The 55,233-nt window shown below is 59.8% G+C and carries 55 protein-coding genes and 4 pseudogenes (1 of these 59 only partly in view); 25 read left to right on the forward strand and 34 right to left on the reverse strand.

Annotated features, from left to right (window positions below; translation table 11 throughout):
* The 3 genes from BLV67_RS20865 to BLV67_RS20875 form a co-directional block, all read right to left on the reverse strand.
* Positions 1-1,940 (reverse strand): RHS repeat domain-containing protein (locus BLV67_RS20865; RefSeq protein WP_167365888.1); only part of this gene is annotated, 1,940 nt, incomplete at its 3' end.
* A 146-nt stretch (positions 1,941-2,086) separates the two neighbouring features.
* Positions 2,087-5,170, reverse strand: coding sequence for an efflux RND transporter permease subunit (locus BLV67_RS20870; protein ID WP_069785844.1), 3,084 nt, complete (start codon positions 5,168-5,170; stop codon positions 2,087-2,089).
* Between the two features lie 2 nt (positions 5,171-5,172).
* Entirely contained in the window at positions 5,173-6,279 is a 1,107-nt protein-coding gene (locus tag BLV67_RS20875) for an efflux RND transporter periplasmic adaptor subunit (RefSeq protein WP_069785843.1), read from the reverse strand.
* Between the two features lie 101 nt (positions 6,280-6,380).
* On the opposite strand from BLV67_RS20875, the gene BLV67_RS20880 reads away from it, so the two are divergent.
* The gene (locus BLV67_RS20880) at positions 6,381-7,583 is read left to right on the forward strand and encodes a multidrug effflux MFS transporter (protein ID WP_069785842.1); all 1,203 of its coding nucleotides are present in this window, start codon (positions 6,381-6,383) and stop codon (positions 7,581-7,583) included.
* 121 nt (positions 7,584-7,704) lie between these two features.
* On the opposite strand, the gene BLV67_RS20885 is transcribed toward BLV67_RS20880, so the two are convergent.
* Positions 7,705-8,610 (reverse strand): LysR family transcriptional regulator, encoded by a 906-nt coding sequence (locus BLV67_RS20885; RefSeq protein ID WP_065931517.1) that lies wholly within the window; start codon positions 8,608-8,610, stop codon positions 7,705-7,707.
* Between the two features lie 108 nt (positions 8,611-8,718).
* Here BLV67_RS20885 and BLV67_RS20890 point away from each other — a divergent pair, with 108 nt between their 5' ends.
* A complete protein-coding gene (locus BLV67_RS20890; RefSeq protein WP_065931518.1) occupies positions 8,719-9,585 on the forward strand; it encodes a pirin family protein in 867 nt (288 codons plus the stop codon).
* 297 nt (positions 9,586-9,882) lie between these two features.
* On the forward strand, positions 9,883-11,328 hold the full coding sequence (locus BLV67_RS20895; RefSeq protein ID WP_069785841.1) for a mechanosensitive ion channel family protein: 1,446 nt from the start codon (positions 9,883-9,885) through the stop codon (positions 11,326-11,328).
* 125 nt (positions 11,329-11,453) lie between these two features.
* Here BLV67_RS20895 and BLV67_RS20900 read toward each other — a convergent pair whose 3' ends face one another.
* Positions 11,454-12,152, reverse strand: coding sequence for an SDR family oxidoreductase (locus tag BLV67_RS20900; RefSeq protein WP_017139685.1), 699 nt, complete (start codon positions 12,150-12,152; stop codon positions 11,454-11,456).
* A gap of 107 nt (positions 12,153-12,259) precedes the next feature.
* Here BLV67_RS20900 and BLV67_RS20905 point away from each other — a divergent pair, with 107 nt between their 5' ends.
* Both BLV67_RS20905 and BLV67_RS20910 read left to right on the forward strand, forming a co-directional pair.
* Positions 12,260-12,691: a winged helix-turn-helix transcriptional regulator gene (locus BLV67_RS20905; RefSeq protein ID WP_065931520.1), complete on the forward strand. Its 432-nt coding sequence runs from the start codon at positions 12,260-12,262 to the stop codon at positions 12,689-12,691.
* 91 nt (positions 12,692-12,782) lie between these two features.
* Positions 12,783-13,370: a LysE family translocator gene (locus BLV67_RS20910; RefSeq protein WP_017139683.1), complete on the forward strand. Its 588-nt coding sequence runs from the start codon at positions 12,783-12,785 to the stop codon at positions 13,368-13,370.
* Here the strand turns inward: BLV67_RS20910 and BLV67_RS20915 are convergent.
* The 3 genes from BLV67_RS20915 to BLV67_RS20925 form a co-directional block, all read right to left on the reverse strand.
* Positions 13,312-14,205: an AraC family transcriptional regulator gene (locus BLV67_RS20915; protein ID WP_069785840.1), complete on the reverse strand. Its 894-nt coding sequence runs from the start codon at positions 14,203-14,205 to the stop codon at positions 13,312-13,314. The genes BLV67_RS20910 and BLV67_RS20915 overlap by 59 nt on opposite strands.
* A 63-nt stretch (positions 14,206-14,268) precedes the next feature.
* Positions 14,269-14,688, reverse strand: coding sequence for a GNAT family N-acetyltransferase (locus BLV67_RS20920; RefSeq protein ID WP_069785839.1), 420 nt, complete (start codon positions 14,686-14,688; stop codon positions 14,269-14,271).
* A 13-nt stretch (positions 14,689-14,701) separates the two neighbouring features.
* Positions 14,702-15,268, reverse strand: coding sequence for a TetR/AcrR family transcriptional regulator (locus tag BLV67_RS20925; RefSeq protein ID WP_065931524.1), 567 nt, complete (start codon positions 15,266-15,268; stop codon positions 14,702-14,704).
* A 101-nt stretch (positions 15,269-15,369) separates the two neighbouring features.
* Here BLV67_RS20925 and BLV67_RS20930 point away from each other — a divergent pair, with 101 nt between their 5' ends.
* Together BLV67_RS20930 and BLV67_RS20935 are read left to right on the forward strand one after the other, a co-directional pair.
* A complete protein-coding gene (locus BLV67_RS20930) occupies positions 15,370-16,818 on the forward strand; it encodes an amidase (RefSeq protein WP_069785838.1) in 1,449 nt (482 codons plus the stop codon).
* A gap of 103 nt (positions 16,819-16,921) precedes the next feature.
* On the forward strand, positions 16,922-17,932 hold the full coding sequence (locus BLV67_RS20935) for an NAD-dependent epimerase/dehydratase family protein (RefSeq protein ID WP_069785837.1): 1,011 nt from the start codon (positions 16,922-16,924) through the stop codon (positions 17,930-17,932).
* On the opposite strand, the gene BLV67_RS20940 is transcribed toward BLV67_RS20935, so the two are convergent.
* From BLV67_RS20940 to BLV67_RS20965, 6 genes are all read right to left on the reverse strand, one after another.
* Entirely contained in the window at positions 17,820-18,254 is a 435-nt protein-coding gene (locus tag BLV67_RS20940) for a MerR family transcriptional regulator (RefSeq protein ID WP_069785836.1), read from the reverse strand. The genes BLV67_RS20935 and BLV67_RS20940 overlap by 113 nt on opposite strands.
* Positions 18,255-18,311: 57 nt before the next feature.
* Positions 18,312-18,809: a GNAT family N-acetyltransferase gene (locus BLV67_RS20945; protein ID WP_069785835.1), complete on the reverse strand. Its 498-nt coding sequence runs from the start codon at positions 18,807-18,809 to the stop codon at positions 18,312-18,314.
* A gap of 165 nt (positions 18,810-18,974) precedes the next feature.
* Complete coding sequence (locus BLV67_RS20950; RefSeq protein ID WP_065931534.1) at positions 18,975-19,973, reverse strand: NADP-dependent oxidoreductase; 999 nt, start codon at positions 19,971-19,973, stop codon at positions 18,975-18,977.
* A gap of 46 nt (positions 19,974-20,019) precedes the next feature.
* Positions 20,020-20,889, reverse strand: coding sequence for an alpha/beta fold hydrolase (locus BLV67_RS20955; protein ID WP_069785834.1), 870 nt, complete (start codon positions 20,887-20,889; stop codon positions 20,020-20,022).
* Between the two features lie 82 nt (positions 20,890-20,971).
* Positions 20,972-21,760: an SDR family NAD(P)-dependent oxidoreductase gene (locus BLV67_RS20960; protein ID WP_069785833.1), complete on the reverse strand. Its 789-nt coding sequence runs from the start codon at positions 21,758-21,760 to the stop codon at positions 20,972-20,974.
* 39 nt (positions 21,761-21,799) lie between these two features.
* Complete coding sequence (locus tag BLV67_RS20965) at positions 21,800-22,900, reverse strand: alkene reductase (RefSeq protein ID WP_069785832.1); 1,101 nt, start codon at positions 22,898-22,900, stop codon at positions 21,800-21,802.
* A 149-nt stretch (positions 22,901-23,049) separates the two neighbouring features.
* Between BLV67_RS20965 and BLV67_RS20970 the strand changes: the two genes are divergently transcribed.
* Both BLV67_RS20970 and BLV67_RS20980 read left to right on the forward strand, forming a co-directional pair.
* A complete protein-coding gene (locus tag BLV67_RS20970) occupies positions 23,050-23,637 on the forward strand; it encodes a TetR/AcrR family transcriptional regulator (RefSeq protein WP_069785831.1) in 588 nt (195 codons plus the stop codon).
* A 278-nt stretch (positions 23,638-23,915) separates the two neighbouring features.
* Positions 23,916-25,130 (forward strand): aldose 1-epimerase family protein, encoded by a 1,215-nt coding sequence (locus BLV67_RS20980; RefSeq protein ID WP_069785829.1) that lies wholly within the window; start codon positions 23,916-23,918, stop codon positions 25,128-25,130.
* A 15-nt stretch (positions 25,131-25,145) separates the two neighbouring features.
* Here the strand turns inward: BLV67_RS20980 and BLV67_RS33390 are convergent.
* Positions 25,146-25,250, reverse strand: a pseudogene (locus BLV67_RS33390) (magnesium chelatase subunit ChlI family protein); the annotation flags it as partial.
* 112 nt (positions 25,251-25,362) lie between these two features.
* Here BLV67_RS33390 and BLV67_RS20990 point away from each other — a divergent pair.
* Entirely contained in the window at positions 25,363-25,773 is a 411-nt protein-coding gene (locus tag BLV67_RS20990; protein WP_065929600.1) for an ester cyclase, read from the forward strand.
* Here the strand turns inward: BLV67_RS20990 and BLV67_RS20995 are convergent.
* Entirely contained in the window at positions 25,765-26,142 is a 378-nt protein-coding gene (locus BLV67_RS20995) for a MarR family winged helix-turn-helix transcriptional regulator (protein WP_244160753.1), read from the reverse strand. The two genes, BLV67_RS20990 and BLV67_RS20995, sit on opposite strands and share 9 nt — an antisense overlap.
* 283 nt (positions 26,143-26,425) lie before the next feature.
* On the opposite strand from BLV67_RS20995, the gene BLV67_RS21000 reads away from it, so the two are divergent.
* A complete protein-coding gene (locus BLV67_RS21000) occupies positions 26,426-26,992 on the forward strand; it encodes a DUF6630 family protein (protein WP_056859525.1) in 567 nt (188 codons plus the stop codon).
* 194 nt (positions 26,993-27,186) lie between these two features.
* Here the strand turns inward: BLV67_RS21000 and BLV67_RS21005 are convergent, their stop codons facing one another.
* The 4 genes and pseudogenes from BLV67_RS21005 to BLV67_RS21015 all read right to left on the reverse strand — a co-directional run bounded on the left by BLV67_RS21005 (position 27,187) and on the right by BLV67_RS21015 (position 29,100).
* A complete protein-coding gene (locus tag BLV67_RS21005; protein WP_069785827.1) occupies positions 27,187-27,588 on the reverse strand; it encodes a hypothetical protein in 402 nt (133 codons plus the stop codon).
* Between the two features lie 79 nt (positions 27,589-27,667).
* Positions 27,668-28,045, reverse strand: coding sequence for a DUF6678 family protein (locus tag BLV67_RS21010; RefSeq protein WP_065929597.1), 378 nt, complete (start codon positions 28,043-28,045; stop codon positions 27,668-27,670).
* Positions 28,046-28,101: 56 nt separating this feature from the next.
* Positions 28,102-28,197, reverse strand: a pseudogene (locus BLV67_RS33720) (transposase domain-containing protein); the annotation flags it as partial.
* Positions 28,198-28,212: 15 nt separating this feature from the next.
* A complete protein-coding gene (locus BLV67_RS21015) occupies positions 28,213-29,100 on the reverse strand; it encodes a LysR substrate-binding domain-containing protein (RefSeq protein ID WP_069785826.1) in 888 nt (295 codons plus the stop codon).
* Positions 29,101-29,210: 110 nt separating this feature from the next.
* Here BLV67_RS21015 and BLV67_RS21020 point away from each other — a divergent pair, with 110 nt between their 5' ends.
* Together BLV67_RS21020 and BLV67_RS21025 are read left to right on the forward strand one after the other, a co-directional pair.
* Positions 29,211-29,546, forward strand: coding sequence for a carboxymuconolactone decarboxylase family protein (locus BLV67_RS21020; protein ID WP_069785825.1), 336 nt, complete (start codon positions 29,211-29,213; stop codon positions 29,544-29,546).
* Positions 29,547-29,552: 6 nt separating this feature from the next.
* The gene (locus tag BLV67_RS21025) at positions 29,553-29,927 is read left to right on the forward strand and encodes a tautomerase family protein (RefSeq protein WP_065929594.1); all 375 of its coding nucleotides are present in this window, start codon (positions 29,553-29,555) and stop codon (positions 29,925-29,927) included.
* Positions 29,928-29,979: 52 nt separating this feature from the next.
* Here the strand turns inward: BLV67_RS21025 and BLV67_RS21030 are convergent, their stop codons facing one another.
* From BLV67_RS21030 to BLV67_RS21040, 3 genes are all read right to left on the reverse strand, one after another.
* Positions 29,980-30,195, reverse strand: a complete 216-nt coding sequence (locus tag BLV67_RS21030; RefSeq protein WP_141722677.1) for a hypothetical protein — start codon at positions 30,193-30,195, stop codon at positions 29,980-29,982.
* A 102-nt stretch (positions 30,196-30,297) separates the two neighbouring features.
* The gene (locus BLV67_RS21035; RefSeq protein ID WP_065929592.1) at positions 30,298-31,689 is read right to left on the reverse strand and encodes an MFS transporter; all 1,392 of its coding nucleotides are present in this window, start codon (positions 31,687-31,689) and stop codon (positions 30,298-30,300) included.
* Between the two features lie 108 nt (positions 31,690-31,797).
* Positions 31,798-32,850, reverse strand: coding sequence for a Gfo/Idh/MocA family protein (locus tag BLV67_RS21040; protein WP_069788476.1), 1,053 nt, complete (start codon positions 32,848-32,850; stop codon positions 31,798-31,800).
* Positions 32,851-32,960: 110 nt separating this feature from the next.
* On the opposite strand from BLV67_RS21040, the gene BLV67_RS21045 reads away from it, so the two are divergent.
* Both BLV67_RS21045 and BLV67_RS21050 read left to right on the forward strand, forming a co-directional pair.
* The gene (locus tag BLV67_RS21045) at positions 32,961-33,902 is read left to right on the forward strand and encodes a LysR substrate-binding domain-containing protein (protein WP_065929590.1); all 942 of its coding nucleotides are present in this window, start codon (positions 32,961-32,963) and stop codon (positions 33,900-33,902) included.
* A gap of 215 nt (positions 33,903-34,117) precedes the next feature.
* Positions 34,118-34,728 (forward strand): annotated as a pseudogene (locus BLV67_RS21050) (IS3 family transposase); the annotation flags it as partial.
* A gap of 106 nt (positions 34,729-34,834) precedes the next feature.
* Here the strand turns inward: BLV67_RS21050 and BLV67_RS21055 are convergent.
* Positions 34,835-35,041, reverse strand: a complete 207-nt coding sequence (locus BLV67_RS21055) for a hypothetical protein (protein ID WP_065929589.1) — start codon at positions 35,039-35,041, stop codon at positions 34,835-34,837.
* A 491-nt stretch (positions 35,042-35,532) separates the two neighbouring features.
* On the opposite strand from BLV67_RS21055, the gene BLV67_RS21060 reads away from it, so the two are divergent.
* On the forward strand, positions 35,533-36,507 hold the full coding sequence (locus tag BLV67_RS21060; RefSeq protein WP_065929588.1) for a hypothetical protein: 975 nt from the start codon (positions 35,533-35,535) through the stop codon (positions 36,505-36,507).
* A 434-nt stretch (positions 36,508-36,941) separates the two neighbouring features.
* Positions 36,942-37,422 (forward strand): annotated as a pseudogene (locus BLV67_RS21070) (GNAT family N-acetyltransferase).
* On the opposite strand, the gene BLV67_RS21075 reads toward BLV67_RS21070, so the two are convergent.
* Complete coding sequence (locus BLV67_RS21075; RefSeq protein ID WP_065929586.1) at positions 37,419-38,600, reverse strand: MFS transporter; 1,182 nt, start codon at positions 38,598-38,600, stop codon at positions 37,419-37,421. The pseudogene BLV67_RS21070 and the gene BLV67_RS21075 sit on opposite strands and share 4 nt — an antisense overlap.
* Before the next feature lie 94 nt (positions 38,601-38,694).
* On the opposite strand from BLV67_RS21075, the gene BLV67_RS21080 reads away from it, so the two are divergent.
* The 3 genes from BLV67_RS21080 to BLV67_RS21090 all read left to right on the forward strand — a co-directional run bounded on the left by BLV67_RS21080 (position 38,695) and on the right by BLV67_RS21090 (position 41,952).
* Positions 38,695-39,588 (forward strand): LysR family transcriptional regulator, encoded by an 894-nt coding sequence (locus BLV67_RS21080; RefSeq protein ID WP_176727938.1) that lies wholly within the window; start codon positions 38,695-38,697, stop codon positions 39,586-39,588.
* A gap of 181 nt (positions 39,589-39,769) precedes the next feature.
* The gene (locus BLV67_RS21085) at positions 39,770-41,275 is read left to right on the forward strand and encodes a sensor domain-containing diguanylate cyclase (protein ID WP_069788481.1); all 1,506 of its coding nucleotides are present in this window, start codon (positions 39,770-39,772) and stop codon (positions 41,273-41,275) included.
* 332 nt (positions 41,276-41,607) lie between these two features.
* A complete protein-coding gene (locus BLV67_RS21090) occupies positions 41,608-41,952 on the forward strand; it encodes a hypothetical protein (RefSeq protein ID WP_069788475.1) in 345 nt (114 codons plus the stop codon).
* A gap of 124 nt (positions 41,953-42,076) precedes the next feature.
* Here BLV67_RS21090 and BLV67_RS21095 read toward each other — a convergent pair whose 3' ends face one another.
* Positions 42,077-43,492 (reverse strand): purine-cytosine permease family protein, encoded by a 1,416-nt coding sequence (locus tag BLV67_RS21095; RefSeq protein ID WP_065929584.1) that lies wholly within the window; start codon positions 43,490-43,492, stop codon positions 42,077-42,079.
* Between the two features lie 250 nt (positions 43,493-43,742).
* On the opposite strand from BLV67_RS21095, the gene BLV67_RS21100 reads away from it, so the two are divergent.
* A complete protein-coding gene (locus BLV67_RS21100; RefSeq protein ID WP_010171799.1) occupies positions 43,743-44,654 on the forward strand; it encodes a LysR substrate-binding domain-containing protein in 912 nt (303 codons plus the stop codon).
* A gap of 248 nt (positions 44,655-44,902) precedes the next feature.
* On the opposite strand, the gene BLV67_RS21105 is transcribed toward BLV67_RS21100, so the two are convergent.
* On the reverse strand, positions 44,903-45,628 hold the full coding sequence (locus BLV67_RS21105) for a type III effector (protein ID WP_244160739.1): 726 nt from the start codon (positions 45,626-45,628) through the stop codon (positions 44,903-44,905).
* Between the two features lie 389 nt (positions 45,629-46,017).
* Here BLV67_RS21105 and BLV67_RS21110 point away from each other — a divergent pair, with 389 nt between their 5' ends.
* Complete coding sequence (locus BLV67_RS21110) at positions 46,018-47,244, forward strand: hypothetical protein (RefSeq protein ID WP_065929582.1); 1,227 nt, start codon at positions 46,018-46,020, stop codon at positions 47,242-47,244.
* Between the two features lie 114 nt (positions 47,245-47,358).
* On the opposite strand, the gene argE is transcribed toward BLV67_RS21110, so the two are convergent.
* From argE to BLV67_RS21130, 4 genes are read right to left on the reverse strand one after another with little or no spacing between them, the layout of a single operon-like run.
* Entirely contained in the window at positions 47,359-48,504 is a 1,146-nt protein-coding gene (argE, locus tag BLV67_RS21115) for an acetylornithine deacetylase (protein WP_069788474.1), read from the reverse strand.
* 14 nt (positions 48,505-48,518) lie between these two features.
* The gene (locus BLV67_RS21120; protein ID WP_058421955.1) at positions 48,519-49,196 is read right to left on the reverse strand and encodes a DUF1028 domain-containing protein; all 678 of its coding nucleotides are present in this window, start codon (positions 49,194-49,196) and stop codon (positions 48,519-48,521) included.
* A 10-nt stretch (positions 49,197-49,206) separates the two neighbouring features.
* On the reverse strand, positions 49,207-49,617 hold the full coding sequence (locus BLV67_RS21125) for a RidA family protein (protein ID WP_069788473.1): 411 nt from the start codon (positions 49,615-49,617) through the stop codon (positions 49,207-49,209).
* Between the two features lie 24 nt (positions 49,618-49,641).
* Complete coding sequence (locus BLV67_RS21130) at positions 49,642-50,973, reverse strand: flavin-containing monooxygenase (protein WP_425272313.1); 1,332 nt, start codon at positions 50,971-50,973, stop codon at positions 49,642-49,644.
* Positions 50,974-51,196: 223 nt separating this feature from the next.
* On the opposite strand from BLV67_RS21130, the gene BLV67_RS21135 reads away from it, so the two are divergent.
* Positions 51,197-51,631 carry a GNAT family N-acetyltransferase gene (locus tag BLV67_RS21135; RefSeq protein WP_069788479.1) on the forward strand — a complete coding sequence of 145 codons (435 nt, stop codon included), beginning with the start codon at positions 51,197-51,199 and terminating at the stop codon, positions 51,629-51,631.
* Here BLV67_RS21135 and BLV67_RS21140 read toward each other — a convergent pair.
* Positions 51,628-52,230, reverse strand: a complete 603-nt coding sequence (locus BLV67_RS21140; RefSeq protein ID WP_069788471.1) for a LuxR C-terminal-related transcriptional regulator — start codon at positions 52,228-52,230, stop codon at positions 51,628-51,630. The two genes, BLV67_RS21135 and BLV67_RS21140, sit on opposite strands and share 4 nt — an antisense overlap.
* A 96-nt stretch (positions 52,231-52,326) precedes the next feature.
* Between BLV67_RS21140 and BLV67_RS21145 the strand changes: the two genes are divergently transcribed.
* Positions 52,327-53,940: an ATP-binding response regulator gene (locus tag BLV67_RS21145; RefSeq protein WP_069788470.1), complete on the forward strand. Its 1,614-nt coding sequence runs from the start codon at positions 52,327-52,329 to the stop codon at positions 53,938-53,940.
* On the opposite strand, the gene BLV67_RS21150 is transcribed toward BLV67_RS21145, so the two are convergent.
* On the reverse strand, positions 53,930-54,265 hold the full coding sequence (locus BLV67_RS21150) for a hypothetical protein (RefSeq protein WP_069788469.1): 336 nt from the start codon (positions 54,263-54,265) through the stop codon (positions 53,930-53,932). The two genes, BLV67_RS21145 and BLV67_RS21150, sit on opposite strands and share 11 nt — an antisense overlap.
* A gap of 179 nt (positions 54,266-54,444) precedes the next feature.
* On the opposite strand from BLV67_RS21150, the gene BLV67_RS21155 reads away from it, so the two are divergent.
* Positions 54,445-54,909: a GNAT family N-acetyltransferase gene (locus BLV67_RS21155; protein ID WP_069788468.1), complete on the forward strand. Its 465-nt coding sequence runs from the start codon at positions 54,445-54,447 to the stop codon at positions 54,907-54,909.
* 109 nt (positions 54,910-55,018) lie between these two features.
* Here BLV67_RS21155 and BLV67_RS21160 read toward each other — a convergent pair whose 3' ends face one another.
* Positions 55,019-55,233: the 3' portion of an HIT family protein gene (locus BLV67_RS21160; RefSeq protein ID WP_244160740.1), read on the reverse strand. 334 nt of this gene lie beyond the right edge of the window; the window shows 215 of its 549 coding nt (coding positions 335-549); the start codon falls outside the window, past its right edge; its stop codon occupies positions 55,019-55,021.

A 55,233-nucleotide genomic window follows, 5' to 3' on the forward strand; every position in this document is an offset into this window, starting at 1 on the left:
CCCGCTCGTTCCCATTCCCAAAAGAAACTCGCGCCACCGGCCAACCCACGTTCAAGAATGACGTGCTGCTCGTCGTACCGATAAACCTCGCGTTCGCCTACGGCATTGGTCGCAGAAACCAGTCGCCCAAGGTCGTCATAGGCGTAGGAAACAACCTTCTGCTCGGTCACCCATTCAAACGGTTCATGCCCCTTGGCCCGATGAACCTGATAGTCCACCGCCACAATGCGGCCCGACTCGTACCGCAAAAACAGCGAGCGACCCACACCGTTATCCAGCCGCTCAACCCGCCCCAAACGATCGTGAAAAACCCGCAGTCGGTTGTCATACGCATCGCTGATGGCAACCAGCACGCCATCGTGGAAGTGATAAAAGCGCGATGCCTGGGCCAGCACCAGTTCATCGGGCAAGTCGCCCAAATAGATCGCCGCTTCAGCCAAGCTATTGGTAATCGCCGGCCGAGTAGCGGTAGGCAACGGAAACTCAGTACGGCGACTCTCATGATCCGTCCACACCACCGAATCACCGGAAACACAAAGCCGCTGCGCCAGCGAATGGCTCCAGCCAAACCCCAACCCGCAATCCACTTCCACCGCACTGGTGCGATATAACCGCGTCCACTCAAACGGCAAAACCCCGTCCAGCGTGCCATCAGTGAGGGTCAGCAATTCCTCGCCGGTAACCATCGACACCGGGCAACCGTTGGTAACAGTTTTGTCCGCAGGGGCTGCCGCATCGCCATTCAGGTTCTTGCCCGAAGCCGGCACATCATCCACAGGTTCCTGGCGTACCAACGCGGTCTGCTGCGTCTTGCCGCGCACCGCCGGCACAGGGTTGGCAACCAACTCATTCCCGGCTTTCAACGGCGCAACCGGTACGGTCTTGATCGGCGTCGCGGCACTGCCCAGCAAAATCGGCTTGGCAGCCTCGACATGGTCATCCAGGCGAGATTTACCGAATTGCCCGGCCAGTTGTTCCAACCAAAGGCGCGCACGCCGAGACTTGATGCCGCCCAGCACCTGGGCGCTCATGCGTATCGCAATCCCCATACCGCCCGTGGCCAGGGCCAGCACCAGGTTAATCAGCACGTCGGCGCTGATCTCACCCAGCAACTCGTTCATGTAGGCAGGCGGCAACAACCGCATCCAACTGACCATGGCCGACAAGTAGATGAACAACAGCGGCTCATCGCTGAGCACCAACAGGCCTTTTTCAAGCGCCTCGGCGCTGACATTCAACAGCTGTTCAAACTCGGCCTGGGACAGATAGCTCAGCAGCTTTTCAGCTTTGTCCAGCGGGTGCGCAAGCCACTCAAACAGCTGCTTGAGGCTGTCCCACAGTGAGTACAGCGCCTCGCCAAACCCTTTGGCGTAAGCCTGGTCCAGCATGAGGTAACGCTTGAGGACATTGGCCTCGGAGTAGTCCTGCCACAGTGGCGCAAATGTGCCGCTCCACTCGCTGCGCAGCCAACCTTCCAGCGGCGCGATCACCGACTGATAGGAGGCATACAACGCCTTGAAATTCGCAGGCGAAACGTCGGGGTAAAAGTTGACCCGGTACTGCTGGTTGCGATCACATTCGGTGATTTCGAGAATGCCGCTGGGGCCAATAGTTTTGCGGATCGGCTCGCCCAGTGGGCCGCCATTGGGGTCTACGCGTTGCAGCACCACCGGCGTATTGCCGATGGGCACAAAGCGCGCGCTCTGGAACATATGCACCAGGGTCAACGTGCCGTTGGCCTGGCAGGTGGCGACGGTACTGCTGGGAATGATCGAACGGTTGATCGGCGCCACCAGCGCCACTTCGTCACCGACCTTGAACACCTGTTCGACGTCCAGCGCTGAAAAGCTGAAAAAGCTTTCCGCCCAGGCATCGTAGGTATTGAGGCAGCGTCTGAAATCGCCGAGAACGGACTCAACGTCCCGCGTCTTTGAATCCATGGCCGCCAGCACCAGCAGGCCAATGGTCTGGCCGGTGACGGCGATCAAAAGACAACCCTATAAGTCGGAAAAACCATCTGCAATCCCTCGCACTGTGTGATCAGGCGAAGGACTTTGCAGAGGTTTTCAGGAGAACTCTGTAGAGCTTATCCGGCGTTTACGTGGGAACTTTCAACGGCCTTCGTGCGCTCCCGCCCAAGCACCAGGCTGCACAGCGCGGGCAGGAACAACAGCGTCAACACGGTGCCTACCAGCACCCCGCCAATCAGCACGTAGGCCAGGGACGACCAGAACACCGACAGCGTCAACGGAATAAACGCCAGCGCCGCCGCCAATGCGGTCAGGATCACCGGCCGCGCCCGGCGCACGGTGGCTTCGATAATCGCCTCGCGCACCGCCATGCCATGGTCCTGGTTTTGACGGATCTGGTCGGTAAAGATCAGCGTGTTGCGCATCAAAATACCGCCGATCCCGATCAGGCCCAGAATCGCGTTAAACCCGAATGGCTGGTTGAACAGCAGCAAGGTCGGCACCGCGCCAATCAAGCCCAGCGGCGCCGTGGCGAAGACCATGAACATCACGCCGAACGAGCGCACCTGGAACATGATCACCGTGAGGGTCAGCAAAATCATGATCGGGAACAGTGCCGCCAGCGCCACGTTGGCCTTGGCGCTTTCTTCCACCGGGCCGCCGATCTCGATCTGGTAACCGGCGGGCAGCTTGGCGATCAAGGGTTGCAGGTCTTTGTACACGGCCATTTCCACGTCGGGCGGTTGCACGCCGTCGATGATGTCGGCGCGCACTTCCACGGTGCTTGCACGGTTGCGCCGTTTGAGGATCGGTTCTTCCATCACCGCCTGGAAGTGCCCGACCTGGGCCAGCGGCACCGAGGTGCCGGCGCTGTTGGTGAGGGTCATGTTGTTGAGGTTGCCGAGGTTCTCGCGCTGGTTGCCCTGGGCACGCGCGACCACCGACACGGTGCGGTTGCCTTCGCGCACTTCGGTGATCGGGTTGCCGCTGAGCAAGGCGTTGAGCTGGGATTTGACCTCATTGGGCGTGAAGCCCAGCAGGCGCAGGCGGTCTTGATCCAGCACCAGCCGATAGCCGCTGGCGCGCTCGCCCCAGTCGAGGAAAGCGTCCTTGGTCAGCGTGTTGGCCGCCACAACGCGGCGCACGTCTTCGGACACCCCGCGCAGCACATCCAGGTTCGGCCCGGACACACGAAACACCACCGGGAACGGCACCGGCGGGCCGAACAGCAACTGCGTGACGCGCACCCGCGCTGCCGGGAATTCACCGGCGGCAATGCGTTCACGCATGCGCAGTTTCAGCGCATCGCGGGCATGGGAGTCGGGGGTTTGTACGATCAGCTTGGCAAACGCCGGGTCGGGCAGCTCGGGGTTCAGCGACAGGAAAAAACGTGGCGCGCCGCCGCCTACATAGGTATCGACCAGGCTGGTTTGCGGCGCTTGCAGCAAGGCTTTTTCCAGCTGCGCCGCCACCGCCTCGGTGCTTTTGAAGGCGCTGCCGGGCGGCATATACACCTCAAGGATCAGCTCGGAGCGGTCGGAATTGGGGAAAAACTGCTTCTTCACCACGCCCATGCCCAGCACGCACAGCACAAAGGCGCCGACCACCAGGCCAGTGACCAGCCAGCGTTGGCGCACGCAGGCTTGGACCAGGCTGCGCAGTTTCTGGTAATAACGGCCGGCGTAAATCGCGTCATGCCCGCCCGGCACCGGTTTGATCTGCGGCAGCAACTTTACGCCCAGGTACGGCGTGAACACCACGGCCACCAGCCAGGACGAGATCAGCGCAAAACCGACGATCCAGAAGATATTGCCGGCATATTCCCCGGCGCCGGAGCGCGCAAAACCCACCGGCAGAAAGCCGATGATGGTCACCAAGGTGCCGGTGAGCATCGGCGCCGCAGTGGAGCTCCAGGCAAACGTGGCGGCGTGAATCCGGTCAAACCCTTCTTCGAGTTTTACCACCATCATCTCGATGGCGATGATCGCGTCGTCCACCAGCAAACCCAGGGAAATAATCAGCGCGCCGAGGGTAATACGGTCAAATTCCCGCCCGGTGAGCAACATGATCACAAACACTACGGATAAGGTCAGCGGCACTGCGGCGGCCACCACCAGCCCGACGCGAAAGCCCAGGGCCAACAGGCTGATGACCATCACCACGGCGAGGGCGACGAAGAACTTGAGCATGAATTCATTCACCGCCAGGCTGATGTTTTTCGCCTGGTCGGACACCTTGGCGAAGTTGACGCCCAGCGGCAGGTCTGCCTGGATCCTGGCTTCCTGGGCCTTGAGGCTTTTGTCCAGTTCCAGGCCGTTCCAGTGTTTCTCCATGATCACGCCAAGCATCAGCGCCGGGTCGCCCTGATGGCGGATGCGGTAGCTGGGCGGGTCTTCATAACCCCGGCTCACGGTCGCCACATCGGCAATGCGCAGCACGCGGCCGTTGACTTCCAGCGGTACGTTTTCGATCAGCGCCAGGCTGTCGAAGGCGCCATCGACGCGAATATAGGCGCGGGCGCCTGCGGTTTCGACAAAACCCGACGGAGCCACCGCGTTTTGCGCGGCAAGGGCGGCGAAGATCTGGTCGGGCTTGATGCCCAGCGTGGCCAGGCGCTCATAAGAGAACTCGACAAAGATCCGCTGGGCCTGTTCGCCGAGGATATTGACCTTCTTCACCCCCGGCAGGTTGAGCAAGCCCTGGCGCAGGTCTTCGGCCATCTGCACTTGCTGGCGATGGGGCAGGTGTTCGGCTTCCAGCGCATACAGGGCGAAATACACATCGGAATATTCATCGTTGAAGAACGGCCCGATCACGCCTTTGGGCAGTTTCGCCGCTTCGTCGCTGAGTTTTTTGCGGGTCTGGTAGAACAGGTCCTGGATTTCGCTGGGGCGCGTGGACTCCTTGTAGGTCATGCGCATCGACACGAAACCGGGCTGGGCGATGGTCTCGACGCGGTCGTAGTAGTCCAGTTCCTGCAGGCGTTTTTCCAGGCGGTCGGCGACTTGTTCCTGCATCTCCTGGGCGGTGGCGCCGGGCCAGGCGGCGGTGATGGTCATGACCTTGACGGTAAACGACGGGTCTTCGGCGCGCCCCAGCTTGCCGAACGAGAAGATCCCGGCGGCGAGGATCGCAATGATCAGAAACAGCGTGACGGCGCGGTGCTTGACCGCCAGTTCGGAGAGGTTGATGCCGCGCATGCTCAGTGGTCCTGTTTACGGTTGAGGGCCAGCACTTGGGCAGGCAGCAGGCGCACCGCGTCACCGCTGTGCAGCAAGTGCGCGCCGAGGGCGACGACGATCTGGCCGGGGGTTACGCCGCTGTCGAGCAGCGCGTCTTCCTGGCCGAGGCTGGCGACGTTGACGGGGGCGAAGCTGACCTTGTTGTCCGCGCCGATCACCCACACGCCGGTGCCTTGCCCCGCATCCTGCAACGCGCCGATGGGCACGCGGGTTTGCTGGGCCTGGCCGTTGCCTTGCAGGCGCACGGTGATAGTCGAGCCGAGCGCAAAACGGTCGACGGCGCCATGCAGCACGTAGCGGGCGCGGTAGGTGCGGGTGGTGGGGTCGGCGCTGGCCGACAGCTCGCGCAGCGTGGCTGTCACGGCCTGGTCCTGTGCACCGAACGGGAAGGCCAGGGCTTTTTGCGCGGCCTGGTCACGCTGGTTTTCCGGCAGGTTGACGATGGCTTCGCGGGCGCCGTCATGGGCCAGGCGCGCCACGATCTGGCCTTCGGCGACCACTTGGCCGCGATCCACGCGCACATCGGTGATGATGCCGTCGCCGTCGGCCTTGAGCACCGAGTAAGTGCGGCGGTTTTCAATCTGGCTGGCATCCGATTGCGCCGCAGCCAACTCGGCTTCGGCCACGCGCAGGTTGGTCGCCGACTGGTCAAAGATCTGCCGCGACACGGCGCCGGTACTGGCCAGGCGCTGGTAGCGGTTCTCGTCATCACGGCGCTGGCGCAATTGCGCCTGGGCAGCGTTGACGCGGTTTTTGGCCGAACGCAGGGCCAGTTCGAAGTCGCCGATGTCCAGCACCAGCAAGGTGTCACCACGGGCGACGTGCTGGCCGGGGTCGACCTTGCGTTCAATGATTTTGCCGCTGACCCGGAAGCCCAAATCGCTTTCGGTGCGCGCCGCGACCACGCCGGTGTAGGCGCTTTGCTGGGTGCCGGCGGCTTCTACCTTGGCGGCCAGAACGGGACGCGGCAGCGGCACTTCGGCGGCGGTGTCGGCCTTGCTGTTGCAGCCGCTGAGGATAATCAACAGGGCCAGGGGCGTGAGAAGACGCAGGGGAAGAGGGTGCATGACGGGCTCCAGGGGTGGCCAATGGATAAAAAATTATGGACATAATTTTTTGCTCATATTATGGTCGAAATATAAATTAATCCAGCCCCCGGATATTCCTTATGTCGAACGCCCCGGCCCCGTCGCGAAGCCTGTTGTTTTTACTGGTGGCGCTCACCGCGCTCGGTGAAGTCTCGACCCAATTGCTGATCCCCGGCCTGGGCGCTATCGAGCAGGCACTGGCGGCGCCAGCGGGTTCGGCGTTGATGGCGTTGTCGGCATTTGTCGCCGCCTTTGGCCTTGGGCAGTTGCTGTTCGGGCCGCTGTCGGACCGCATCGGCCGTCGCCCCGTGCTGCTCGGCGGGTTGGCGCTGTATGTGCTGGCGACCCTGTCGATGCTGCTGGTCAGCGACATTCAACAGTTCATTGCCGCCCGCGTGCTGCAAGGCCTGGGCGCCTGCGCCGCGTTGGTGTTGGCGCGCACGGTGGTGCGTGATGTGTGGAAGGCCGAAGCCGGGCCGGCCCTGGCGTTGACCATGATCGGCATGCTCTACGCCATCGTCGTGGCGCCGATGATCGGTGGCCTGCTGATCAAGCTGCTGGGCTGGCAGGCGCCGATCCTGCTGGCGCTGGTGATCGGCAGCGTGGTGCTGATGTTGGCGTTGCTGTTCTTTCGCGAGAGCAATCACTTTCTGGACCCCAAGGCCGGGCATTGGCGCACCCTTGGCGGGCAATACCTGGATTTGCTCAAGGGCCGCCAGTATCGGGCGTACGCGGTTGCGCTGGCCTGCACCTACGGCGCCATGTTTGCGGTGATCGCGGGTTCATCGGCGGTATTTATCAACCTGCTGGGGTTCAGCAGCCTGGAGTACGGGCTTAATTTTGGCCTGATCGTGTCGATGCTGATCGTGGGCTCCACCTACACCCGGCGCAATATCCTGCGCCTGGGGCCGCAACGCATTGTGTCGATAGGCGTGACGCTGGTAGCCATCGGCGGGATTCTGGCGGTGGTGATTTACGAGCTGTTCGGCCTGTCGGCGCTGGGCCTGGATATTCCGGTGGCATTGGTCACCCTCGGCGGCGGCCTGGTGTTGCCGGGCTCGGTGACGGGCGGGGTGATGCCCAACGCCCATCGTGCGGGGCTGGCCGCAGGGTTGATGGGCTTTTCGCAGATGTTTGGCGCAACGTGCAGTGGGCTGTTGCTGAGCCATTTGCGTGATGGCAGTGCCACGCCGATGATCATGATCCAGGCAAGCTTTGCGGTTTCGGCGTTTGTGGCATTCCAGCTGTTGCGCCAGCGCCGGGCGGTGCTGGCAGCGGCGTAGGTGATCGTTCCCACGCTCTGCGTGGGAATGCCGCCCCGGACGCTCCGCGTCCCGCTCTGGCAGTCGTGACGCAGAGCGTCACTGGATGCATTCCCACGCGGAGCGTGGGAACGATCAGCGGTCAGGCCATGTCGCTGTGCGCGAATTCCTCGCCGAGAAAATCAATCAACGTCCGCACCGACGGCAACAGCCCACGGCGCGACGGGAAAATCGCATGCACGATCCCGGTCCTTGGTGACCAATCCGGGATCAAGTTGACCAGCCGCCCGGCGGCAATATCCTCGCGCACCACCACGCTCGGCAGGTGCGCAATGCCCACCCCGGCACACACCGTATGGCGCAGCGCCAACAGGTCATCGGTGATCATCCGCGGGAAATGCCGGATCACCGCACTGGCACCGTTCTCGCCAAACAACTCCCACTGGTATTCGCGCTGGGCCGAGCCCCAATACACGCTCGGCAGGCCGTTCAAATCCCCCGGCAACGGCGGGCTGGAAAGGCGCGACACAAACGCCGGGCTGCCCACCAGGCACTGGGTGCTGTTGCCGAGCACCTTCATCACCAGATCGGTGTCTTCCAATGGCGGAAAGCGAATGCGCAGGGCAATGTCGAAGCCTTCGTGGATCACGTCCACACGCCGGTTGGTGCTCTCCAGGTGCAGCTCCACCAGTGGGTACTTGAGCATATAGCGGGTCAGCATCGGCCCGACCCAGGAATTGAGCAGGGCGGTGGGGCAGCTCAAACGCACCACGCCCTGGGGCTCGGAGCGGTTGCGCTCGATCACTTCGGCAGCGGCTTCGGCCTCCACCCGCATGGCCAGGCAGCGCTGGTAGTAGACCTGGCCGATTTCGGTGAGCGAGCAATGCCGGCTGGTGCGGTTGATCAGGCGCACGCCCAAGCGCTCTTCAAGCTGGCTGATACGCCGGCTGAGCTTGGACTTGGGCATGTCCAGCGCACGGCCTGCCGCCGCAAACCCACGGTGCTCGACCACTTGGGTGAAGTAGTAGAGGGTGTTGAGGTCTTCCATGTCGTTCTCCAAATAGAACGCTAAGGGCTATTTTCGCGGTCTAGCGCTGTAAAGGTAGCGGATTTAAGCTGTGTTCATGCACTGCTTTCACGCCTTTGGAGACACACCATGAAAAACATCATCGGTATCTACACCAGCCCTCGCGGCCATTGGGTAGGCGACGGCTTTCCGGTTCGCACGCTGTTTTCCTACGACACCATGGGCAAACACATCAGCCCATTCCTGTTGCTGGACCACGCCGGGCCGGCCGATTTCACCCCGACTCAAGCCCGTCGTGGCGTCGGCCAGCATCCGCATCGCGGCTTTGAAACTGTGACCATTGTCTATAAAGGCGAAGTCGAGCACCGCGATTCCACCGGCGCCGGCGGCACTATCGGCCCAGGCGATGTGCAATGGATGACCGCGGCCAAAGGCATCCTGCATGAGGAGTTCCACTCCGAGGCGTTTGCCCAAAAGGGCGGCGCGCTGGAAATGGTGCAGTTGTGGGTCAACCTGCCGGCCAAGGACAAAATGACCGACGCCGGTTACCAGACCATCCTCGATGGCGATATCCCGGCGCTGCCCCTGGCCGATGACGCCGGCAGCCTGCGCCTGATTGCCGGCGAGTTTGCCGGTGCAAAAGGCCCGGCCCGCACCTTCACGCCGATCGACGTGTGGGATGTGCGCCTCAACGCTGGCAAGGCCGTGACCCTCGACCTGCACGCCGGGCGCAATACCGCGCTGGTGGTGCTCAAAGGTACGGTACAGGTCAATGGCCAGGAACTGGTGCGCGAAGGGCAACTGGCGTTGTTCGAACGCGACGGCGATCAACTCGCCCTGGAGTCCAACAACGACGCGATGTTCCTGTTGCTCAGCGGCGAGCCTATCGACGAGCCCATCGTCGGCCACGGCCCGTTCGTGATGAACACCGAGCAAGAGATTCACCAGGCCTTTGCCGACTTCCAGTCCGGCCAGTTCGGCCAGATGCACCCCTGATTCACCCCGGGCTATCGCAACCTGTTTAACGGCTATAACGCGTTGACTGGCGCCCAGTAAGCGCGAGACCCAAGGGTTGCCACATACCCCTGTGTGAGCGGGCTCTGTGTGGGAGCTGGCTTGCCTGCGATGCAGACACCTCGGTATGACTGATAAACCGAGGTGATGCCATCGCAGGCAAGCCAGCTCCCACACAAAACCAGCGCCCACACAAAGCCCACACACATTTTGCGCTGCGCTATACCCGCTATCTTCAATTCATGCGATCTTCTCGCCATACACCCTGGAGTCGCCTGGATGCCCTCATTTATCGCTGAACACCCGATGCTGTGCGCCGTGGCGCTGATCTTTATCGACATCGCCGTGTGGCGGCTTATTTCCGCCAACCTCGCCAACTGGAAACTGGCGGCGCGCCTGGCGATCTTTGCGGTGTTCAGTGCCGTGCTGTTCAACGACGGCATGAACCCCATGCAGATGGCGCCCTATGGCGACAACACCGCGTTGCACCTGGCGGCCACGGCGTTGCAGATCGGCTGGTGGCTGTTTGCCGCGCGGACCCTCACGGTATTGCTCGGCACGGTCATGATCAATCGCGTCGGGCACGGCGGGCGCTTGCTGCAAGACCTGCTGGGCGCGGTGATCTTTTTGATCGCGATCATCGCCGCCATGGCCTATGTGCTCGACCTGCCGGTCAAGGGCGTGCTCGCCACCTCCGGCGCGGTGGCGATCATCGTCGGCCTGGCGCTGCAAAGCACTTTGAGCGACGTGTTTTCCGGAATCGTGCTCAACACCACCAAGCCGTATCAGGTGGATGACTGGATCTCCATTGACGGCACTGAAGGGCGCGTCACCGACATCGACTGGCGCGCCACACGCCTGCAAACCTCCCAGGGCAGCATGGCGGTGATCCCCAACTCCCTGGCGGCCAAGGCCAAGATCATCAACTTCTCACGCCCCGCGGACATGTTCGGCCTGGCGGTCAGCCTGCAAGTCAGCCCGCATGCGCGGCCGCAAACCGTGATCGAAGCGCTGGAGCGTGCGATGCAAGGTTGCCGGCCTTTGCTGGCCAAACCCGCGCCCAGTGTGGCGTTCAAGGCTTCGGCCAGTGGCGGCGTGGAATACGAGATCAGCGGGTTCGTGCCGGCCATGGGCCAAAAGCGTGAAGTGCGTAACCAGCTTTACGACCTGGCATTCCGTCACCTGCAAGCGGCGGGCGTGGGTGTGCTGTCGGCCACTGAAAGCAGCGCGCCACCGGTGATGTCGCCTGCACGGGCGTTGCTGGAGCGTTCGTCGATTTTCTCCACGCTGCGCCAGGAAGAAAAAGACACCTTCAGCCAGAACATGACCCTGCACACCTACCGCGCCGGCGAGATGATCCTGCCGGCGGGGGAGGTCAGCGACCATTTGTTTATCGTCGAATCCGGCGTGGTTTCGGTGATGCTGATCAAGGGCGGCCACACATTCGAAGGCGGGCGCATGGGGCCGGGCGAAGTGATTGGCGAGTCGGGGGTGTTGTCCGATCAAGCGGCGTTGGCGGACTTTACCGCCAAGACCTTCTGCACGCTGTATCGCATCGAAAATGAGTACCTCAAACCCTGCCTGGACGCGCGCCACGACATCAGCGAAGCGATGAAAGCGCTGCTGGATTTCCGCCTGCATGCCGCGCAAGTCCTGACCCAGGACGCGCCGGTGGTGCCGGTCAAGAAAGGCTTTTTGCAATGGCTGCGTAATCGCGGCTTGTGAGGCCGTAACGCCATATCGTCGGGATGTAAAGCGATCTAAATGTGGGAGCGGGCTTGCTCGCACATTCAGACTGAGTTGTTTCAGTTGAAAAGGGCGCACCGGGTTCGGCGCGCACTGCTGCTTGCTCAATGGCTCAGATACACCGGGCTGTCGGTGGACAGCGAGGCTTTTACCGCGTGGGTCATGTCGGTGATCAGCGCTTCTTCGCGGTCTTCACTCAGCGCTTTAAGGGTAATGGCCACCACTTCCTGCGGCGTGCTTTTCGGTGCTTGCACATCCGCCACCATGTCGGTGTCGATGTAGGCCGGGTGCACGCCGATCACCAAGGTGTTCTGCTCGCGCAACTCACCGCGCAGGCCATTGGTAAGGCCCCACTGCGCCGACTTGGAGGTGCTGTAGCCGCCGGAGCCGGGCGGGCTCAGCCAGCTCAGCACCGAGAGGATATTGATCAGCGCGCCGCCACCTTGTTTGGCCAGGATCGGCGCAAACGCGCGGCTCAGGCGCAGGGTGCCGAAGGTGTTCACCTCAAAGTGCTGCTGCAGGTTCTCGATACTGTCTTCGGCCAGCAACGAGCCGTACTTGAGCCAGCCCGCGTTGTTGATCAACACACTCACATCGCCACACTGCTCGGCGGCGCGCTGCACGCTGGCCGGGTCGGTAATGTCCAGGGCAATCGGCGTGCTGCCGGGGATATCCACACTGGCCGGGTCACGTGCACCGGCATACACCTTGGCCGCACCCGCTGCCAGCAACGCGGTGACAAATGCTTTGCCCAGGCCACGATTGGCACCGGTAACCAACACCACTTTTCCACGAATATCCATGATGCACTCCAGGCGACGAATTAGGTTTAATGATGAAACCGTTTTTATCTTGAGCCTGTTGGTCCTATAATGCAACCTAATATTTCTGATTGCCCGGAGGCCCGACGATGAAACGCAAATGCCTGGAAGGCGACTGTTGCCCGGTCGCCCGCGCGCTCGACGTGGTGGGGGATTGGTGGACGCTGTTAATCATCCGCGACGCCTACGCCGGGGTGACGCGCTTTGGTGACTTCCAAAAACACCTGGGCGTGGCGAAAAACATCCTCGCCACGCGCCTCAAGGACATGGTCGAACAAGGCCTGTTGCACACCAGCGAAGTGGGTGCGCGCAGCGAATATCAACTCACCGACAAAGGCCGTGCGCTGATGCCGGTGCTGGTAACCCTGGCGCAATGGGGCGAAACCTTCACGCAGCCGGCCGATGGCAGCACCCACTTGCTGGATGCACGTTTGCTCAAGCCGCTGCGCAAGGTCGAGATCGTGTCCGAGGATGGCCGGGTGCTGGGCCTGGAAGACATCGTCACCCAGGTGCCGGCATGAAAAACGCCTAGGGGAATTTTCTTCAATACCGCCCATGTTCAGCCCTTTACCGTGAAGCCATCGTCACTCGGCTTCACCAAAAGGAACTGCAATGAGCTTGATCATCTCCATGGCCGCCTTCGCTTTGGCCACGTCCATCACCCCCGGCCCGGTCAATGTGGTGGCGCTCAGTTCGGGCGCACGCTTTGGTTTTGCCGCCAGCCAGAAACACGTAGTCGGCGCCGCCGTGGGCTTTACCTTGCTGCTGGTGCTGATCGGCCTGGGCCTGCATGAAGTGCTGGTGCGCTGGCCGATCCTTACCCAGTTGATCCAGTGGGGCGGGGTGGCCTTTTTGCTGTACATGGCCTGGAAACTCGCGGTCGACGATGGCCGACTCGACGCCGAAGGCACTGCCACCGCGCCATCGATGCTCTACGGCGCGATCATGCAATGGCTCAACCCCAAGGCCTGGCTGGCCTGCGTGGCGGGCATGGGCTTGTTCGTGGCCGATGGCGATGCGCGCCAAGTGTGGCTGTTCGCGGCGCTGTACCTGGTGATCTGCTACCTGTCGGTGGCGTGCTGGGCCTACGCCGGCACGTTTTTGCGGCGCTACCTGAGCAACCCCCAAGGCGTGCGCCTGTTCAACCGCTCAATGGCCGCGTTGCTGGTGGCCAGTGTGGGTTATTTGCTGATGGCTTGAGCAAGTCGCGGTATTGCCCCGGCGTGGCGGCAAAATGCAGTTTGAAGGTGCGCTGAAAATGCGCCTGGTCGGCAAACCCGGCGGCCAGGGCCACATCGGCGATCAGCTCGCCATTGCGCAACTGGGTGCGGGCAAACTGAATGCGCCGGTTCACCAGAAACGCATGGGGCGTGAGCCCGTAATACTGTTTGAACGCGCGGATCAGGTACGACGGCGACAGCTCGGCCGCCAGGCAAATATCCTCCAGCTTCAACGCTTCGGTGCAGTGCGCGCGGATGTACTCGGCGGCGCGCTCCAGCTTGTGGTTGACCTCACGCAGCGGCGCCAACGACGGGTTCAGGCGCTGCTGAACTTCGGTGAAATAACTCACCAGCGCACTCTCTTTTTGCAGCAGTTCGGCCTGTTCATCCAGCAGCATTGCGTACAGCTCGATCAGACCGTTATACAAAACCGTGTCACGGGTATGCGGGGTATTGAACGGCCGATAACCCTGCTCGGTACTGAAACCCAGCTGGTATTGCAGGTCCGTGAGCCACGGTGTATCGAGGTAAATCATGTGATACGACCAATGCTGGTCGTGGATCGGGTTGCACGCGTGCACATCACCGGGGTTCATCAACACCACCGTGCCGGCGCTGATCTCGAAGGTCTGCGCGCCATAGTGGTAATAACTGCGCCCACGGGTGATGGCGCCGATGGAAAAATGCTCGTGGGCGTGCCGGGTGTAAGTGACCTTGCGCCCGTCGGCGATGGTGCGCGCCTCGATGAAGGGCAAGCGCTCGTCACGCCAGAAGCGTGGCGCGTGCGCGGGGTGAGGCGGGGTGTTCAGCGACATGGCGGTGGCTCCATCCCTTGAGGCGAGTTGCGATCATTGCACAGACCGCCGGGGCCGTCAGCTTCAAAGCTGCTTGGACAAAAACACCCGGCTGCTGCCTTCGGGCTGGCAGGGTATTTCACCAAACCGCACCCACCCCTGTTTCTCGTAAAAACCCGGTGCCTGGAAGCTGATGGTGTACAGCACCGCGTTCCGGCAACCCCGGCGCCGTGCTTCGTTTTCGAAGGCCTGCAGCAATTGGCTACCCAGACCTGAGCCGCGCAGCGAGTCGGGCAAGTGAAACAGGTCGAGGAAGGCCATGCCCAGGGTGGTTTTGCCCGTGATGCCACCCAGGATCTGCTGGGTGTCCGGGTCTTTGAGCAACACCATCAACGGCCGACGATCATTGCCGCCAGTAACGGCCTCATTGAACGCGGCAAGGCCATCGCCCAGCAGGCGCTCGGCGTCGGGGTTGGGTTGGTCGCTGATTTCAATCATGCTCATGCGTTCGCGCTCCTCAAAGCCGCTGGCGCACCATGTGCATCAGCCGTTCACCCACCTGATCAAACCCCTTGTTCTGCGCCACCACCTGCGCGCCCTCCATCAGCAGTGACAGCTCCTGCGCCAACGCCTGCGGCGCTTGCGCGCCCATCTGCTCACACAGCGTAGCGACCCGCGCAAACTGGCGCTGTTTGTGCGCCTCGATCAATTGGCGTGCCGGGTGATCCGGCTCAGGGATCTCGGCCAGGCTGTTGGTAAACGGGCAGCCGCGATAACCCGCGCGTTGCAGGTCATCCACGATAAACCCGGTAAAGCCCAGCAACTGCTCACGGGGCGCGTCGGGGTATTGCTGCGCCAGGCTGTCGAGCACCTCGCTGTAGCTTTCGGTCAGGCGTTGCAGCCATTCCAACACCAGCGCGTCTTTGTTTTCGAAATGCCGGTACACCGTCATCTTGGTCGAGGCGGCCAGCGCGGCAATCGCATCCACGCTCACGCGGGTGATGCCCTGCTGCGCAAACAGGCTTTGCGCGGCCTCGACAATACGCTCCCGGGGCGGCAGTTGAGGGGCTTGTTGCACACGCATGCAGAATCTCCGCTTGACAGCGATACCCGTGAGTATCGCATGATACTAATCGGTATCGTGCGATACCGAAGAGTATCCATCATACCCGTTTGGAGCCACCCATGTACCTGTCCGAATACGCTGCCCATGACGCCACCGGCCTGGCGCGCCTGATTCACGCCAAAGCCGTCAGCGCCGATGAAGTGCGCCGCGCCGCACTGCACGCCATGGCCACCCTCAACCCGCAGATTAATGCCCTGGTGGACACCTGGGACGATGAACCACCCGCAGCACCCGGCGCCTTTCATGGCGTGCCGATGTTGCTCAAGGACGTGGGCATCAGCGCCGCCGGGCGCCGCAACGAACTGGGCAGCGCCCTGGCCCTGGGCTGCACCGCCGAGGCAGACTCCGAACTGATGACACGCTTTCGCCGCGCCGGCCTGTTGCCGCTGGGCCGCACCACCACACCGGAATTCGCCACCAGCACCACCACCGAAAGCCGCCTGTGCGGCCCCACGCGCAACCCCTGGCACCTGCAACGCAGCGCCGGCGGCTCCAGCGGTGGTTCCGCCGCCGCCGTGGCGGCCGGGATGGTGCCGGTGGCCCACGCCACTGACGGCGGCGGCTCGATCCGCGTACCGGCGTCACTCTGCGGCCTGTTCGGCCTCAAACCCAGCCGCGGCCGCGTGCCCATGGGGCCGGACGTTGATGAAGTGTGGAGCGGCCTGGCCGTACACGGCGTGCTGACCCGCTCGGTGCGCGACAGTGCGGCCCTGCTGGACGCCATCCACGGCGCCGCACCAGGCGATCCGTTCCAGATTGCGCCACCGCAGCACAGCTTTGCGGCGCTGTGCCAACGTGAACCCAAAGCCCTGCGCATCGCCCTGCAAACCCGCGCGCTCAATGGCCAGGCGCTGCACCCGGCGGTGCAACAGACCCTGCAGAACACGGCGCGGCAGTTGCAAGGGCTCGGCCATCACGTCGAAGAAATCCAGCCGGATATCGGCTTGAGCTGGGACGCCTTCGTCGAACTCAACGCGCGCTTCTGGTCCACCAACACCGCCGCCTGGATCGACGCCATCGCCGCCGCCACCGGGCGCGAGGCCAGCGCCCAGTACCTGGAACCTGCGACCTTGAGCCTGTATGCATTGGGCAAATCGCTGCACGCCACCGACCTGCTCGGCGCCCTGTGGGAGCGCAACCTCGTCGCCCGCCGCATGGGGCAATTGTTCCAACGCTACGACGTGCTGCTGTCACCCACACTGCCTGGGCTGGCGCCCGAAATCGGCGACTACAACCAAGGCCAGGAACAGCTCGACGGCCGAGGCTGGATGCAACGGGTGTTTGCCCATTCGCCCTTTACCGCGCTGGCCAACGTGACCGGCAGCCCGGCGATGTCCGTGCCCTTGGGCATGCAGGATGGGATGCCAATCGGCATGCAGTTTATGGGTGCGTTTGGTTGTGAAGGGTTGTTGTTGGCGTTGGCGGCGCAATTGGAGCAGGCGTCGCCTTGGGCAGCTCGACGGCCGAAGGTGTGGGCCGGGCACGAAAAACCAGCCATAGCCGGATAAGACCTCCCGCTCTGCTGAGCCTTGACTCTGCCCCAAGGGGCAGACGCCAAGCTGTTTTCGCGCCACACCCCTCAGGTTTCCAAGCGAAAAAGGACGTTAATGCATGCTGTGTCTGGTAACCGGTGCCAATGGGCATCTTGGCAATACCCTGGTCAGAACGCTGCTCGAACAAGGCCATCGCGTGCGTGCAGGCGTGCGCGATATTCACAACCGCGCGCCGTTTGCGGGGCTGGACTGCGAGTTGGTGTATGCCGAATTGCTCGATGAGCCCGCCATGCTCAACGCGCTGGACGGTGTGGAGGTGTTGTTTCAAGTCGCCGCCGTGTTCAAACACTGGGCCAAAAACCCTGAGCAGGAAATCGTCCAACCCAATGTACAAGGCACGCGCGCCGTATTGCAGGCCGCCAGCCGTGCCGGGGTCAAGCGCGTGGTGTATGTGAGCTCAGTGGCCGCCGTCGGCCACGACGGCAGCGCGCTGGATGAGTCCACGTGGAGCGCGGAGCTGGCAAACCCTTACTACCGCTCAAAACTGCTGTCCGAACGTATGGCTTGGCAAACCGCCAACGCGCTGGGGCTTTGGATGGTCTCGGTACTGCCCTCGGCAATGGTCGGCCCGAACGCCGCACGCCTGACCGACACCATGGGATTCGTGCAATCAGTCAAAGACCGCAAGCTGGCACTGGACCCCGGTTTTCATTTCAACTTCGTGGACGTGCGCGACGTGGCCACAGGGCTGCTGCTCGCCGCGCAAAAAGGTCGCCCAGGCCAGCGCTACATCCTGGCCAACGCGCATCCATCCTCCCTGGCCGACCTGCACGCTATTCTGGGTTACCGCCAACCCCCACGCGCGCCCCGATGGCTATTGATGGGCGTTGCCTGGATGCAAGAGCGCTGGGCGCAACTCAGCGGCAAACCGGCCCAGTTGCTGGTCAGCCAAGTGCGCCTGTTCCACAACGTGCGTCAGCACTACAGCATCGCCAAGGCCAAGGCAGAACTGGGCTTCAGCCCGAGGCCACCGCAACAGGCGTTGCGTGAAGCGTTTGCCTATCTGGACAGGCGCCAGGTTCAGCCGTATGAACCTGTTCACCGAACATCTCGTTCATCTGCGCCTTAAGCCCCGCCAAGTGCGCGTCCAAGGCCTGCAACGCGCAGATGCTGGCCTGCACCTCCAATCGCTTGGCATCCACGGCCTCGTTGGCCAACCCCAACGGAAAGGCCTTCAGCGCCTGCTTGGCCGCCAGCAACGGCGCCATTTGCGCCAGCTTGAAACCCGCCACCTGCGCCTTGCGGATCAAGTGCACCATCTGCACATGGTGCGCGTTATACACCCGATACCGCCCGCTGCGCTGGGGCGGGTTGATCAGGCCCATCTGCTCATACAACCGGATGGCTTTTGGCGTACAGCCCGTCAGATGGGCGAGGCGACCGATAAACATGCAGGTGATCCTTTTCCTGGGGTGTTGAATGGCGTCAATGCCGAGGCAGTTGCAGCGTCAGGCTGGCAACGTCATCACCATCTCATGCCACGCCATCCCGCCATGCTCCGACGGCGACGGCTGCACATAGCCGTAACCCATGCGCGTGTACAAAGGCACATGCTGCTCCTTGCACATCAAATGAATTGTCTGCTTGCCCATGGCTCGCATGCGCTGCACAAACTCAGTCATCAACAGCCGGGAATACCCCTTGCCTTGCTGCGCCGGATCAACCACCACCGACATAATCACCACATTCGGCGCCTCGGCCGCATGCCCCACCAACTCCTTGAACGCCTCATCCGACATCACCACCTGATAGGCGCAGCCACAATTGATAAACCCCACCACCGCGCCATCCGCTTCCAAAATCAAAAAGCCCTCGGGGTACTGCGCAATACGCGTGGCGATCTTCTCCAGCGTCGCCGCTTCGTCGCCTTCGTAGGCGCTGGTTTCGATTTCAAAGCAACGCGCGGCGTCGGCGGGCAGGGCGTTGCGGAAGGTGAGGGCGGGCATCGGCGTTTCCTGAGGCATTGAGCGAAAGGCCACATCATAGCGGTGCACTCAACCCCTCGCCATCTCACGCTAACCCGCTGACAAGCACACCTCAAACGGTGGGAGCGCTCGAGCCCCAGCGAGGCAGCGAAGGCGGCGGCACAGTCGGCATTGATAGGCGGGTAGTCATTTGATCGTAACGACGACCTTGCCTTTGGCTCGTCCCTGTTCGACGTATTCAAGAGCCTCTGCCGTTGATTCAAAGGAAAACGTTCGATCAATCACCGGATTGATGATGCCCGCCTCAACCAGTGCGCTGATTTGTTGCAATTGGGCCCCGTTGGCGCGCATGAACACGAACGTGTACTTGATGTCCTGCTTGCGTGCCCTGCGCCGAATGCCGAGGCTCAGCAGACGCATAACCTGCTGCAATGGCCAGGATAACCCTTGCTCCTGTGCGAACAGCGCAGTGGGCGGCCCTGAGATGGAAATCAGTTGGCCGCCGGGTTTGAGGACCTTCAGTGACTTGTCCAACACATCGGTGCCGAGGCTGTTCAATACCACGTCGTAGCCGTGTAAGACATTTTCGAAGTTCTGCTTTTTGTAGTCGATGACCACGTCAGCCCCCAGCGCCTTGACCCATTCGACATTCGCGGTGCTGGTGGTTGTGGCGACAAAGGCACCCAGGTGTTTGGCAAGCTGGATGGCAATGGTGCCGACGCCGCCGGAGCCTGCGTGAATCAACACCTTTTGGCCTTTTTGTAGCCGGGCGGTGTCGACCAGCACTTGCCAGGCAGTCAGTGCCACCAAGGGCAGGGAAGCGGCTTGCGCCATGCTGGTATTGGCTGGTTTCAGGGCGATCGCGTTCTCGTCCACGGCAATCCTTTCGGCGAACGTGCCGATCCGTGTTTGCGGCGGGCGAGCGTACACTTCGTCACCTGGTTTGAAGCGTGTCACATGCGAGCCGACCGTCACCACTACCCCCGCCAGGTCGTTGCCCAGAATCAGCGGAAACGAGTAGGCCAGGATCAGCTTGAACTCGCCTGTGCTGATCTTCGAGTCCAGCACGTTGACACTGCTGGCATGGACCTCGATCAAGACGTCGTGGGCACCCACTTCAGGGGCTGACGCTTCGCCGAGGCGTCCGGGTTGCTTGCCGTAGCGATCAATAAGGAATGCTTTCATCGAGGTGCGGCTCTTGTCGGTTGCAGGGAGGGTAGCCGGTGCGTGGTCAGACATCGAGGAACGCCTGCGCCTTGGCCACAAAATCAACGTGGTGCTGGAAAATCCCGCCGTGACCGGCGTCCTGATAAATCACCAGCTCTGCGTTGGGGATACGCTTAGCCAGTTCAAACGAATTGATGCTGGGCACCATGATATCGGTGTCGCCGTTGACGACCAGCACGGGTGCCTGCAAGCGTTCGAGGTCTTGCGGCGGCTGCTTGCCCCACGCAGTGATCGCTTTCAACTGGCGCAGGAAAGCACGGGGCGTCGGGCCTTGGTCACGATTGTTCTTGCGGGCTTGCAGGCGCTGCAAATACTGCGCGGCAGATCGACGGCCGTTGGCCGTAGAAGTGAAGAACAGGTAGAACTTCGGATCGCGCAGGGTCAGCAGGCCTTTGAGAATCAATGGCCACGACACCGCGCCAACTTTGCCGATACCGCTGCCGCCGGCCGGCCCGGTGCCGGTCAGAATCAACCGCCGAACCCGATCAGGCGCCTTCAGAGCGATGTCCTGAGCGACGAAGCCGCCGAGGGAGAATCCAAGCACATCAACGGTTTCCAGCCCCAGCGCACGGATCAACTGAATGGCATCGTCGGCCATCTCGCCAACGGTCAGTGGCGCGGTTCCACCCGAGCCGCCGATGCCACGATAGTCAGTGGTAATGACGCGTCGGGTTTGCGCCAGGCCATCGATGATTGCGGGATCGAAGTTATCGAGCACCGCGCCCCAATGGTTGAACATTACAAGGGGCACACCGGTAGTGGGGCCGATATCGCGGTAGGCGAATGGAATACCGTTGACCGTGATCGATTGGTTCGCAGCGTTGATGAACGACGTTGGCGAACCCGAAGGGGGATTTGTCTGGGCTGAATTCATTACCACTCCCGATTTCTGGACGGATTCGATGCAGCGCCTTGCGCTTGCATCGAATCCGCCCCAAATGCTCACTGCCTGAAGATCACTCTGGAGTCTGGTAACGCTGAGCAACCGCGGACTGACGGATTTGCCCGATCAGGCCCAGTCGTGCGCCCTGCAGGGCATCCCAACGCTCCGCTTCGTGCAGCGGCGGAATGGTCACGGGTTCGCGACGATCGAAGCCGACGAGAGCGGCATCCACCAGATCGCCCACTTCCATGATTTCACTCAGGGTGTTGATGTCGACGCCGGAGCGATCCCATATTTCCGTACGCGTGGCGGCCGGCAGCACGGCCTGCACGTAGACGCCTTGAGGCGACAGTTCCAGGCTCAAACCCTGGGACAGGAAAAGCACAAAGGCCTTGGTTGCACCGTAGACCGTCATGCCGAATTCCGGTGCAAGGCCTACAACCGAACCGATGTTGATGATCGAACCTTCACCGGCCTTGGCCAGGCGTGGAGCGATGGCACTGGCGAGCCGAACCAGCGCCGTGGTGTTGAGGGCGACCAGTTGCGCCACTTTATCGGTGCTTTGCTCGACGAAATGACCGGACAGTGCAGCGCCGGCGTTATTGACGAGGATCCCGATGTGGGCGTCGTCGCGCAGACGGTTTTCAACCTTGCTCAGGTCGCCGGGTTGAGTCAGGTCCGCCGGGATCACCTCGACGGTGACGTTGTGTTCGCTGCGCAAGCGCCCGGCCAGTGCATCCAGGCGCGCCTGATCGCGGGCAACTAACACCAGATCGTGGCCGCGTTGTGCAAAGCGTTCGGCGTAGACGGCGCCAATCCCGGTGGAGGCGCCAGTGATCAAAACGGTGGGGCGAGTGCTCATGGGGTATCTCTCTTTCAGGATATGGGAAACAGAACGAGCTCAGCGTGCGCTGACGCTCGATTCAGCCAGTGTCGGGTAATCGATGTAGCCTGCCGCGCCGCCGCCATAGAGGGTGGCGGGATTGAACGCGGACAACGGCGCGCCACGTTTCAGGCGTTCCACCAGGTCCGGGTTGCCAATGAAGGGGCGACCGAAGGCGATCAGGTCTGCCTGGTCTTCAGCGAGCCGCGAGGTGGCCAGATCGAGGTCATAGCCGTTGTTGGCGATGTAGGTGTTTTTGAAGCGCTGGCGCAGGGCGGCGAAATCGAAGGGCGCCACGTCACGCGGGCCGCCGGTCGCGCCTTCGACCACGTGCAGGTAAACCACGCCGAGGGCGTCGAGTTGTTCTACGACGTAGTCGAATTGCGCCTGCGGATCGCTGCTGGATACGCCATTGGCCGGTGACACGGGTGACAGGCGTACACCGGTGCGGTCGGCACCGATCTCACTAACCACAGCCTCCGTCACTTCGAGCAACAGACGAGCACGATTTTCAATCGAGCCGCCGTAAGCATCGGTGCGCAGATTGGCGTTGTCCTTGAGGAATTGATCGAGCAGGTAGCCGTTGGCACCGTGAATTTCCACGCCATCGAAGCCAGCGGCGATCGCATTGGCCGCCGCCTGACGGAAGTCGTTGACGACTCCCGGCAGTTCGCTGATGTCCAGTGCGCGAGGCTCGGAGACGTCTTCGAAGCGGTTGTTGACGAACACTTTGGTGGCGGCGCGCAGCGCAGAAGGGGCCACGGGGGCAGCGCCGTTTTCCTGCAGGTCGACGTGCGAGACGCGGCCGACATGCCACAGTTGCAGGAAGATTTTTCCTCCCTTGGCATGCACGGCATCAGTCACGACGCGCCAGCCGTCGATCTGTGCCGGCGTGTAGATTCCCGGGGTGTCTTGATAACCCTGCCCCTGCCGGGAAATCTGCGTGGCTTCGCTGATCAGCAAGCCGGCGCTGGCGCGCTGGCTGTAATAGGTCGCCGCGAATTCGCTAGGGACCAAGCCTTGACCGGCGCGGTTGCGTGTCAGCGGCGCGAGAACGACGCGGTTTGATAGCGTGAGGCTGCCGAGTAGGTAAGGCGTGAACAGAGTCTGCTTGGTCATCTGATGAATCTTCCGTGCCCGTTGATGAAGATCAGTGGTGCTTGCAATTAGGATGATGATCGAAATCTAAACTGTCAACAATTTTGATTATGGGTGACATCTATGTATCATCCGACTGAGGATTTCCCGGGAAACACGAGGTATTGCAAATGAGAGTAACCAAGGCCCAGGCGCAGGCAAATCGAGAGCACATCGTTGAAACCGCCTCAGAGCTGTTCCGTGAGCGGGGCTTTGACGGCGTCGGCGTTGCTGATCTCATGGCGGCCGCTGGTTTCACTCATGGTGGTTTCTACAAACATTTCGGGTCGAAGGCAGACCTGATGGCCGAAGCCTCGGCGTGCAGTCTGGCCAAATCGCTGACAGCCGCCCAAGCTCTGGATGTTCCGGGCTTCATCAATGTCTACGTGAATAGAGAACATCGCGACGCACGCCGCAGTGGTTGCACGATGGCCGCGCTGTGTGGCGACGCGGCGCGTCAGGCGGACGATGTGAAAGCGACGTTCGCCGAAGGCATAGAGCACACCTTGCAGACGCTGGAAGAGAAATACCCGACAGCAACGGATCCCGAGTCGGGTGAGGGCAGAAAGAAAATAATCGACCTGCTTTCACGTGCCGTCGGCGCGATTATCTTGTCGCGCGCCTGCCCGGATGACTCCGCACTTGCTGATGAAATACTTGAAGTGTGCCGGGCAGAAATGGTTGCTTCATTGCCGGTCGATGCGGTGGAGCCGGTGTAGTGACGGCGCTCATTCAAAGAGTCGCTTCAGTGGAAGTGCGATGATTCTGCTCGGAGCAGAAAGTTAATTTGAGTCCAAAACGATGGGCCCCGAATGACGGGCTTTTGGCCGATTGCTGACTGTAACCAAGGGCAGCAAGCGGCTATCAGCGACATTATCGTTTTTGCCTTACGCTCACTGCACGTTGCCTACCTCGTCGGCGCTGAGTCCTTTTTTAGCTTGATGAAACGTTTCATCAAGTTTATAAAAATGGCACAACTCCAAGAAAGGCTGTCGCCATGACCCCGCTTAAACTCTTCGTTGCCCTCAGCGCACTGTCCGCTGCCTCCCACGCCATGGCCTGGGATTACGTTCTGCTCGACACCGACAAAGCCGCCCAGAGCTGGCAGATCACCAGCCAGCAACTCGGGATAAAAACCGACAAGCCCTTCAGCGTTAGCCTGCGCACCTTGCACGGCGGTCGCCAGGAGGGCGTCAGCATCGTCGATATCGATAACGGCACCATGAAACTCTCGGTAGTGCCGACTCGCGGCATGAACGTCTTGCAGGCCTCGGTCGGCGATGTGCGCATGGGCTGGGATTCTCCGGTCAAGGAAGTGGTCAATCCGTCCTTCATCGAACTCAATGGCCGCGGTGGTCTGGGCTGGTTGGAAGGTTTCAATGAACTGGTCGCCCGCTGCGGCTACGAATGGGTCGGCCACCCCGGCGTCGACAACGGCGAACTGCTGACCCTGCACGGTCGGGCCGCCAACATTCCTGCGAACAAAGTCACCCTGCATATCGATGAAACACCACCGTACGCCATCACCCTGCGCGGCGAATTGAAAGAGCAGGCGTTCAAGAAGGTCGACTTCTCGGTCGCGACCGAACTGGTCACCGAACCCGGCAGCGTCGTGTTCGCCCTCAACGACACCCTGACCAACAACGGCGACTACCCGAAGGAATACCAGGCGCTGTATCACAGCAACTTCAGCACCCCGTTCCTGGAGCAGGGCGCTCGTTTCGCCGCGCCGGTGAAACAGGTGTCGCCGTTCAACGACAAGGCCAAGGGCGATCTGCCCGACTGGCAAACCTACCGCGCACCGACCAAGGACTACGACGAAACGGTGTACAACGTGGTGCCGTATGCCGATGCCAAGGGCGATACGTTGACCGTGTTGCATAACAAGGCCGGCAGCCTGGGCGTTTCGGTCGGCTTCAATACCCAGACACTGCCGGTGTTTTCCCTGTGGAAAAACACCGATACCCAAGGCCAGGGCTATGTCACGGGGCTGGAGCCAGGGACAAGTTTTTCCTACAACCGCCGTTACCAGCGGCCACTGAACCTGGTACCGACAATTGGGCCCAAGGAACACAAGCAGTTCCGCATCAGCTACAGCTTGTTAGCGGATAAGGCCGTGGTGGATAAGGCCTTGAAGCAGGTGAGCGAGATTCAGGATGGGCGGGAGACTGAAGTGCGGCAGACGCCGTTGGTTGATCTGACCAAGGAGTGACACCGGCTGGGGCATTGTCGGCCGATATTGCGGCCCTTCGGCCAAGTGTTCGCGTCTGATTCCGTCGGCTTGTTCAAGGTCCGCCAGCGAGCGCGTGACCTTGAGCCTGCGACTGGCAGCAATAGATCAATGCCCTGCGGATGTCATCGGACAGCGCTCACTGATGCTCTGGATATGTACAGTCTAACTGTATATATTCGGGATTCTACGCATTCAAGCATCAGGTGGCGTTATGTCAGCAGTGAACAAAGCTATCGTCCGTCGTTTCAATCAGAAGGTTATTGAGAACTGCGACCGCCACGAATTTGAAGTGCTCGTGGCGCAAGATTTCATAAACCATTCAGCGGCGGCGGGGCAAGACGGCGGTCGGGAAGGTCTATGGCATACCTTTCACAATGTTCTGCACCCGGGCTTGTCCGACCTTGAGGTCGAGGTGCTGGATCAGGTTGCTGAAGACGACAAGGTGACGACCCGAAAGCGCATTACCGGCCGCCACTGCGGGGTGATTGCCGGTATACAGGCAACGGGACGTGCAGTGTCCATTGATATCATCGACATCGTTCGCATCCGCAACGGTCAATATGTCGAGCACTGGGGCGTCAATTCGTTGCCGAGTGTGCTGGCGGCTTTGCGCTCAGGTTGATTGACCGTTTGGGGCGGCGGCAATCAATTGCTCCAGGATTCTGACCGCAGCTTCGAGTGTTTGCAGCTGTGACGCGGTGGTTTTTTCCTTAAGCTGGCGTGCCAGCCAGTCACTGCGCTGAAGACGACTGTGTTCAAGCGCAGCCCGACCAGCGTGCGTCAGCTCAAAGAGCTGCTTTCGTGCATCGCTTGGATCAGGACTTCGTGTAACCCGCTGCTGCTGCTCCAACTGGGCGATAACCAGCCGCATGCTTTGATGCTTGACGTGGCGATGTGCAGCAAGCGCGCTTATGCTCGCGGGGCCATGACGGTCAAGCAAACCTAGCGTTTCAGATTGTGCCGAGGACGGTGTGTCCGACCCACTGCGCACTTCCCGGACAAGATTGCCGACTACTCTTCGCAGATCTTCGGCTAACTGTTCAACTGCCTCTTCAAAAGAAGCAGAGTGATGATTGGGAGATTCTGAAGGGGAGGGCAATGGGCTTTCTCAGATGTGGTTGAGCAAATAAGCATACATGAGTTCGAATGACCGCTTCTGGCCCAGTGCCACACGTAGACTGAGTAGATATCAACCCTGACCCTATTCGCCGTCATCGAGCCGCTGGGGTAAGCTTCGCGCCAGAAGCTTCACCCACCAAGGAGAATAAACGGCAATGGGCTTGTTCAGTCGATTGTTCGGCGATCGCTTCACACAACCCCCACCAGATGAACCACGGTTGAGTGATGCCGCGATTATGCGTGAGCTTTATCCATTCGGTGCGCAGCTGAGAACGTTCACCCAGGCTCTGTTGGCGCGGCAGCCTGAAAAGGAACGTGCTCGTCTCGTGAGAAGGGTGTCGCGCTATTACAACCTAGGTGAAGACCCGGTCACCGCGTTGGTCAGTGGTCTTTTGGACGCTGAGAAAGGCCAGTTACTCAATAATATGGTTCTCATGGCCGTGGACGTGGACGGCTTCGATGATTTCAAGTACCTGGCACCGAAACTGGTTGAAGCCAGCGGTATTGACCAGATTTATGCCTACACGCTGGAAGAGACGCCAGCACTGATGCAAGTACTGATCGATTTCGATCAATGGCTGACCGGGTTCGGGAAGCGCTTTCTGCATGTGGATACAGGCGGCGCCGATTATGTGGGTTGCATCATTGAGCAAGATTGCGTCGAAAACCTGATCGAGCTGGCTAAGCAGGCTGGCATCGACGCAGGGCTCGATCCCTATTGAGACAAGTTGGCTGATCGCTATCGGCTACAAGCGGGCATTCGTGTTTTCACGCATGGCCCGACAACGGTTACTTTGCCCATTGCTATTCAATGGTACATACCGGCCGCATCGCCACGGTCGACCAAGTAGGCTGCGGTATTACCTCCCCTTTCGTAGCTGTTTCGTAACCGTCCGGGCAGTACATCCGTCGTTCGTTATTTGAGCTTCCTGATCAAGGTAGCCACCATCAATTCCAGGGTCCGAGTGTAAGCATCAACCCTTTCGTTCAAGGCCGTGATGACAGGGCTCACGTTCCGTATGTAACCGGCTAAAAAGAGCGCATCGATTGACTCAAGCGCATGAATGACCACCGATTCCTCTTTCGCTTCAAGCAGCCTTAACAGTATCTGCAACGCGTGTACATCATTGCAATCGGTGAGCGATTCGGCACATCGGCCCAGCCACACATCAGGCTTCACGCCAATGGCGGATTCAAGTTCGTACCAGTCAGACGCGGTGAATTCAGAGACCTGAGCACCGGCAACATCAATGCCTTCATCCGACCAGTAGTCTTCAGAGTCGCATGAATGCAGAAACAACTCATACTCTTTGAACATCGCTCACCTATCAGAATTTTGAATGCGTCCGGCAAAGTCATCTAGCATAAGTTTACTGCCTGGGCGAAACCTCAGGAACTCAATCCCAAAGATGCTGCATGCCAGGTCTGGTATAACCCCAAACGCGTGGCACCCCATCCTCTAGAGAGAAGGGAAGGTTGTGCTTTCTTAGCGTGGAAAGTAGCCAATCGAGTGAAACCGCTCTGAGTTCGATCCACTCAATTTCTGCTACCGGATGGATGTGGTAATGCCATTCTCGATCCCAATCTGTGCAGTAATCGCTTGGAGCTAAGACACTGTGCAATCTGAACTCTGGCTTCATTTGCGGGGTGTTAATCATTGCTTTGATCAGCTCAGCCCATTTGGTGTAGTTCATGACGGGATAAATCATGCCCGCAGTCAGCAGCCTGCGAATTTTCGCTTTTGTAACCTCGTCGAGTTCAGGCAGTTGATGCATAAGATTCGCGTAATTGTATGAAGTGAGTACAGTCTAACCCAACACACCTTCCGCGATTAAACAGGCGCCCACCTGTGTGGCAGCAACTCAGTAATCTTGCTCGCCCGCTACGTCGGTAGGCGTGTAAGAACGTCCTTCAAGTACGCAAAGGGATTACGCATTTTCAATTATGTCGCAACCGTAAAACGAAACGCCTGTTCCTGCAGGCCCGCTTCGATCAAAGCAGCCAATTGTCGGGCCGCCGCAGTGGGCTCGCCGCCACCGCTGTGCAGCACATAACCAAGACTCGGCACGACGGGTAAACCAGAAACAACACTGAGATGGCTCGGCAACCCAATACGGGTACGCAACGTCACGCCCAACCCCGCAGCGACGGCTGCCCAGATACCCGCCACGCTGGGGCTGGTGAGGGCGATGCGCCAGGGTATTTGCGCGGCGTCCAGCGCCTGGGTGGCGGCGCTGCGAAGTACGCAGGGCGCGTCGAACATTATCAAGGGCAGTGGTGAGTCGTCAGCGGCGGTCGGTAATGGCGTATCGCGCGGCCCGATCCAGTGCATCGGTGTTTCGCCCAGGCGGGTGGCATAGGGCGACATAGGCCCGGTGTCCCAGGTCAGGGCCAAGTCCAGGGCTGCACTTTCGACCAGCGTCAGCAGTTCGGCATTACGGGCGATCCTGACTTCGAGGCTCACCCTCGGGTACGTCTGTACGAAGCGTCGCAGGATATCGCTCAGGAAATGTTCCCCAAAGTCCTCTTGAAGCCCGAAGCGTAAGGTCCCGGCGGTCTGGCTTTGATGCACGCTGTGGAAAATGCTGTCGTTCAACTCCAGTAACCGACGGGCATGGCTCAGCAGTGATTCCCCTGTGGGGGTCAAGACCAGGCCGCGACCGGATTTAGCCAGTACCGGCGTGCCTATCTGCTCCTCAAGTTTCTTTAACTGAGCACTCACGGCAGACGTCGACCGACCGAGACGATCCGCAGCTTTGGCAAAGCTGTTGAACTCCACGCCCGTGACGAAGGTGCGCAATACATCAAGGTCGAAGGTGGGGCGGCGCATTCAATAGTCCACTAATTCCGGATGGTCGAAGCTATTAAATCTGATATTCGGAAGGGTTGCGACTTGATAATTTTCATCCTTCAGATCGGGACATCGGAGGGGAAAACATCATGAATACAGCTATGGCCACTGGGGGAGAGCCCCAGGGCAACTATCCGCAGAAGTTTGCCGAGTTGACCGACAACGTATTGTTCGGCGACATGTGGGCGCGCACGCAACTCAAGCCCCGTGAACGCAGTTTGGTGACGGTGGCAGCGCTGGTGGCGATGTACCGTCTTGAGCAACTGCCGTTTCATTTGCAACGAGCGCTGGATAACGGCGTGAGTACTGACGAACTGGCCGAAGTCATCACCCATCTGGCGTTTTATTCAGGTTGGCCGACGGCTGCTTCGGCGCTGAAGGTGCTGAGCGAACTACAGCTTTGCCTTTCAGAACGTGAGGAGTAAGCGCTGATGCCGTTTGCACGAATTTCACTGCACCGAGGCAAGTCGGCCGAGTATTTACAGGCGTTGTCTCAGGGGTTGCACGACGCCTTGGTCGAGAGCTTCGAAGTACCGAAGACAGATCGATTCCAGGTCATTCACCAACATGAGGTCGGCGAGCTGATATTCGATCCCCACTACCTGGGTGGGCCGCGTAGCCATGACTTTGTGCTGATCGCGATTACTGCCGGCCGTGCTCGAAGTGTTACGACGAAACAGCATTTTTACCGTGATCTGGTCGAGAAACTGGGGCGGGCGCCGGGGCTGAACGCAGAAGACGTGATGGTGGTGATCACCACCACGGCCGGTGATGAGTGGTCGTTTGGGGGAGGGCGGGGCAACTAGGCTTTGAGTAAAACGGGGTCATACCCCAGTTAAATATGATCCCGTTTTTACACTACAGCGCCGGCAGCCGATCCAACGCACAAGTACGTTCTATTTTCGGCTCTTTCGCCGTAGGCACGCGCACCCCCGAGTCGACATTGAATATGTCGATGTAACAGCGGCTCAACGAGCCCGGGACGTCGGCAATCCCGCCTTTGATCACGTAACGTGCGCCCGGCATAAATTCGCTGATAAACGATACGCTGCACGAGCGATTGGCATTGGCCATGCCGCGCATTTCCAAATGCATAGGCTTGCCGGCTTCAAATTGGCTAAGTCCACCCAAATTAGGTGGACAGCATCGCCTTTGGCGTCAGGTCAAGAATGTGAGTTAGCCGGACGTACGAATAGCATCCAGCCTGGACTCGCGGTATTCGGCTTCAGCCGTTGGCAAGGCACCGCGTCTTCCAAGATTCACCATCGGAATCCGTGAGGTCTCCGGGGCGCTCCACGCAGCGATACCTGCCAGTAGCGTGCAGACGCACGTAATACAACCGACTATCAAAGGAATGTTGTCGGTACCAGGGCCCGCGACCAAGGCGAAAAGTGCCGGCAACATCGCGGTGATGAAGAGGCCGGTATTTTGCGCAATCGCCATGGCAGATACACGGTAACGGGTCTCGAATTGCTCAGGAAAAAACGATGGGAATACCGCGTTGTAACCCTGATAGATCATGCCCCACATCACTATCGATGTACCGAAGGCGAGCGGCAAACTGTGGATGCTTATTGCATACAGGTACAGGAAAGACATCAGCCCGCTCCCCACTGCGCTTCCCATGATCAATGGACGACGCCCGATGCGGTCGGACAGGTTTCCTACGAAGGGAATAAGCAGGACGGCTACGATATTGCCGACGACGGGAATCCAAAGGTAAACGCTTTTGTTGAAGCCAATACCGTAAGCGGGCTGCACCGCGTAAGCCGCCCCGAACACGGTGGTGATCACCGGAATGACATTCATGAGGGAAACACCCACCACCACAAGCATGCCACGCCAGCTGTACTTAAACGCTTCAAGCACAGGCGAACGGGGTATGGCCGTCTTCGTCGTTTCGGCGACGAACGCAGGTGGTTCTTCTACTTCACGACGAATGATGAAACCAGCGATCAGCACCACGGCGCTCAGAAGGAACGGGATACGCCAGCCCCAGCTACTAAATGCTTCATCCGACATGAAATAGGCCAATGGCAGGAAGATTGCGGCAGCAAGCACCTGGCCAGCCTGAACGCCTTGCAACGTGAAGCTGCCGAAATATCCGCGTCGGCCGGTAGGCGCATGTTCGAGGATCATGGAGCTGGCTCCCGAGATTTCTCCGGCAACGGCAAACCCCTGGATAAGCCTCAACACTACCAGAAGAATGGGGGCGAGAATTCCGACCTGATGGTAGGTGGGCAGCAGCCCAACCGCCATGGTGGCAAACCCCATCAGGAACATGCAGAGCAGGAGGACATTTTTGCGCCCTCGCGTGTCACCCCAATGTCCGAGAAAGAAAGCCCCGATGGGGCGTGCGATGTAGCCCACACCGTACGTCGCCATCGAAGCCACGATCGCTATCTTGGGATCGGTAGACGGGAAGAAAAGCTGAGGAAAAATGAGCGCCGCCGCCTGGGCGTAAATGAAGAAGTCGTAGTATTCGAGCGCCGAACCGATCCAGCCGCTCGCCGTCGCCTTTTTTGCCTGTCGCGAGCGATGCTGCTTGCTGTCCAATGACGTAGTCATATCTGTTTCCTATTGTTTTTGTTATTGATCTGGCAGAGCCGAGCCGGACCGCCACTGTCTGGCGATATACAGGACAGGGAAAATCCCACTCACCTCGGATGGTGTGGATCAGGTAAGGTCAGTGCAGACAATCGCTCCGGTTTTTGCAGCTTCGGCGATGGCCTCTGTGATGATCAGATTTCTCAGGCCGTCTTGCACTGTGACCAGAGGCTCTTCAAGCCCTCGAATAACCTGGCAGAAATGCTCAAGCTGAATTTCCAGTGGATCCCGACGTTCAACGTCGGCAGTCGCCGCTTGGAAAGGCTTCCACCACGAACGATCTTCAACTCGTGCGAAATATTTGAGCCGCATGGTCGGCACTGAAAGCGACCCATTTTTTCCGCTGATTACGTAGCAATCCTCATCGTCGTAAGAGGGATAGCTTGCGTTCTCCTGGGACGTCTGCTCCCAGCTGCGCGCGCAGCCCGCAGAATCCGATAGAAGAAACGAGCCCAATGCTCCGTTTTCAAAGCGCAGGCCAATGCACACCGTGTCTTCGACAGGAAAGCCGCGCGCGGAGCTCGATTGCATGGCTTGGACGGCAACGATTTCGCCGCACAAGGAGCGCAAGTTGCCAATCTCGTGAATCATGTTGATCAGGATGGGTCCACCACCCTCCTGTCGGCGCCATACGGCGGCATCGAAATAGTCATCCGGCTTGTAGAACATGGCGCTCCCTTGCACCGCGACAATATCGCCGAGTACGCCTTCGCCGATTATCTCTCGCGCCTTGGCGAGGATAGGACTGTGTGCTCTATGGTGCCCTACCAGCAGACGCGCGCCCTTTGATTTCGAGGCGGCAAGCAGACGCTTTCCTTCTTCTACGCTATGGGCAACAGGTTTTTCGATCAAAGCGGCTACGTCTGCGTCAATGCACTGCAAGGTCTGGGCAACATGCAGAGCGTTGGGAGTGGCAAGTATCACGCCGTCCGGTTTGATTTTGTTGAAAAGGGATGCCAGATCAGGGTACTGAGCAACGCCAAGGGATGTCAGGTGGTCGGCCGGGATCGTCATTGGATCAACGACTGCAACCAGTTCGCAAGACTGACTCGCTTGCACCAGTTCGATGTGGCGGCGACCGATCAGGCCAACACCGGCCACGGCGATTCGGATTTTGGACATTGTTTGATCTTCACAGGTTTTATTTTTGTGTTTCTGATGAGCATCACTGCCTCGTCAGATACTGTTAGGATCAAGACTACTATCCCCTCCGAAGGTCATAATTGGCTCAAATGGAATATCAGAATTCTCTATTACTGAACAATGATCCCTTCCTTCGGGACCTTCTGCTCTTCACAACGATTGCCCGGCGTTCGAGCTTTGTAAGCGCGGGCGCCGATTTGGGAATCTCGCCAGCTCACGTCAGTAAACGGGTCGCGACACTTGAGGAAAGCCTCAACTGTAAGCTTTTCAACCGGACGACTCGCCGGGTCACCATTACCCGTGAAGGCGAGACAATGCTGGTCTGGGCGAAACAGATTCTGGAAAACGTGCATGGCATGCTGGAGACGTCCCACGGTGATAGGGTGGAGCCCAGAGGCCTGTTGAGGATCAGTACCAGTCAAAGATTAGGCCGTTTCCATATAGCCCCGATTCTCGCGTTACTACGCAAGCGATACCCAAAACTTGAAGTCTGGCTCGAGTTGATGGACAGGCGCACGGACCTGACGAGTGAGCAATTCGATATTGATATTCGCGTTGGAGATGTGACAGAGCAGAATTTGATTGCCCGCAAAATCGTCAGCAGTCAGAGAATTCTGTGCGCGGCCCCCAGCTATTTGGCCGAGCGAGGTTACCCAGCTTCGTTGCCAGACCTGGCACACCACGACTGCCTGCTATTTCGCGACAGGGACAGCAGTTTTGGCATATGGCGCCTTGAAGGTCCTATTGGAATGGAAACAGTGAAGGTTACGGGGCCTATGGCTTCGAACAACAGCGATATCGTTCGCGAATGGGCGCATGACGGTTTGGGGGTCATCATGGCGTCCATATGGGACGTTGCCCCCAGTTTCGAGGAGGGCAAACTCACACGGCTGTTACCTGCCTACCATCAATCTGCCGATGTTTCAGCTGTCACTACGGTGCGCGCATCACAGTCCGAAAAAATAAAAGTGTGCCTCGAATTTCTAAGTGAGCAGTTGACTACTGGCCCTTACGCCCTCGGACGGATATGAAGAAGGGATGTTTGAACAATCGCGGAAAACCGACGTGATCGACTGGGCACTGGGTGACTCAACGTCGCCTCAGAGTAAGCGTCGTTAAACCTATAGAACGATGGGAACGAGCCGAGCGCTTACGAGCCTTCATAAAAGCGGTAGAAGATCGGCTGAAAATTGCCCCCGACCGCAGATCAAGAAATGGCAAATTCTTGGATCGACTGGGCTCCCTGCGGCGCCGCTCACCCGATGTTGCACGGCTTCAATTGCGTAGTCGTGTCAGTGAGCTGTTCTCACAAAGTCGCAGTGCTGCGGGCAGTCGCAGCATTTTGTCGCTGATGCGTGAAGACGGCGAGCAGATCGGTCGATTCAAAGTGCGCAGCTTGATGCGCGAGCTTGATTTAGTCAGCAAACAACCCGGCTCCCATGCCTACAAACGAGCAACAGTAGAAAGACTGGATATCCCGAACACATTGAACCGCGAGTTCGACGTGCCAACGTCCAATCAAGTCTGGTGCGGCGATATCACCTACAGTTGGGCGCAAGGAAAGTGGCATTACCTGGCTGTCGTCCTGGATTTTTGTACGCGTCGGATCGTGGGCTGGGCGCTGTCGGAAAAGCCGGACGCTGAGCTGGTGATCAAAGCGCTGGAAAGGCTTACGAGCAGCGTGGCAGGCCCTCGGATCTGCTATTCCACTCGGACCAGGGATCGCAATATGCAAGCCAACTCTTTCGCCAGCGTTTGTGGCGATACCGCATGCGCCAGAGCATGAGTCGACGAGGGACCTGCTGGGGTAACGCACCGATGGAGCGCGTATTTCGCAGCTTGAAAACAGAATGGATTCGGCTCCAGCGCGGGCCGTTTAACGTCGTGCCCGGGATTAGTTGCCCACTACACTGGGCCTTCATGCTGGTCCATGTCCTGCAGCGCGTACGGGCCGCGAGGTTGCTTACATAATGAAAGTGATAGCCGAATACTGCAGGGTTTCTGGACTGCTTGCGGTTGGCCTTTCGATCACTACGGAATCAGCGTTGATTTCGACAATTTTTTCCTCCCTCTCTGTCTGTTTGTTGGGAAAGTCAAAGTATCCAGTCAGATTAACCAGCTGCCCAACTCCGAATTTATTCAGCTTGGTTTGTGCTTCTTTGTTGTCCATTTCGGAAGACCTCAAAAGTGTGTCGTTAAGGTACAGGTGCCCCCAAAGGTTAAACGCTTTAAATTCAAGGGTGAGCTGTAAGAAATGACAGTTTTTTAGACGGTTTTGGAATTGAGGTCGTACGTGTCAGTTGGTTTCGGAAATCGGGGTCACGGAAATCGGGGTCAGACCCTGAGGGATCCCTGAGGGGCTGACCTCGTTTTACTTCAGGCACATATGACCCGCTTTTACGCTAGAACGCCGGCAGCCGATCCAACGTACAAGTACGTTCTATTTTCGGCTCTTTGGCCGTGGGCACGCGCACGCCCGTATCGACATTGAATATGCCGATGTAACAACGGCTCAGCGAGCCCCAGAGCGTCCAGTGCGTAGGCATGCACTTAGAGTGAAGTAGTCCGTTTCTGAAACGTTAAAACCACCCCTCTTCACGTCTTACCTCCGCTGTGGCGCCTTCTTATAGTCGTGCGCCTCAGTCACTTGGAGGTGCACGCATGCAGGGACCCTACGCATTTATCAATGAACATCCCCAGCCTTATCCATTGCTTAAACTAAGCCTGGCGCTTGATCCGCATACGCAGACCAAATTCGACATCCTCAACCAGCACATCCGCAACACGGTGGTGTTGCCGGGGCAATTGGTGATCATTGGAGATAGCCGGACCGACGCTTGCACCGCTGAAGAGGCACAGCTTATGCGCTCGGCGCTGAATATAAAGCTCGCCCTGTTGGCGTACTCGGCAACCGACTCATTCCTGATCAAAAACTATGATCAGTTGCAGGCCATCTTGACCTATTCGTCCCTTGGCATCGGCAGTGCCAGCAGTGCATGGAGCAAGCATTTGGCGCAAGTCGAGAAGACCCTTATCGAAATCGAGAGTTTGCACAAGCAGTACTTGAGCAAAGGCACCACGGGGGCAAGGGAGGAGTTTTTGGTTAAGCGAAGAGCGCTGTTTGCCACGTTGGATAGCCAAATCTCGGGCATGGCGCGCTTTGGTACGGGGTTGAGAAACGAAGGTTCGATTAAAAAGGTGTTGGGGATTTCCAGTAAAAGCTATTGGCACCATGGAGACATTCGTGGGTATGAGGAAAGGGTCAAGCGTTTGGCCAAGGCCTCGCAAATATTGAAGAAGGGGACTTACATTGGCATAGCGCTGGATGTTGGGGCGACGGCGCTGGAGATAACGGAGGCGTGTTCCACAGGGCGTGAGCAAGAGTGTACGCAGGCGAAGTATGTTGAAGGGGGTAAATTGGTGTTGGGGGTGGGTGGTGCATCTGTGGGCGCGGCGTTTGGGGCGCCTATCGGTGTCGGCGCCTGCATGATTGTTTTTGGCATACCCACAGCGGGTGCCGGAGCGTTGGCATGTGCCATTGTCGGCGGTGCCGCAGGTGGATTTGCCGCAGGTAAAGCCGGAAGCGTCTTGGGAGAAGGCACAGGGAAATTTCTCTATAGGACGGCGGGGGATTAAATGGTCTTTGAATATATCGGCATGTGCGCTGGGGTCGTCATGATATTGAGCTTACCTCTGGTTTTTTGTGCCATGTTCAAAAAGCTCGACGCTGCAGAACGTTACGTGGAGAGCAGTGCTTACATTACTGTGCACAGGGATATTTTTCGTCATGCGCCCTTTGATGGAAGGCCCCAGCGGCTGGTTGCTATGGCTATCATCATTCTTATTCCAAGCATATTTCAGTGGAGGCGTTTAGTACGGGTTGAGGACGTTGAAAAAATCCCACGACATCTCAAGTACTGGATGGTCATTCCGACACTGATTGCTTTCACATCCGTTACCGTCATGTGTATCAGTTGGCTATTGATATCACGCTAATTCCCCTGGGATGTGGCGGCTCATGCCAGGCTCTCTATACTGGCCGTCCCAGGATGCTAGTTCGAGCGCAGACTATGCCCGTCACACCCAATCAAAACTCCCCAATCATTTTGGTCCAGGCTCAAGAACGTGACTTGGATGGTCTGGTAGCCATTCGAATCGAGGCCATGCGTGAAAGCCTGGAGCGTGTTGGGCGATTTGATCCAGTGCGCGCGCGAGCGGTTTCTTGGGGGTTTTGAAGCTCGCAACACACGCTACATCGAGGCATCTGGCGAGCGGGTTGGTTTTGTAGTGGTCAAGCATCACCACAATGAGCTCTTGCGTGACCATTTGTATGTGAGACCGGGCGCGCAAGGATCAGGTGTAGGGTCTGCGGTGCTCATTCAAATTTTCAAAGAGGCGGATGCAGCTGCGCTCCCCATTAAAGTGGGTGCTCTCAAAGACAGCGCTTCGAATCGCTTTTATATCCGCCATGGTTTCCAATTCATCGAAAGCAGTGAATTCGACCATTATTATGTTCGCCGGAGTGTTCCGGCGATTGGCCCAGCTGGCTAGCTGGACGCCTGATTGACGGCTAACACTCCTCTCGCCCTCGACCGCCAAGCAAACCCCACCACCATCAACAACCCCAACCCCGCCATCCCAGCCCCCGCCAGCGAAATCGCCGGATACCCCCAGCCCGCGTTAATCACCACACCGCCCAGCGCTGCCCCAATCGCATTGCCAAAATTAAACGCCCCGATATTCACCGCCGATGCCAGGTTAGGCGCGTCCTTGGCCGCCTCCATCACCCGCATCTGCAACGGCGGCACCAGGGCAAAACTGGCCACACCCCATATCAGGATCGCCACCGCGGCCGGCAACGGCCAGCGCATCAGCACGGTAAACGCCAGCAACACCACAATCAGCACGCTCAGCGACACGATCAAGGTGCGGTCTATCGAGCGATCCGCAGCCTTGCCGCCCCACAGGTTGCCGAGGGTCAGGCCCACGCCGAACAGCACGAGCATGGCGGTGATGTAGGCAGTTGAGGCGTGGGTTTCGCTGCTGAGAATGGGCGCGATGTAGGTGAACACGGTAAACATGGCGCCCGAGCCGATGACGGTGAGGGCCAATGCGCCCAGCACCGGGCCGCGGCCCAGTACGCGAATTTCGGCCATCACGCTGACGTGTGGCGGCGCCTTGAGGTTGGGCAGGGCGAACCACAGCGCGGCCATGGCGATGACGCCGAGGCCGGTAATGCCCCAGAACGCGGTGCGCCAGCCGAACAGTTCGCCGAACCAGGCGGCCAGCGGCACGCCGCCGATGGTCGCGAGGGTGAGGCCCATAAACATCGCGGCCACCGCGCCGGCGCGTTTCTCCGGGGCGACCACGCTGGCGGCGACCACGGAGCCCACGCCAAAGAACGCGCCGTGGTTCAGTGAGGTTACGACCCTGGCGACCATCAGGCTGTAGTAGTCGGTGGCCAGGGCGGACATCAGGTTGCCCAGGGTAAAAATCGCCATCAGCCCGATCAGCAGGTAGCGCCGAGGGATCTTGCCGGTGGTCAGGGTCATCAGTGGCGCGCCGAGCAGCACGCCCATGGCGTATGCACTGACCAACAGCCCGGCGGAAGGAATCGAGACGCCGAGGTCGGCGGCGATGCCCGGCAACATGCCCATGGGGGCGAATTCGGTGACGCCGATGCCAAAGGCACCCATGGCGAGTGCAACTAAAGGTGGATTGATACGCATGGAAAGCTCCTTATCTATGCCGCCAATGCTACGATCCGGCGTTTAAAGGCGGTAGATGGCGTTTTTGGCAATCACCTTTGCGTAAGAGGCACAAATGGATTTCAACGGCAGGTCGGGTGAGATGTTGGTGTTCGCCAGCGTGGCGCAGGAAGGCAGCCTGTCGGCGGCGGCGCGTGCGTTGGGGCTTACGCCGTCGGCGGTCAGCCGGATCATCGCGCGCGCCGAGCAACGCCTTGGCACTCGGCTGCTGTTGCGCACCACTCGCGCGCTCACCTTTACTGCCGAGGGCGAGGCGTTCCTGCGCGGGGCGCGGCGTATCCTGGCCGACATGGACGAGGTGGAAGAGGCGATTGCCGACCAGGGCGTGCCAAGGGGCCGGTTGCGGGTCAGTGCCGCCCTGGGCCACGGGCGTATGACGATCGTGCCCTTGGTGGCCGCCTTCAGTGCGCGTTTCCCGAACATCGTGGTCGACCTGACCCTGGGCGACGAAGTAGTCGATATCCTCGGCGGCCAGGCCGATGTGGCGATACGTTTTGGCCTTCTGCCCGACAGCCCACTGACCGCGCGCAGGCTCGGCGAAACCGGCCAGGTGGTGGTGGCCTCGCCCGAGTACCTGCTACGCCACGGCACCCCGCAGCAACCCGAAGACCTGCTGCGGCACAATTGCTTGCGCTTCAACTTTCGGCGTGCCGAACCCAACTGGCCGTTTATGCGCGACGGCCAGGGGTTTTCCCTCAAGGTCAGCGGCAACATCGAATGCAGCAGTGGTGAAGCGCTGGCACAGCTTGCGCGTGTGGGGGCCGGTATTGCGCGTATCGGTGAGTTCACCGTCAGCGAGGATTTGCGCCGCGGCGAGCTGATACCGCTGCTGCAAGCCTGGAACCCCGGCGACGTTGAGCCGATTCACGCGGTGTTCGTCGGCGGCGCGGCGATGCCGGCGCGGGTGCGCTTGTTTGTGGACTTTTTGCTCGAACATCATCAGTTGTAAGCGTCTGCGTGGGGCCACCGTGAGGCGCGGCAATATGAACCGTTCTCGTGCGCATAATCTGTTGCTGCGCCGGTTTATAACTACTTGTATCCTTGCTCGCGAAACAGGGCGAATGGCTGCCGCCGGTGCCCAGGTCCACTGTCCGCTGTTATGGAAAACCCTGCTTGCCAAAGGTAGCAATGTGAAGCGTGATACCCACCTGGTTGTGCTTTTGCTGGCTGTTATCGGTTGCTCCCTGGGGTCATTGACGGTCTGGAAGGTGTTTGCCTCTCGAGATCGCGCCCTGCAGGAGGTGGACGTCCATGGCCTGAACCTTACCCAGGCGCTGTCGACTTATTCCGAAGGCATCGTGCGCCAAAGTGCGCTGCTGTTGCTCGGGCTGGTCGAGCGTCTGGAAACCGAAGGCAGCGGGCCGGCGCAGATTCAGCGGCTGAGTATCTTGGTCAACCGCCAACAGCCGATGATGCCGCAGCTCAGTGGGATCACGATCTACGATAGTCATGGGCACTGGTTGATGTCCTCCAACCGGCCGATTCCTGCGGGCGCCAACAGCACAGACCGTGCCTATTTCATCCATCACCGTGACGATCCTTCCCGCGAGATCTTTATCGGCCCGCCGATTGTCAGCCGGTCGAATCAGGAATGGGTGATGACCATCAGCCGGCGTTTCAATGATGCGCAGGGTGATTTTGCCGGTGTTGTGGCGGTGACCTTAGGCATCGAAAACTTCCTGCGCTTGTTTGGCAAGATCGATGTCGGGCAGGACGGCGCAATTGGCTTGTCGCATACCGACGGTACGCTGCTGGCGCGTTATCCGTTTCGCGAGCAAGACATGGGGCGCAACTTTTCCACGTCGCCCATCTATGCCAAGTACCTGGTTGATCAGTCGGTCGGCACTGCCTCGTTTACCTCCAGCCTGGACGGCGTGGAGCGACTCTACGCGTTCCGCCAGAGTGACCGGCTGCCGCTGATCACCACGGTGGCGCTGGGCAAGCGCGAAGCCCTTGCCGCGTGGCGCACCGAGGCACTGTTGTCGGCGGTGGTGGTGGCGGGGCTGCTGGGCCTTACCGGCCTTATCGGCTGGTTTTTGATCCTGGATATCCGTCGGCGCACCGAGGCGGAAGATCAGTTGCGTGAAACCCAGCAGCAGTTGCTCGCCTCCAACGGGCAGCTTGAGTTGCTGGCGATGAAGGATGCCCTCACGGGGCTGGCAAACCGTCGCTGCTTTGATGAGAGCCTCGCCAGGGAGGCGCTGCGCGCCAAGCGGGAGGGCACGACGCTGGCATTGCTGATGATCGATATCGACTACTTCAAGCGCTTTAACGACGCCTACGGACATGTGGCAGGGGACGCATGCCTGCAGACGGTGGGCAGAATCTTCGAGGCGTGCGTAAGGCGGCCGTCAGACCTGGTGGCGCGCTATGGTGGCGAGGAGATGGGCATCATCATGCCGGACACCGACAGTGACGGCGCCGCCGTGGTGGCCCAGCTGATTCTTGATCGGTTGAAGCAAGAGCACATCGTGCACGGCACCAGCCCGTTCGCGCGGCTGACAGCGAGCATCGGCATTGCGACAGCCACAGGGGCTCAGCTGGAGGATTTGCAAGGTTTGGTTGAGGTGGCGGATCAGGCGTTGTACAGCGCCAAGGCGGCGGGGCGTAACCAGTGTGTGACGGCGGGCCGGTGAGGGAGGTGGCACAACCCCGCCCATGCACGACTTTACGTTACCAGTTATGTAGCCGTTAAAAACCGGTCAACGATCACCCGCTCTTTAACGGGTAGACCCCTCGGATTTGCTTGCGATTATGGCCGTTACAACCGCTTTCCCACACGCGTTTCAGGATTACTCCTACAGTCACGCGAGGCACGCTCTGAGCCCAGCCCGCCGGGGTTTAAAGCGGTTACATCTGCCCAGATGCCCCTGATTGAATGGCTTTATCCGCGCGCTGTAATCTGGAAAACGACCTGTCGGGATCCCATCCGGCGACGGGTTTTTTCCAGCTATCAAGAGGTGTATCGATGTCTTCAATCAATGGTTTCAGTTCAGGCATACCCTTGCCTCAGTTTGATACAAGCAGAACCGTCAAGGACACGTTCAATAAAGCCACAAACGACGTGGACCCTGGCTTCCACTCAGGTTTCGGTCAGCGCGGCGCTGGCAGAGAAATCGGTTTCGCCGACGAGTACAACACGGCCAAGTATGACGCAAATGATCTGGACCCTGGCTTCAACGCTGGTTTCGGTCAGCGCGGCGCTCGCAGCGAGATCGACGCTGGCGGCCCGTACAAAAAAGCCGGGCATGGCGCAGGCGAGCTGGATTCGGGGTTCAACGCAGGGTTTTCACGCCGGCGCAGTTGGGCGTAAGCGCAACCCTGCCGTTATCCGAGGGGAGGGCTGATTCGCCCTTGAAGGTGCCGATACCGCCGTACCCGCGACGGTATTGGCACCCTGTCAGAATGTGACCTTTGGCTTAAGCCGGGGCGCGGTATCAAACCCCGCTCAGCAGCTTCCCGCCGTCCATCCGGCGCTTGTAGGCACTGTCCCGACTCGCCAGCCAGAAGTACAACGGCGACGTCACCACCAACCCCACCACCCAGGACAAATCCGCCCCGTTGATGTGCTCGGAAATCGGCCCCACATACAGCGGCGTGTTCATAAACGGAATCTGCACTGCAATCCCGATCGCATACGCCAGCAGCGCCTGCGGGTTGTACTTGCCGTAGATGCCGCCATCGACGCGGAAGATCGAAGCGATGTCGTACTTGCCTTTGTGAATCGCGTAGAAGTCGATCAGGTTGATTGCCGTCCACGGCACCAGCACCACCAGCAGCACCAGCACCATGTCGACGAAGTGGCCGATAAAATCTTTGGAGGCGAACACGGCGGCGATGGCACAGGCGGCCAGCACCAGCGTGGAGATCACCGCACGGCTTTTGGCGGTGGGGATCCAGCGGTAGGCGAAGGTCTGGATCAGGGTGATGATCGACAGCACGGCGCCGTAGAGGTTGAGGGCGTTGTGGCTGATCACACTGAGCAAAAACAGCACCAGCATCAGCGGGCCGATGGCACCGGTGGCGAGTTTTACCGCCTCCATGGTGTCCATGCCGACCGGGGTGGCGAGCACGGCGACGGCGCCGAAGATAAAGGCCAGGCTGGATCCGAGGGCCGAGCCCAGGTAGGTGGTCCAGAAGGTCGACGCCACCGGCACGTCGGCCGGCAGGTAGCGGGAGTAGTCCGACACGTAGGGCGCAAAGGCGATCTGCCACAGCGCAGCCAGGGACACAGTCGCCAGCCAGCCAGAGATATTGAAGCTGCCACGGGTCAGAAAATCGGTGGTCTGCACGTGAGTGAAGATGTAGCCGAAGCCCAGCACGATACCGGCGCCGAGCACCCAGGTGCCGATGCGGTTGAGCACGTGGATAAAGCGGTAACCGATGATGCCGATGATGCCGGAGCCGATGGCGCCGATCACGATGCCCACGGGCACGGGCACGCTGTCGACCACACCGTGCAGGGATTTACCCGCCAGCACGATGTTGGAGGCGAAAAAGCCGATGTACATGACGCCGGCGATCACTACCACCAACAGGGCGCCGAGGGAACCGAACTGCGCCCGGCTCTGGATCATTTGCGGGATGCCCATTTGCGGGCCCTGGGCCGAGTGCAGCGCCATCAGCACGCCGCCGACCAGGTGGCCCACCAGGATGGCGACGATGCCCCATACCAGGTTCAAGTGGAACAATTGCACACCCAGTGCGCCGGTCACGATCGGCAACGGCGCGATGTTGCCGCCGAACCACAGGGTGAACAGGTCTCTTACCTTTCCATGGCGGTCTTCGGGGGGCACGTATCCGATCGTGTGTTTTTCGATAAGCGGGGCGGAGGATGTTGCAGTGGTGACCATGACGAACTCCAAGGCAAGGTGAGTACGTTGACGTACTTCGCTGTGCGCAGCGTGGGCGGCGCTTTGTTGTTGGAGTGATCATCAGCAATGGGCGCGGGGAGGTAAATTAGTAAGTTTGTTGCTATAGACCTTAAAAAATATAGCTCACCGGATTTTTTGCTCCGGTATGTTGCATGGTCTTGAATCAGTGTGAAAAAGCCGATTTTTACGCACTTGTTTGGGGCGAAGTCCCACGTTTCTGGAGGTCCCGATGGCTGCCTATAACCTGCGCCAGCTCAGATATTTTGTCACCACGGCCGAGTGTGGCAGCGTCGCCGAGGCATCGCGCAAGCTGTATATCGCCCAGCCGTCAGTTTCCACGGCGATCAAGCAGTTGGAAGACAGCTTTGGCGTGCAGCTGTTTATCCGCCATCACGCCCAGGGCGTTTCGTTGACGCCCAGCGGCGCAAGGTTTTATCGCAAGGCGCTGGAGTTGTTGCGGGTGGCCCATGAGTTCGAGCAGAACGCCCTGGCCGACAATGACGTGGTGGCGGGGCAGATCGATATCGGTTGCTTTGAGACGGTGGCGCCCTTGTATTTGCCGCGCTTGATCGCGGGGTTCAAGGCGCTGTGGCCTGGGGTGGAAATCCGCATTCGCGACGGTGAGCAGCAAGAGCTGGTGCAGGCGCTGACGGCCGGCAGCATTGATGTGGCGATGCTGTTTGAGCACGACCTGGGCGGCACCATCGAAACCACGCCGTTGATGCCGCCGCAGCAGCCGTACGCGCTGTTGCCGGCCGATCACCGCTTTGCGCAACAGGCCAAGGTGTCGCTGGCGGACCTGGTGCTGGAGCCGATGATTTTGCTGGATGTGCTGCCGAGCCGGACGTACTTCGTGAGCATTTTTGAAGAGCGCGGGTTGACGCCGAATATCGTGTTCAGCTCGCCGTCCATCGAGATGGTGCGCGGCATGGTCGGGCGCGGGTTTGGCTTTTCGATTCTGGTGACCAAGCCGTTTACCGAGTACACCTACGACGGGCAGAAGGTGGTGTGTGTGCCGTTGGCGGAAACGGTCACCGGTTCAGGATTATCCGCCGTCTGGTTGCGACGGGCACCGTTGACCAAACCGGTGCAGTTGTTTGTGGATTACTGCCGCGAAGAACTCGCAAGACTCCTTGGCTGAGCCTGAAATACCTTTACAGATCGTTCCCACGCGCCGCAAAGGCACGCATCTGGTGACGCTCCGCGTCACGCTTGCGCTGAGGCTTGAAGGCGGGACGCGGAGCGTCCCGGGCGGCATTCCCACGCAGAGCGTGGGAACGATCATCAAAGTGTGGTTGAGGTTGAGCTTGGATGGAGGATTTGAACGGGGCAGTTCCCGGCGCTTGATCGGCAAGTGCGTCGAAATTTGTCATGCCCCGAAGAGAAAGCTTAGGCGGTGGCGCCGACCAGTTTGAAAAAGGGCTCGTTGCGCAAGAGGGCGCTCTGCTCCTCGGAGCCGTGTCGGTCGCTTCTGATTTCATTGCGATAAGACACATATCCCCACTCTGGTGCCGCTACATCAGAGTCGGGCTTGTGGTCGCTGGGCTGGACGCCTTCTGCGTGCAATTCCTGCTCAATGGTTTTGATCAGTGCCTGGATTTTACCCATGTACTCTGGACTGTAGGTGCCGTCGGAGCGATCCGGCTTGGGGTACAGCGTAAACTGACCGCCCAACGATAGCCGCTCGCCTTTTATTCGATCTAAATCGGAGGTTTTCCAACTGTTGATTGGGCTTTCTTCTGAGTTGATCAACCGACTGATAATTTCAAAGGCCTTGGGCAGGTCTTTAGGTGCCACACTGATATGGAATTTGTCGCCCACAGAGGGTGATTCATCCCTGGGGGGTACACGGTTGAATTTGATAAAAGGAAAATTTGCCTTTTTCAACCCATGATTTTCCACCTTCCAGCCACCGTAAATCTCACCTGACGCCTGCTGTGCTACCTGATAGGTCGGTGCGCCGTAGTTGGAGGTAAAGCGCACATTGGCATGGCGCGCAATGTCCGCCTGGCTCATGTTTTCCAAGCCGCCGGTATCGAATGGGTTTTTTGCATTCAGCAACGCATATCTGGTGCCTGAGCTTATGTAGGGTATGTGGGTGGTCTCTACTCGCACGGGGATTACCTTCTTCAAAAAGAACGAGTAGTCAGCGGACTACTCAATGTCTGGACTTTTCGCACAGTCGAAAAGCCGACACCTGTGTGGCTCCCATTACGAAAGCAGTTCCGCGAATCACGCGTAGGTTGTCATAACGTTGTCAGCACCCTAAGTTCATGGCAGGAGGTGATGGACGCTTGTGAGGGGGCACGGGAACAGAATTTTGGCTATTGCATTTGTCCGAAGCGCTGGGCTAACTTCCTTAATGCGCCAGTGCGGCGCATCCAAACCCGAGAGGGACGCACTGCTGAACTGAAAGCTCATGGCTCAAACCGCCTGAATCGTATTTCGGGCCGAGTCATATTTTAATGACCGTAAGGCGCTCTCAACGCGTCAAGAGGCAATAAATGGCGATTTCATTGATTCGTAGTCTAACTGCGTCTGTCGTTCGTAACGTCTCGGCTCTCAAACGAGATGCCAAGCGTCTTCAAAAGCACTCCAAGCTCGTATTTGGGACCGAATATCCACTCAAGGTCTGCCAGCACGCTGTTTCAGTCTCTCGCGGGTTTCGTTCGCTCGCGGACGTCGAAAATTTGGCTCAACGTCTTGGCCTGGATAAAGAGGCGCCTTTTTGGACCATTGTTGGTCGCAACGATACCCATCAAGACGCTCTTAATGCCCTTTATCGGTTAAGTCTTGAATACACGGAGAACGGGCCTGTCGTTTTCCTGGGTGAGCAGACGCACTCAATAGTGCCGGCCCTGGTTCTGTTTATCGAGCAGATGAGCCTCAGGAAGCTGCCAGGTGTGATTCTGGTGGAAACAGAGGCTTCATCCATCCAGGACACGCTTGTTTTGGAGGCCGTTGAAAAGCTTGGATATGAAGAAATATTTGATGGCTTTCGCTGCCTTGATTTGCGCGACCAGAATTTGCCTGTGTCTCTGAGCACAGAAGCCAGGTGCTGGGTCAGTGCAATCACTGATGTCTTGCCGAAGGAAGTCCAAAAAGAGCTTCTGAATACAGACTGGGCGATGGCATTGGAAATGAGCGCCAGGGAAAGTGCCAGGTCTCGCAATCAAATTCACCAGAAAATAGACTTTTCAACCATCCCGTTCTACTCGGTCAAGGAAGCAGCCTACCAACTGGTATCGTCGCGATCTTGGCCTTCGTGGATCGGTGACGATGCTTCGCAGCAAGCTCGCGTTATTGGTGAGTGTCCTCCTGATCTTCAAAAGGGTTCAAAGGAAAGCGTACTTGACCTCATCCGAGATTTGGACAACCGCAGTTTCGAACTGGGGATATCAAGTGAACATGAGAGTCGGTGGCGCCCGTACGTCGTTCTTTTTTCCAGGCATGATCCAGCCAGCGAAGTGTTGGCCGGTGTCGTCAACTCTTACTTTACGTGGAGGCCGAGTCGGGATGAGCGTCCACCGGTACTCTATGTGTCTGATTCAACCTTTCCTTATGCGCCTGGTTTCTTGAGTTTCGGTGGGCATACGGCCGTTGTGAACGGTTTGGAAAAGGTCCCTTCCGGCGATGGAAACGGCGAGTTTTTCGGCTATAAAACGGCGCTCAAAGTGACAGGGTCACCTGAAGGGCTTCAGTTCATGGGCAAGCGGGTGGCATTGGCTTAGGCCGGATTTGCTCGCGAATACGGTGGGCCACTCAGCACGTGTGGGGCTGACAGGTTGCATTCGCGGGCAAGCCCGCTCCCACAGTTGATCTGTGGTGTTTGGTGGGGACGTGGCTCAGGCGCGGATTGAGTCGAGCATGCGCTCCAGCATGGCATCACAACCCGCCAACTGTTCAATACTCACAAACTCATCCGGTTTATGCCCCTGGTCCATACTCCCAGGCCCACACACCACCGTGGGAATACCCACCGCATCAAACAATCCGCCTTCGGTGCCAAACGCCACAGTACCGAAATCCCGCGAGCCACTGAACGCGGCAATCAACTCCGCCGCCTGGCTGCGTTCATCGGTCACCAACCCCGGATACGCCGACAACTCGGTAAACCGAATCGCGCTGTGTTTACTCACGGCCTGCATACGCGGCAGCACCTGTTGCATGGCATAGGCTTGCAGCTCCTCAGCCACTTCACCCGGGTCCATCGAGGGCAGGGCGCGCACTTCAAAATCAAAGCGGCAATCGGCCGGCACGATATTCAACACCTTGCCGCCCGAAATCACGCCGGTCTGCACCGTGCTGAACGGCGGATCAAACCGCGGGTCCTGCTGCTCGCGCAGGCGCTGGCCGATGCGCCCCAGCTCGCCAATCAACTCGGCAGCATGCTCAATCGCGTTCACACCATAGGGTGCATACGCCGAATGGCAGGCCTCGCCATGCACATCGCAACGCATCGCCAGTTTGCCCTTGTGGCCGAGCACCGGTTTCAGCTCGGTTGGCTCGCCGATAATGCACAGCATCGGTTTCACCGGCCGCTGCTCCAGCACCGCGAGCAGCGAGCGTACACCCAGGCAGCCGACTTCTTCGTCGTAAGACAGGGCGATATGCACCGGGATACGCAAGTTGGCTTTCACTAAAGCAGGCACCAACGCCAGCACACAGGCGATGTAACCCTTCATATCCGCCGTGCCGCGGCCAAACAGCTTGCCGTCGCCCTCGGTCAATTCAAACGGCGGCACCGTCCACGGCTGGCCGTCCACCGGCACCACGTCGGTGTGCCCCGACAGCACAATGCCCGGCAATTGCGCCGGGCCGAGGCTGGCGAACAGGTTGGCCTTGCTGCGTTCCTCGTTATAGACCAACTCGCAAGCCACGCCGAAGCCTGCGAGGTAATCGCGCACAAACTCGATCAACTGCAAGTTGGAGGCGCGACTGGTGGTATCAAACCCCACCAGCGTCTGCAGCAGTTCGCGGCTGCGGCTCATCGCTCGGCTGCAGCTCATCGCTCGTCCCCGGCCACGCCGTAGCCCGGTGAGCGGTCGGGGGCGAGGGCGCGGTCGATGTAGTCCTGCACTTGCGGGCGGTAGGCGTCCCAGAGCTTTTGCAGCTCGGCGATGGGTTGCTCATCGGCCCAGTCCACGCGCAGGTTGATGATCGGCCAGGTCAGCTCGCCCACCACCACCAGCGCGGCGGAATGCACCGGCCCGGCTTCGCCACCGGCGTTGATGGCGGCATGCATCGCCGCCAGCAGTCGATCGGCGAGCTGGCCTTCGCCGTGTTCGAAGGCGTGCACCATCGCCTCGATCACCGCGCGGTCGGCAAGCATATTGCCCGCCGCCACACACTGTTCGCCCGACACGGCATGGTGGGTGCCAAGGGTTTCGCTGCCGCTGAAATGCACGCTGCGGCCCAGATGATCAATCGCCGTCAGTTGCCGGTATTGGCTGTAGCCGTTGCTCGTCAGGGCTTTGTCGACGGCGGCCGCAGGGTCGAGGCCTTGTTCCAGCAGGTCGAGCACGTCCGGGCCCAGAGCCGGCAACGTGATGTTCTGGGTCGACACTGCGCCCACACCGGGCCGCAGCCATGGGCAGCGGGCGCCTACGGCGATGCTCGAGGAGCTGATGGCGATGCCGAGCTGGCCGGTGTCTGCGCATCGGGCGACGATTGAAAAGGTCATGGGCAGCTCCTTATTCGGGGATCACGGCGATCACATCAATTTCCATCAGCCACTGTGGCTGGCCCAGGGCCGACACCACCAGCCCGGTGGAGATCGGGAACACGCCCTTGAGCCACTTGCCGACTTCCTGGTACACCGGCTCACGGTAGCGCGGGTCGATCAGGTAAGTGGTGGTTTTGACGATATGGCTCAGGTCGGAACCGGCCTCTTCGAGCAGTTGCTTGACGTTTTTCATCGCTTGCTCAGCCTGGGCGCGCGGGTCGCCAAGGCCAATCAGGTTGCCGTCGAAATCGGTGCCCACCTGGCCGCGCACATACACGGTGTTGCCGGCACGCACGGCCTGGCACAGGTCGTTGTCCAGGCTCTGGTTAGGGTAGGTTTTCTTGGTGTTGAACATGCGGATGCGAGTGTGAGTAGGCATCAAATAAACTCCGGAAAAAAGTGCTCAGGCAATGACAGGCGATGGGCGGGCAACCGGTGCGGGCTCACGGTATTCAAGGTATTGGCGCTGGATGGCGATGTGGTCGGCCACGTATTTGGCGTCATGCCAAACGCCCCAGATAAACGACGAGCCCCGGCGCGACTGCCATGGCAAACCGAGGAAGTAGATGCCCGACTCGCTGGCCACACCGCGCTGATGCTGCGGCTTGCCGGCGGCGTCAAACGCATCGACTTTCAGCCAGCTGTAATCCACGGCAAAACCGGTGGCCCAGATGATGGACGTGATACCGGCCTTGGCCAGGTCCAGTTCCAGGATCGGGTTTTTGATGCACTCGGCATCCGGGAATACGCGCCGCGCTTCGGGTTCCAGTGGCAGGTCGAGGCCGTTGCGCTCGATGTAGGCGTCTGCCGCATCCAGCAGCGCCAGGTAGTTCTCGTCGCCACGGGCCAGGTTTTCAACCAGGTTGGCCTGGAAGCGCGCGACGTTGCCGTCGAAGGCTTGGGTGAGACCGACCAGGGTCATGCCTTGCTGGGCCAGCTCACGAAAATCGATGGTCTTGCCGCCGTGGGCGCCGCTCACGGCAATGGTCACGTGCTCGCGCCCGGGTTTCATCGCGGCCTGGTCCCACTCGCCCAACACGCCCAGCCACCAGCAGAAGTCGCGGTTGCGATAGGCACGCGGCGGGCGGTCGTGGGCGCCGACCGACAGGTACACCTGGCGCCCGGAGCGCTGCAGCTCATCGGCGATTTGCACACCGGATGAACCCGCGCCCACCACCAGCACGGCGCCGGCGGGCAGTTGTGCGGGGTTGCGGTAGTCGGCGGAGTGGATCTGGTGCAGCGCGCTGTCTTTGGGCGCGATGGCCGGAATCACCGGCTTCTGGAACGGCCCGGTGGCGGCGACCACGCGGTTGGCTTCGATCACGCCTTCGCTGGTGTGCACGGTAAAGCCTGGGCGGCCCACGTTGCGCACCACAGAAGTCACGTCCACGCCGGTGCGGATCGGCGCGTTGAACTTGCGGGCATAGGCTTCGAAGTAATCGGCCACGCGCTCTTTTGGCGCAAAACCATCGGCGGCTACATCATTAAACTCCAGGCCAGGAAAGCGGTCATGCCAGGCCGGGCCGTTGGCGACCAGCGAATCCCAGCGCCCGGTGCGCCAGCGCTCGGCAATACGGCTGCGCTCCAGCACCAGGTGCGGCACGCCTTGCTTGCTCAGGTGCTCGCTCATGGCCACACCGGCCTGACCGGCTCCCACTACCAGCGTGTCTGTTTTTGTTATGGCTTGAGTCATGTGTCTGTCCTTGCGTAATGCAGTTGGATTCAGCTTGGGCATGGCTTCAAGGCTAGGGGGAGGGCGATTTTTAATAAAATATTATTAAGCTTGGGAGTGAGCATAAATATCGGATGCAAGCTCACAGCGGCAACCCGTACACGCTGCTGCAAAGCACCTGGTTTGCGCTGCGACAGCTGAAGCGGTGATCCGCTCGTGTATTCATGGGTGCACGGCGGGTACTGATGCAGGCAGACTTGTGCGCAACTCAGAGGGTTTTATCACCATGCTCAACTTCCGCGTCATGCACGCAGGCGACTACGACGCCGTACTCGAGCTGATGCAAAACACCCCCGGCATTTCCCTGCGCGATGCCGACTCCCGCGAGGCCACCGAGCGTTACCTGGCCCGCAACCCGCAGATGAGTTTTGTCGCCCAAGCCCAAGGCCGCGTGATCGCTTGCGTGATGTGTGGCCATGACGGCCGGCGCGGCTACCTGCAACACCTGCTGGTGCTGCCGGACTATCGCCGCCAGGGCATCGCCCAGGCGCTGGTCGAGCGTTGCCTCAACGCGCTTGAGCAACTGGGCATCCACAAATGCCACCTCGACGTGTTCAAGACCAACACCCATGCCGCTGCGTATTGGCAAGGGCAGGGGTGGAAATTGCGCACGGATATCGACCGTTATTCCTTCACCCGCCCAGGCCATGAAAACGCCTAGAACTCCCCGGAATACTTGACCGCCGCCGCCGCGCGTGAGGGCACTTTCAAACTGCGCAGCAGCGACGACACATGGATCCGCACGGTAAACGGCGAGATCGCCAGGGCCTTGGCGATTTCCTTGTTGGTCTTGCCTTGGGCGATCAGGCGCAGCACTTCCTGCTGGCGCGCGGTGAGGCTGTGGGTGCCCAGCGGCAGCAGGCCGGAGGGAGAGAACTTGACCAGCACTTCGCCTTCGCGGATCGCCAACAGGGCCTGGCCGATTTCATCGGGGGTAATGTTCTTGCCGATAAAGCCATCGGCGCCCAGGGCCATGACCTGATCGATCAGCGCCGGGTCATCGACCATCGACACCACGATCAAGGTGGTGCGCCGCAGTTGATGGCGCAGGTCGGCCAGTTGGCTCATGCAGGTAAGGCCCGGAAAGCGCAGGTCGAGAATCAGCGTGTCGATGTCGCCACCTTCACGGATCAGCGCCTGCACCGCGTCGAGGTCGCCGGCCTCGTGTACCACGGCCTCGGGCAACAGGCGCTGCACGGTGCGCAGCATGCCTTCGCGAAACATCGGGTGGTCGTCGGCTATGATGATTCGGCCGGTCATGGCGTGCTCCTTCCTGGGGCATGGGTGTGCGTTGACATGCTACTTTAGCCTCTGGCGCGTAAAGGATAGACCGAATGCCGCACAAGGACGTCACCCATGAGTCATGAGACCAATTCCGAACTCGACCAGGCCAACCTGCGCATCGTGGTGGCCGCCATCGCCATTGTCTACATCGGCGCACTGGGCTTTTTGCCGGGCCAGTCGGTCGACACCTACTTGCCGGTGATCCTGTATATCGTCGCGTTCCTGCTGGTCTCCATTGCGTTGCGCCAGGTGATCGCGCGCTGGCCCGGGCATTACCCGGCGCGGCGGATTTTCGGCATGATCCACGACTACACCGGCACCTCGTTCGGGCTGGTGGTGGGCGGCGAACCGGCGTTGCCGCTCTATGCGGTGATGGTGTGGGTCAACCTGGGCAATGGCATGCGCTACGGTTCGCGCTACCTGGCGATTGCCACCGGCCTGGCGTTGCTCGCGCTGCTGATCGTGTACCGGCTGACGCCCCTGTGGCAGGCGCAGCCGTTCATGGTGCTGATGCTGATGATCACCAGCACGGTGATCCCGGTGTACGCGCATATTTTGCTTGAGCGCACGCGCAAGGCTTCCGAAGAAGCCATCGCCGGCAACCTGGAAAAGTCGCGCTTCCTGGCTCAGGCCAGCCACGACCTGCGCCAGCCCATCCATTCCATCGGCCTGTTCACCGCCTGTTTGCGTGAAGCGCAGCTGGGCGAGGCTGAGCAGCGCTTGGTGGACAACATCGACCGCTCGTTGCTTAACGTGTCGCAACTGTTCCGTTCGATTCTCGACCTTTACACCCTCGACAACGGCAGGCTGTTGCCCAAGTACCAGGTGATTCACCTGGGCGAATTCCTCGCCGACCTGGTGCGCCAACACGCCGAGGCGGCGCATTGGGCCGGGGTGGAACTGCGCCTGCGCCCGTGTGCGCATTGGGTGCAGGTCGACCCCGCGATGCTGGCGACGATGGTGCAGAACCTGCTCTCCAATTGCTTTAAATACGGCGCACAGCGGCCCGTGCTGATCGGCGTGCGCGTGCGCGACGGCGGCTTGTCGGTGGAGGTGCATGACCAGGGGCGCGGTATTGCCGAGGAGCATCAGGTGAAGGTCTTTGAGGAGTTTTATCGGGTCCGCCAACTGCGCGACAAGGACGTCGAAGGCGTGGGCCTGGGGTTGTCCATCGTCAAGCGCCTGGGGCAATTGATGGGGGTGCAGGTGAGCCTGCGGTCACGGGTGGGCCATGGCACCTCCGTGAGCCTGCATGGCCTGGCATTGGCAACAGCGCTACGCCAACCGGCTGCGCGCGACGACGCGCGCCAGGCCGGCCTGCTGACGGGTTTGAAAGTCTGCCTGGTGGAAGATGACCACAACGTGCTGCTGGCCACCCAGGCCTTGCTGGAGCGCTGGGGCTGCGAGGTGCAGGCCGAATCCAGCGGGCAGGGCCTGGCCAGCGACTGCGACATTATCGTCGCCGACTACGACCTGGGCAACCACGCCACCGGCATCGAATGCATCGACGCGTTGCGCCAGCAACGCGGCTGGGCGGTGCCGGCGCTGATCCTCACCGGCCACGACGTGGAGAAAATCCAGGCGGCCTTGCACGACCGCCAGATCGCGATTCTCTCCAAACCGGTGCGGCCTGCAGAACTGCGCGGCACGCTGCGTGACCTCAGCCAATCGAGTGTTACGGGTTAAACGGCGTCAAGCCATTGCCCCGCGCGCCCTTGGGCTGGCAGTAGGCGGCAGGCTTCATCAGGCCAAAGCTGGCCACGGCAAACATGCCACCGCTGGCACCGCTGGGCACGGAGCAGTTGTAATCACCGGAGGCGGCGCTGGCGATGTAGTAGGTGGTCATGGAGTCGCTGCGGACATTGGAGATACGCTTGACCGGTTCACCGAGGTTGGTTTCCGACAGCGTCTTGAGATGGTCTTCGCTGGGCTTGACGTTGCTGCAACCGGCGACGCCGATGATCAGGGCGCCGAGCAGGGTGAGACGGGTAACGGGGGCATGCAGGTTCATGATGCTTCTTCCTTGGGGTTATCAGGGTTTTTCCAACGCGCGACGCACCCTCACGCAACAGGTGGTGTGCGGTGCCGGGGAGAGCGTTGGAAGTGCCGTGGAATATAGCGCCGCCGGGTAAAGGGGTCGATTAGCACACGTGTGCTAGTGGCACGATGAGGTCATGGACGGAGAGAGCAATGCTAGAGATAAAACGCGCCACTTCAGCGCACGCCCAGGCGGCGTTCGACATTCGCCTGTTGGCCATCCGCAGCCAATGCATCGGCGCCTACACTGCCGAGCAAATGGCGCTGTGGACTCGCGGCAAGGCTGAAGACGGCTACGACACACTGATGGACAAGCCGTTTTACCTGGGCTGGGTGAACGGTGAGCCCGTCGTGACCGGAATGCTCGACCTCGACAACAATGAAGTGGGTGCGTTGTTTGTGCTGCCGGAGTTCGCGGGGCATGGGTATGGCAAGGCGATGCTTGATCACCTGGAAAAACTCGCGCGGGAACTGGCGATTGAAGCGCTCGTGCTGGACGCGACGTTGAATGCGGCGAGCTTCTACCGGGCCTGCGGGTATGTGGGTGAGGAGCAGGCGGTGTATCACTCGCCGTCGGGCTTGGCATTGGCGTGTATCCCAATGGTAAAACGGCTGTGACCCTTCCCACATCGGAGCTTTGTCGCTGGGGGGATTTGTGTCTGTCGCGATGCCCCTGCGAACTGAGATCTAACCAACACAACCGATCCCCTGTGGGAGCTGTCGAGCTTTAGCGAGGCTGCGAAAGCGGTGGGTCAGGCAACTTATGTGTCGCCAGTGCCGCCGCCTTCGCAGCCTCGCCGGCGCCGAAGGCTGTGCGCAGTGTTTGAACAACCTGTTCCACGGTGGGACCTTGGATGGCCGGCGGCGTGGGGCTTTCGCCAAATTCGCGCCACACGAACAGCGTCAGCTCAGCCCCATCGGTCAGCCCTTGCTCCTTTGAGC

Source organism: Pseudomonas salomonii (genome assembly GCF_900107155.1).
Lineage (GTDB): Bacteria > Pseudomonadota > Gammaproteobacteria > Pseudomonadales > Pseudomonadaceae > Aquipseudomonas > Aquipseudomonas salomonii.

What these genes read in the sequence shown, in the direction of transcription:
- BLV67_RS20870 (WP_069785844.1), bottom strand. Translation starts at nt 5,170, where the DNA reads ATGCGCGGCATCAACCTCTCCGAACTGGCGGTCAAGCACCGCGCCGTC.
- BLV67_RS20875 (WP_069785843.1), bottom strand. Translation starts at nt 6,279, where the DNA reads ATGCACCCTCTTCCCCTGCGTCTTCTCACGCCCCTGGCCCTGTTGATT.
- BLV67_RS20880 (WP_069785842.1), top strand. Translation starts at nt 6,381, where the DNA reads ATGTCGAACGCCCCGGCCCCGTCGCGAAGCCTGTTGTTTTTACTGGTG.
- BLV67_RS20885 (WP_065931517.1), bottom strand. Translation starts at nt 8,610, where the DNA reads ATGGAAGACCTCAACACCCTCTACTACTTCACCCAAGTGGTCGAGCAC.
- BLV67_RS20890 (WP_065931518.1), top strand. Translation starts at nt 8,719, where the DNA reads ATGAAAAACATCATCGGTATCTACACCAGCCCTCGCGGCCATTGGGTA.
- BLV67_RS20895 (WP_069785841.1), top strand. Translation starts at nt 9,883, where the DNA reads ATGCCCTCATTTATCGCTGAACACCCGATGCTGTGCGCCGTGGCGCTG.
- BLV67_RS20900 (WP_017139685.1), bottom strand. Translation starts at nt 12,152, where the DNA reads ATGGATATTCGTGGAAAAGTGGTGTTGGTTACCGGTGCCAATCGTGGC.
- BLV67_RS20905 (WP_065931520.1), top strand. Translation starts at nt 12,260, where the DNA reads ATGAAACGCAAATGCCTGGAAGGCGACTGTTGCCCGGTCGCCCGCGCG.
- BLV67_RS20910 (WP_017139683.1), top strand. Translation starts at nt 12,783, where the DNA reads ATGAGCTTGATCATCTCCATGGCCGCCTTCGCTTTGGCCACGTCCATC.
- BLV67_RS20915 (WP_069785840.1), bottom strand. Translation starts at nt 14,205, where the DNA reads ATGTCGCTGAACACCCCGCCTCACCCCGCGCACGCGCCACGCTTCTGG.
- BLV67_RS20920 (WP_069785839.1), bottom strand. Translation starts at nt 14,688, where the DNA reads ATGAGCATGATTGAAATCAGCGACCAACCCAACCCCGACGCCGAGCGC.
- BLV67_RS20925 (WP_065931524.1), bottom strand. Translation starts at nt 15,268, where the DNA reads ATGCGTGTGCAACAAGCCCCTCAACTGCCGCCCCGGGAGCGTATTGTC.
- BLV67_RS20930 (WP_069785838.1), top strand. Translation starts at nt 15,370, where the DNA reads ATGTACCTGTCCGAATACGCTGCCCATGACGCCACCGGCCTGGCGCGC.
- BLV67_RS20935 (WP_069785837.1), top strand. Translation starts at nt 16,922, where the DNA reads ATGCTGTGTCTGGTAACCGGTGCCAATGGGCATCTTGGCAATACCCTG.
- BLV67_RS20940 (WP_069785836.1), bottom strand. Translation starts at nt 18,254, where the DNA reads ATGTTTATCGGTCGCCTCGCCCATCTGACGGGCTGTACGCCAAAAGCC.
- BLV67_RS20945 (WP_069785835.1), bottom strand. Translation starts at nt 18,809, where the DNA reads ATGCCCGCCCTCACCTTCCGCAACGCCCTGCCCGCCGACGCCGCGCGT.
- BLV67_RS20950 (WP_065931534.1), bottom strand. Translation starts at nt 19,973, where the DNA reads ATGAAAGCATTCCTTATTGATCGCTACGGCAAGCAACCCGGACGCCTC.
- BLV67_RS20955 (WP_069785834.1), bottom strand. Translation starts at nt 20,889, where the DNA reads ATGAATTCAGCCCAGACAAATCCCCCTTCGGGTTCGCCAACGTCGTTC.
- BLV67_RS20960 (WP_069785833.1), bottom strand. Translation starts at nt 21,760, where the DNA reads ATGAGCACTCGCCCCACCGTTTTGATCACTGGCGCCTCCACCGGGATT.
- BLV67_RS20965 (WP_069785832.1), bottom strand. Translation starts at nt 22,900, where the DNA reads ATGACCAAGCAGACTCTGTTCACGCCTTACCTACTCGGCAGCCTCACG.
- BLV67_RS20970 (WP_069785831.1), top strand. Translation starts at nt 23,050, where the DNA reads ATGAGAGTAACCAAGGCCCAGGCGCAGGCAAATCGAGAGCACATCGTT.
- BLV67_RS20980 (WP_069785829.1), top strand. Translation starts at nt 23,916, where the DNA reads ATGACCCCGCTTAAACTCTTCGTTGCCCTCAGCGCACTGTCCGCTGCC.
- BLV67_RS20990 (WP_065929600.1), top strand. Translation starts at nt 25,363, where the DNA reads ATGTCAGCAGTGAACAAAGCTATCGTCCGTCGTTTCAATCAGAAGGTT.
- BLV67_RS21000 (WP_056859525.1), top strand. Translation starts at nt 26,426, where the DNA reads ATGGGCTTGTTCAGTCGATTGTTCGGCGATCGCTTCACACAACCCCCA.
- BLV67_RS21005 (WP_069785827.1), bottom strand. Translation starts at nt 27,588, where the DNA reads ATGTTCAAAGAGTATGAGTTGTTTCTGCATTCATGCGACTCTGAAGAC.
- BLV67_RS21010 (WP_065929597.1), bottom strand. Translation starts at nt 28,045, where the DNA reads ATGCATCAACTGCCTGAACTCGACGAGGTTACAAAAGCGAAAATTCGC.
- BLV67_RS21015 (WP_069785826.1), bottom strand. Translation starts at nt 29,100, where the DNA reads ATGCGCCGCCCCACCTTCGACCTTGATGTATTGCGCACCTTCGTCACG.
- BLV67_RS21020 (WP_069785825.1), top strand. Translation starts at nt 29,211, where the DNA reads ATGAATACAGCTATGGCCACTGGGGGAGAGCCCCAGGGCAACTATCCG.
- BLV67_RS21025 (WP_065929594.1), top strand. Translation starts at nt 29,553, where the DNA reads ATGCCGTTTGCACGAATTTCACTGCACCGAGGCAAGTCGGCCGAGTAT.
- BLV67_RS21030 (WP_141722677.1), bottom strand. Translation starts at nt 30,195, where the DNA reads ATGGCCAATGCCAATCGCTCGTGCAGCGTATCGTTTATCAGCGAATTT.
- BLV67_RS21035 (WP_065929592.1), bottom strand. Translation starts at nt 31,689, where the DNA reads ATGACTACGTCATTGGACAGCAAGCAGCATCGCTCGCGACAGGCAAAA.
- BLV67_RS21040 (WP_069788476.1), bottom strand. Translation starts at nt 32,850, where the DNA reads ATGTCCAAAATCCGAATCGCCGTGGCCGGTGTTGGCCTGATCGGTCGC.
- BLV67_RS21045 (WP_065929590.1), top strand. Translation starts at nt 32,961, where the DNA reads ATGGAATATCAGAATTCTCTATTACTGAACAATGATCCCTTCCTTCGG.
- BLV67_RS21055 (WP_065929589.1), bottom strand. Translation starts at nt 35,041, where the DNA reads ATGGACAACAAAGAAGCACAAACCAAGCTGAATAAATTCGGAGTTGGG.
- BLV67_RS21060 (WP_065929588.1), top strand. Translation starts at nt 35,533, where the DNA reads ATGCAGGGACCCTACGCATTTATCAATGAACATCCCCAGCCTTATCCA.
- BLV67_RS21075 (WP_065929586.1), bottom strand. Translation starts at nt 38,600, where the DNA reads ATGCGTATCAATCCACCTTTAGTTGCACTCGCCATGGGTGCCTTTGGC.
- BLV67_RS21080 (WP_176727938.1), top strand. Translation starts at nt 38,695, where the DNA reads ATGGATTTCAACGGCAGGTCGGGTGAGATGTTGGTGTTCGCCAGCGTG.
- BLV67_RS21090 (WP_069788475.1), top strand. Translation starts at nt 41,608, where the DNA reads ATGTCTTCAATCAATGGTTTCAGTTCAGGCATACCCTTGCCTCAGTTT.
- BLV67_RS21095 (WP_065929584.1), bottom strand. Translation starts at nt 43,492, where the DNA reads ATGGTCACCACTGCAACATCCTCCGCCCCGCTTATCGAAAAACACACG.
- BLV67_RS21100 (WP_010171799.1), top strand. Translation starts at nt 43,743, where the DNA reads ATGGCTGCCTATAACCTGCGCCAGCTCAGATATTTTGTCACCACGGCC.
- BLV67_RS21110 (WP_065929582.1), top strand. Translation starts at nt 46,018, where the DNA reads ATGGCGATTTCATTGATTCGTAGTCTAACTGCGTCTGTCGTTCGTAAC.
- argE (WP_069788474.1), bottom strand. Translation starts at nt 48,504, where the DNA reads ATGAGCCGCAGCCGCGAACTGCTGCAGACGCTGGTGGGGTTTGATACC.
- BLV67_RS21120 (WP_058421955.1), bottom strand. Translation starts at nt 49,196, where the DNA reads ATGACCTTTTCAATCGTCGCCCGATGCGCAGACACCGGCCAGCTCGGC.
- BLV67_RS21125 (WP_069788473.1), bottom strand. Translation starts at nt 49,617, where the DNA reads ATGCCTACTCACACTCGCATCCGCATGTTCAACACCAAGAAAACCTAC.
- BLV67_RS21130 (WP_425272313.1), bottom strand. Translation starts at nt 50,973, where the DNA reads ATGCCCAAGCTGAATCCAACTGCATTACGCAAGGACAGACACATGACT.
- BLV67_RS21135 (WP_069788479.1), top strand. Translation starts at nt 51,197, where the DNA reads ATGCTCAACTTCCGCGTCATGCACGCAGGCGACTACGACGCCGTACTC.
- BLV67_RS21140 (WP_069788471.1), bottom strand. Translation starts at nt 52,230, where the DNA reads ATGACCGGCCGAATCATCATAGCCGACGACCACCCGATGTTTCGCGAA.
- BLV67_RS21145 (WP_069788470.1), top strand. Translation starts at nt 52,327, where the DNA reads ATGAGTCATGAGACCAATTCCGAACTCGACCAGGCCAACCTGCGCATC.
- BLV67_RS21150 (WP_069788469.1), bottom strand. Translation starts at nt 54,265, where the DNA reads ATGAACCTGCATGCCCCCGTTACCCGTCTCACCCTGCTCGGCGCCCTG.
- BLV67_RS21155 (WP_069788468.1), top strand. Translation starts at nt 54,445, where the DNA reads ATGCTAGAGATAAAACGCGCCACTTCAGCGCACGCCCAGGCGGCGTTC.